Origin of the sequence: Caldisericum sp., from assembly GCF_049967455.1 — a bacterium.
Taxonomy (GTDB): domain Bacteria; phylum Caldisericota; class Caldisericia; order Caldisericales; family Caldisericaceae; genus Caldisericum; species Caldisericum exile_A.
On record NZ_JBMFSR010000003.1, the window covers coordinates 57,672 to 115,342 of the forward strand.

Sequence of the window (57,671 nt, forward strand, 5' to 3'; positions counted from 1 at the left end):
AGAGATTACGATGCAATAATTCATCTCTTATATCTGTATGTTCCAAGTGTAAATAAGTTTTTTGATAAAGTCCTCGTTATGGAAAAAGATGAGAGAATAAGAAATAACAGGCTTGCACAACTTATGAAAGTTTTGAAACTTTTCGAAAGTTTTGCTATGTTTTCTGAAGTTGTAATTGAAAAATAGTAATTTTACTTAATTTGTGGTAAAATATATAACTGTGAAATTAAATTTTAAGACGGAGGTAATTATGGCAAAATGGGTTTATGATTTCGAAGAAGGCAGTGAACAAATGAGAAATCTACTTGGTGGCAAAGGCGCTGGACTTGCTGAAATGACGCGAATTGGTTTACCGGTGCCACCAGGATTTACAATTACCACAGAGGCATGTAAAGACTATCAAAAACGGGGCTACATAAGCGAAGAAATTAAACAGGAAACCTTAGAGCACTTAAAAAGATTAGAACAAAAAACTGGTAAAAAATTTGGTGACCCAGAGAATCCTCTTCTTGTTTCTGTTAGATCAGGCGCTCCTGTTTCCATGCCAGGAATGATGGATACAATTCTTAACCTTGGCTTAAATGACGAAGCAGTTGAAGGCTTAAAAAAATTGACACAAAATGGAAGATTTGCTTATGATAGTTATCGTAGATTTATCCAGATGTTTGGTGATGTAGTAATGGGTGTCCCTCATGAAGAATTCGAGAAAATACTTACCTATCACAAAGATAAAAATGGTTTTAACAGCGACGTAGAACTTACTGAAGAAGTCTTAAAAGAAGTCATTGCAGACTACAAAAAACTCTACAAAGAACATACAGGTAAGGATTTTCCTCAAGATCCAATGGAACAACTCTTTCTTGCAATTGAAGCAGTGTTTAAATCTTGGAATAACCCACGCGCAATAACTTACAGAATGCTCAATAAAATTTCTGATGATTTAGGAACTGCAGTAAACATAGTTATGATGGTCTTTGGAAACATGGGAAATGACTCAGCAACTGGTGTTGCTTTTACAAGAAATCCTTCCACTGGCGAGAAAAAATTGTATGGCGAGTATCTTGTAAATGCTCAAGGTGAGGACGTTGTTGCTGGAATAAGGACTCCAAAGCAGATTGATGAACTTGCAAATGAAATGCCTGAAGCCTACAAAGAACTCTTGAGAGTTGCAGATATTCTTGAACATCATTATCGAGATATGCAGGATATGGAATTTACAATTGAACGAGGAAAACTATATATGCTTCAAACACGTTCTGGTAAGAGAACTGCTCGTGCAGCTGTAAAGATTGCAGTTGATATGGTAAAAGAAAGCCTTATTACAAAAGAAGAGGCAGTTTTAAGAGTATCAACTGATCAAATTGACCAGCTTTTACACAAGATGATAGATCCAAAAGCTGAAGTTAGAGTTATTGCAAAAGGCTTGCCAGCATCTCCTGGTGCAGCATCTGGGAAAGTTGTTTTTGATGTAAAGGAAGCGGCGTCAAGAGGAAAGGCAGGAGAACCTGTAATCCTTGTAAGACCAGAAACTACCCCAGAAGATCTTGAAGGAATGGCTCATTCTCAAGGTATTTTAACGACTCGTGGTGGAATGACTGCGCATGCTGCAGTAGTTGCTAGAGGAATGGGAATTCCGTGCATAGTAGGAGCTGAATCAATAAAACTTGATTTAGAAAATAAAACTTTTACTGTAAATGGTGTTACAGTAAAAGAGAATGATGTCATTACTATCGATGGAACTACAGGAAATGTAATTTTAGGCGAGGTTCCAATGGTTGAACCTGAACTTTCCGGTGAATTTGAAGAATTTTTAAAAATTGCCGACGAATTAAGGAAACTTGGAGTAAAAGCCAATGCTAATACACCCGATGAAGCAAGGAGAGCAAGAAGTTATGGAGCAGAAGGTATTGGGCTTTGTAGAACCGAAAGAATGTTCTTACAACCAGATAGACTTCCAATAATGCAAGATATGATAATTGCAGAGACCGCAGAAGAAAGAAGAGAACATCTAAGTAAACTTGAACCTCTTCAGAAGAAAGACTTTTACGAAATACTCAAAGAGATGGATGGTTTTCCAGTAATAATAAGATTACTCGACCCACCTCTTCATGAGTTCTTACCGCAAAAAGAAAGACTTGAAAAGGAAATCGAAGAATTGAGAAGTACAAATAGTAATCCGGAGCTCCTTCAAAAGAAAGAGCGTCAATTAAAGAGGTCAAAGGAACTTGCTGAGTTTAACCCTATGATTGGATTCAGAGGCTGTCGTGTGGGAATAATATATCCTGAAATTTATGAAATGCAAACACAAGCGATTGTAGATGCTTGCGTGCAGTTGAAAAAAGAAGGCTTTAATCCGAAACCAAAGATAATGTTACCCCTGATTGGACATGTCAACGAAATGAAAATTTTGCGTGAGAAAGTTGAAAAAATTGTAAAAGATAAGCTTGCTGAAGCTGGAATGGATGTCAAAATTGAAATTGGTACTATGGTAGAAGTTCCAAGAGCAGCACTTACTGCTGATCAGATAGCGCAATATGCAGATTTCTTCTCCTATGGAACAAACGATTTGACACAAACTACCTTTGCATATAGTAGAGATGATGCAGAAGGAACATTCTTGCCATATTATCTTGATCATAAGATTTTAGAGAAAGATCCCTTCATGACTATCGATAGAGATGGTGTCGGTAAACTTGTAAGAATTGGTGTTGTCTTAGGGCGACATACAAACCCCTCGCTTGAAATTGGAGTTTGTGGAGAACATGGTGGAGATCCGGAATCAATAGAGTTTTTCCACTATGCAGGACTTGATTATGTAAGTTGCTCGCCGTTTAGAGTTCCTATTGCAAGACTCGCAGCAGCTCAGGTCGCAGTTAAAGAAAAAGGAAAATCAGTTTTTATAGATAAGTGATAAGAGAAGAATACGAAGAATTAGAAGAAAAACTGCTCTCTCCAGTTGCTTGCCTTAGTAAAAACTCACTGGGGAGAGCAGTCCCTGAAGAGAAAGATCCATATAGAACTGATTTTCAAAGAGATGTAGACAGAATAATTTATTCAAAGGCCTTTCGCCGTCTTCAATATAAAACACAAGTCTTCATTGCCCCCAAAGGAGATCATTATAGAAATAGATTAACTCATACTCTTGAAGTAATGGCTATCGCAAGATCAATATCAAGAGCACTTCGTTTGAATCCTGATTTAACAGAAGCAATTGCAGTTGGTCATGATCTAGGGCATGCTCCTTTTGGACATGCAGGCGAAGAAGTCCTGAACGAAAAAGTTAAAGAATATTTTCCTGATATGCAGTTTGTTCATACTGAGCAGAGCTTACGAGTAGTAGATTTACTTGAGAAACGTTTAAAATCTGATGGCACTGAAGTATTTGGCTTAAACTTGACCTATGAAGTTCGTGAAGGGATTGCAAAACATAGCAAAGGATTGAAAGATCTGAAAGATTTTTCTGAAGATCTTCTCCCTTCAACGCTTGAAGGGCAAGTTGTAAGACTTTCTGACAGAATTGCTTATCTTCATCATGATCTTGATGATGCAATACGAGCAAAAATTATAAAAGAAAGCGATGTTCCAAAATTAGTCAAAAAAATTTTGGGAGATAACAATAGCAAAAGACTTTCAACTATAATTTTAAATGTCATAGAAGAAAGCCGCGGTAAAGAGAAGATCGTGATTTCAAATGATGTTGAAGCTGCTATGGATGAGTGGAAAAATTTTCTTTCAGAAAAAGTGTATGTTGGATCTGAACCAAAGAAGGAGGAAGAAAAAGTAAAGATTATATTGAATTTTCTTTTTGATTATTACATGAAAAATATTGAAAAATTAAAGAATTATCTAACCTCACATCCTGTTATTCTTAAGCACAAAGATCCTGTAAGTTATCTACAACAGGATGAGCGAGAGAGGATTAGGATAATTGCGGATTATATTTCTTCAATGACTGACAGATTTGCAATAGAATTGGTCCAAAATATAATGTTTCCTAATCCAATTTCATAACTTATCTCTCTAATTACATAAAAATTTTATATCATAAGAGGAAATTGATATCAAATTTTCGTATTTATAGTTGATGAAAGACTTAAGAGAAATTATCGAAGAAATACATTCGAAAGTCGATATAGTTGATTTTATTGGTAAGTATGTAAAACTCAAAAAACAAGGCTCAAATTATGTGGGTTTATGCCCATTCCATCAGGAGAAGACCCCCTCTTTCGTAGTAAGTCCGACAAAGCAACTTTATCATTGTTTTGGATGTGGAGCAAGTGGCGATGTAGTTACATTTCTTATGAAAATTGAAAATATGTCTTTTAAAGACGCACTCAAACAACTTGCTGATATCGCACAAATTGATATCCCAACATATTTTCCAAAAGAAAATCTTGACAGAGAAATCCTTTATTCTATTAATGAAGAGACTAAAAATTATTTTGTTGAAAAATTAAAAGGAAAACCATATGAGTATCTTCTAAAACGTGGTCTAGATGATAAAAGTATAAGGTTTTATCAATTAGGATTTATAGATGATGACAATAAGGAAATATATGATTATCTTATTTCAAAAGGCTTCAAAAGAGAAGATATTTTAAAAACGGGAAATTTCAGGGTCGATAATTCTGGAAATATAGTTTCTTACTTTTATAACAGAATCATGATTCCGATCTTTGATTTAAGTGGTAAAATCATAGGTTTTAGTGGACGAAGTTTTGCCAATCAAGAACCTAAATACTTAAATTCTGTTGATTCACCATTATTCAAAAAAGGCGAGACTCTTTATCTAATGAATTTTTCAAAAGATTACATAAGAGAAAAAAATGAAGCAATTATTGTTGAAGGATATTTTGATGCGATTATTCTTTTTGAAAACGGAATAAAAAATGTAGTTTCAACGATGGGAACTGCATTCACTGAGCAACATGCAAAAGTCATAAAAAGATTTGCATCGACAATTTATTTCTTTTTTGATAGTGATCTTGGTGGCAGAAATGGAGCTGAAAGAGCGATCGATGTTTGCTATAAGTTTGATTTGAAACCCTTGATTGTTACAAGTAATAATAGTCTTGACCCTGACGAAATTATTTTAAAAGATGGAACTGACACTGTTTTAAGTATGCTTAAAGATGCAAAAGATCCTGTGTTCTTTATTCTAGACTTTGAATTATCAAAAACTGATGGAAGTATTCAATCTAAAAACATAGCAATTCAAAAGACAATTGAGACAATTTCTAAAATTGAAAGTAAAACACTTGTTTTTGAATATATTAAAGAAATATCTATTAAAAGTAAAATAGATGAAAGGTTCCTAATAGATGCTTATAATAAAATTATTGGGAAAAGTAGAAATATTATAAGTAAAGATTTAATTAGTCTTGCTCCAAAATTGCAGGATAGAATTTACCGGATTCAAGAGATATTCACTCAAGCAATTTTACAGAATTCACCACTAATAAATGAAATTTTGAATGTTTGTCCCTTAACTGAATTTCGAGACCCTTTTCGAAAGATTGTAGGCAAAGCACTCGAAGATATAGAAAATAAAAATCTTCCAGACCCCTCAAGCTGGCTTGAGCTTGATCAGGAAACGTACAATAAAGCCGTTGAACTTTACATGAGAGACGAATTTCTTGTAAGGGAAGAATCAATAAGGGAACATATTGAGTCTTATAAAGACATAAAAATCTATGAATCAAAACTAAACGAGTTGTATAATGAAATCCAAAACATCGAAGGCGAAGAAAAACTACAAAAAATAAGAGAATTTAATGCTCTTATTAAACAATATAAAGGAAGGTGACATTATGCAAGAAAAAGACACTTCACTACAGCTAATTAAAAACTATTTAAAGAAACTAAAAGAGTTAAGTAAAGATGAAAAAGAAGTAGTAAGAAAACTAATTGAAAGAGGCAGAGTAACTGGATTTCTCTCTTATGAGGAGATTGCAGATGCGCTTGAGAGGATGCCACTAACAGCTGATGAAATTGATGAAATGTTTATACTTTTACAAAAACTTAAAGTTAAGTTCGGTGATAAAGAGAGACTCGAAAGAATAAAAGGAAAACTCACAAGAAAAGCAGTAGAAGAGGTTGAAATTACTGAACTTAAAAATCCAATACAGTCTTATCTTGCAACGATTGGTTCAGTAGATCTCCTCACTCCAGAAGAGGAAATGGAACTTGCCAAGAAAATTGCACATGGAACTGAAGAAGAAAAAAAGTGGGCAAAAGAAAAGCTGCTTAGGGCTAATCTAAGACTTGTTGTTAGTATTGCAAAAAGATACACAGGTCACGGACTTTCATTTCTCGACCTAATACAAGAAGGCAATCTTGGACTTATAAGAGCTGCAGAGAAATTTGACTATAGAAAAGGCTTTAGATTTTCAACTTATGCGACTTGGTGGATTAGACAGGCAATTACGAGAGCACTTGCAGATCAATCAAGACTTATAAGAGTCCCTGTGCATATGGTTGATAGTATTAATAAAATAGAGAAGGCATCCAAGGAACTGATGCAAGAGTTGGGTAGAGAACCAACTTATAAAGAGCTTGCCGAAAGAACAGGTATCTCAGAAAAAAAGATTAGCAAATATTTAAGACTTGCTCAACAACCTCTTTCACTTGAAATGCCTGTAGGAGATGAAGAGGAAAGTAGGCTTGAAAATTTCATTGAGGATAACAGACATCTTACACCAGAAGGTGAAAGTCTCAATCAGTATTACAAAGAACAAATAGAAAAAGTATTGAACAAACTAACACCCCGCGAAAGGGAAATTCTAAAATACCGAATGGGACTTGATGGAGAATATCCTCATACTCTCGAAGAAGTAGGGACAATTTTTGGTGTAACAAGAGAAAGGATTCGACAGGTTGAAGCAAAAGCAAAGCGTAAATTAGCACAATATTTGAAACAATTAGAAAAAGAGGAAGGCACTTTAGAGGAAGAAAGTGGATATGAAGATAACGAGGAATTTCAGGATTAAACTAAAAAGCCTTAGCTATTAGAGTAATAATGTTTTTAACAACTTCTTTTGCTTTTTCCATGGCTTGAATTGAAGCAAACTCATATATGCTGTGGTAGTTATGTCCGCCTGAAAAAATGTTTGGTGTGGGTATACCCATATACGTTAGTCTTGCTCCGTCTGTTCCACCTCTTATTGGCTTAGTTTTGAATTCAAGACCCGCTTTTTCAAAGGCCTTTTTAGCTATATCTAGTATTTCTGGATGCTGTTCAATAATTTCCTTCATGTTGTAGTATTGATCTTTTATTTCGATTGAAACAGTCCCTTCACCATATTTGTCGTTAAGAAAATTAGCAATATTTTCTGCAAAATATTTTCTAAATTGGAATTTTGTCTTATTGTGATCTCTTATAATCGCTTTTAAATTTAATTCCTCTACTCCACCATTGATCTCATAGAAATGATAAAAACCTTCATAGCCTTCGGTTGCTTCTGGCGTTTCAAGTGATGGAAATAGAAACATTAACTCTTGAGAAATCCTGATTGCATTCTTCATTGCTCCTTTTGCGGTTCCAGGATGCGTGTTTATTCCATGAATCTTGTATTTTAGTAAGGCCGCATTAAAGTTTTCGTATTCAAAAACTCCGTATCCTTCTCCATCTACGGTATAAGCAAAGTCAGGTTTAAAAAAAGATAGATCAATTTTATCTACACCGCGGCCTACTTCTTCATCCGGAGTAAATACAACATAAATATCTCCATGGGGGAGATTTTGTTCTTTTATTTCTTTGATTGCCTGTATTATTTCAACAATTCCTGCTTTATCATCTGCACCAAGGAGAGTTGTTCCATCTGTTACTATAAGATCATGTCCAATAAACTCTTCTAATATAGGAAATTTTTCTTTTGAAAGAATAATACCTTTCTCATGATTAAGTATAATATCTGTTCCATTATATTTTTCAATTATCTTTGGGTTAACATTTTGTCCAGATACCTCGGGTGAAGTATCAAGGTGTGCAAGAAATCCTACTTTTGGAACATCAGTTTCAATGTTCTTTGGAATTAATGTATAAACATATCCAAATTCACTAACATTTGCATCAAATCCAAGTTTATTTAGGTCTTCTTTAATGATATTTGCAAGTTCAAGTTGCTGAGAGGTACTTGGGAATGTTTCTGAATCTTCTTTTGACTGCGTATTTACTTTTACGTACCTAATAAATCTTTCTATTAATTCATTCATATTTCACCTCTTAGAAATTATACCAAAATATATATAATATAGAAAATAAAAATGCTTATTGGAGGTTAATTATGGCACAATTTCATATTAGGTGCGAAAGTGAAGACATTTCACCCTATGTAATCCTTGTAGGAAATCCACAAAGAGCTGAAAAAATGTCAAAGCTTTTAGAAGGTGCAAAGCTTGTAAATGAATACAGGCTACTTTACGTCTATACTGGTTTTTACAAAGGAGAAAGAATTACTATAGCAACAACGGGAATGGGGGCACCATCGACTGCAATAGTACTAGAGGAGCTTATTAATCTAGGTGGTAAGGTTTTTATTCGTGTTGGATCTGCAGGAGGAATTGATCCTAAATTGGATGTTGGAGATATTGTTATTGCAACTGGAAGTGTTAGAGATGATGGAACAACACAAAATTATTTAAGACAAACCTTTCCAGCTGTAGCTAACTTCGATATAACAAAAACACTTATCGAGGTAGGCAAAGAAATAAAACCAAATATAGCGTATGGGGTTGTAATTTCACAAGATGCCTTTTACGTGCCATATTCTGACGAAGAGATGGAAAAATTTGTAAAAGCACAAGTAAAAGCAGTAGAAATGGAAAGTGGATGTGTATTTATAGTTAGTCAGTTTAGAGGTGTTAAAGCAGGAGCACTTTTCGCTCTCGATGGAAATGTATATCTTAAAAAGATGAAACCATTTGATGCAGAAGAATTATTCAAGCGTGCTGAAGACGATGCAATAAAAATTGGACTCGAAGCAATTTATAGACTATCTAAGGAAGGACTAAAATGAGAATTTCAAATAAAGTTTTAAATGCGCTTAAAAATGGAGATCCAATTGTAGCTCTTGAAACAACGATTATTACTCATGGAATGCCTTATCCACAAAATATTGAAACAGCATTTGAGGTTGAAAACGTAGTAATAAAAAATGGTGCAGTACCTGCTACAATAGGGATACTCGACGGCGTTGTGATTGTCGGTTTGAGTCAAGATGAAATAGAGGCATTGGCAAAAAAGAAAGATGTTATTAAAGTATCAACAAGAGAAATACCACTTGCAGTTGCAAAAGGATTATCTGGGGGGACAACTGTTTCTGCAACATCATTTCTTGCAGAAAAAACAAACATTAAAGTCTTTGCAACTGGTGGTATTGGTGGCGTTCACAGAGAAGTAAATGAAACTTTTGATATTTCGAGAGATCTTGAAGAACTTGCTGAGCGAGATATTATTGTTGTATCAAGCGGAGTAAAATCAATTCTTGACGTAGAAAAGACAATTGAGTATTTGGAGACAAAAGGCGTCCTCGTTTTGGGCTATAAAACTGATGAATTTCCAACATTTTATTCAAGAAAGAGCGGGATAAAGATTGATCCTACAGATGAGTTTGAAGTTTCAAAAATCTTAAGAGCAAAAAAACTATTCAATATTAAAGGAGCAATTCTAGTTGCAAATCCGATACCAGAAGAATTTGAAATCGACTATAATACAATGGAAATATGGATTAATGAAGCTTTAGACGAAATGAAGAAGATGGGTCTTAAAGGAAAAAGCGTAACTCCCTTTATATTGTCAAAGATTGTTGAACTAAGCAAAGGAAAGTCTCTTCAGGCTAATATCGCACTTATCAAGGATAATGCAAGAGTTGCCTCCTTAATATCGAAAGAAATTGCTTCAAATGGACTGGACTAAAGATTATTTCGATGATATATATTTAAAATATTTTCTTCTTGCACAAAAAGAAGAAAGAACAAAAGAACAAGTAGACTTTATTGAAAAGTTTTTAGAAAAAGATTCATACATCCTTGATGCTGGATGTGGTATTGGAAGACATTCTATAGAGCTTGCTAAAAGAGGCTATAAAGTTTTAGGAATTGATACAAGCCCAATTTATATAAAGGTAGCAAATGAAACAAAAAGCCAGCTCAAACTTGAAAATGCATCATTTGATGTAATGGATATGAGAGAACTTTCTTTTGAAAATACCTTTGATGCAATAATAAATATGTGGTCTTCTTTTGGATATTTCGATGATGGCACAAATGAACATATCTTAAGGCTATTTTTTCAAGCTTTGAAAAAGAATGGTTTTCTAATTATTGACATTGAAAATAGAGATTACATACTAAAATATTTTATCCGCGAAACATTCAAAGAAAGAGAAGATGGCATTTTCATTCTTGAAAGACGAAAATTTAATCCTGTAACCTCTGTTGTTTCGACTCATCGTTACATTGTGGGACCAAATATAAGGAAAGACTATTTGAGACATATAAGGATATATTCTCTAACAGAAATGATAAATATCTTCAAACAAGTTGGTTTTAGCAAGTTAGAGTATTATGGGAATTACAACTTCGAAAAATTCCATGTAGACTCCGAAAGGATTTTAATAATTGGTTTTAAATAAATTGCCTTGTTTTTTTTGGAAATTGTAATATAATATTACTGTATTGGTAATAATTGAAAAGAGGTTAAAATGATTCTTACGACTCTTGAAGGATATGCAATAAAATCACTCATTTACATTGCAAGCAAGAAAGATAGACGTGCAACAGTTAGTGAGATTGCACAAAATAATAATGTCTCTTTCCCCTATATTTTAAGAATTTGCTCCATGTTAAGAGAACACCACATCCTTGAAAGCGAGAAGGGTAGAAGTGGTGGCTATATAATGGTCCGTGATCCAAAGGATATTAGTGTTCTTGAAATAATTCAAGCTGTAAAAAGAAATAGCATTGAGGTTAAATGTGAATTTGGTTTGAAGACTTCTAAATGCAAGCCAGCGGAGTGCATATCAATGCAATCTCTTGAATACCTCAAAAGCAGATTGGATGACTTTTTAAGTAAAATAACACTACAGGATTTGTTAGAAAGGAGTTTAAATTATGGCAATTTTACAAACACAGGTAATTGATGTACTTAAAACAACTTATGTTCCCAAACTCAAAAAATTGCTTCTGAACATTGGTAGTATTGATGGAGTTGAAGTTGTTGGGAAGAAAGTCAATATTGCACTTAGACTGAATCCACTTGATGAAGAGACACTTCAACAGCTTAAAGACATTATTTCAAAAAGACTTACACAACTCGGAGCAGAGGTTGTTGAATTTGAAATTACTTTTAAGGAGCAACCCAAGATAAAGTACATTATTGCAATTGGTTCAGGAAAGGGTGGAGTTGGAAAATCAACCGTTACCACAAATCTTGCAGTTGCACTTGCAAATCTTGGATACAAAGTTGGTATAATGGATGCAGATATTTACGGTCCAAATATACCTAAAATGTTTGGAGTAGAGCAAGAACTTCCAAAAGTAACCCAAGACAGAAAAATGATCCCAGTTGAAAAGTTTGGTGTTAAGCTCATTTCGATTGGTTTTTTGCTTGAAGATCCATCAACTCCAGTCATATGGAGGGGACCATTAGCAACTAAGGCTCTGGAACAGCTTTATGAAGATGTAGAATGGGGAGAACTGGATTTTCTTTTGATTGACTTGCCACCTGGAACAGGCGATGTAGCTTTAACAATTGCACAGACTATTCCAACTCACTATGGGATAATAGTAACAACACCCCAAAGCGTTTCTGTTTTAGATGCTTCAAAAGCACTGGTTATGTTTAAGCAAATGAACATGGAAGTTTTGGGAGTAATTGAGAATATGTCATATTTTAGATGTCCTCATTGTGGTACTAAGACCGAAATTTTTGGAGCAGGTGGTGGAAAGAAGCTCGCTGAATCTCAAGGCGTTCCATTCCTTGGAAGTGTCCCTCTTGAAGTTCAAGTACGTGAGGGTGGAGACGACGGAATACCTTCGTTTTTTGTTGAGGGTAATAGTGAAGTAAGAGAAGCTTTTACCAAAATTTCTAACGAAATTCTAAATATCCTAAAATAATGTTTTGAGATTGATCGTATTTCTGCTATTCTATAATTAGATAATGGGAGAAGATACCGAGGTAATACGACTTAAAAATTCTAAAAACATACTAAAAATAACAGGTGTGTTAGATGAAAACTTTAGGGTATTAGAAGAAAACTTAAATGTTAAAATCACACTAAGGGAAGAAAAAATATACATAAGTGGAAAAAATGAAAACGTTCAGTTAGCTAAAAAAATACTGAAAGAAATAGAGCGACTTGCTGATAAAAGTTATCCTTTTTCTATAGAGGAGTTAATTTACTCAACAAAAATTAAAGATAGTGATTTTCTAAAAGAGCTACCCGCAAGTATCATTATTGAGGACGTTAAAGGCAGAGGTATTGTTCCAAAAACCCTAGGTCAGAAAAAGTTTATAGAAGCTGTTAATAAAAACGATATAACGTTTGTTATTGGTCCAGCTGGTACTGGAAAGACCTTCTTGTCTGTAGCTATGGCAGTGAAATATTTTTTATCAAACAAAATTTCGCGTATAATATTAACTCGACCTGTTGTTGAGGTAGGAGAAAAAATAGGTTATCTTCCAGGTGATATACAACAAAAAGTTGACCCATATTTTAGACCTATATACGATGCACTGTTTGAGTTCCTTGGTCAAGAAAAGACTCAAAGACTTATCAGTAATAAAACAATAGAAATAGCTCCCCTTGCATTCATGCGGGGAAGAACTTTAAATGACGCCTTTATCATAATGGACGAGGCTCAGAACACAACATTCTCCCAAATGAAAATGTTTCTTACAAGACTTGGTATGGGTTCAAAAATGGTTGTCACTGGTGATCTAACTCAGAGTGATTTACTGGCAAGCCAAGGAAAAAATGGATTAGAACTAGCTGTCGAGATTTTGAAGAATGTAGATGGAATTGAATTTGTTTATCTTGATGTAACCGATATTGTGAGACATAACCTTGTTCAAAAGATAATAAATGCATATGAAAAATTTGAGAATAAATCGAAAAATAAATCCTAGATTAATAGTAAATTTTTTTGCACAAGAGTTAAAACTTTTAGCTTTTATATTTGTTTTATTTCTTACCTTAAACTACATTCTTTTATTTCTGTCTTTAAAAGGTCAAATAAATATTTCTGTTAACAAACCTGCTCCTCAAGATATAATCGTACCAGCGACAATTTCGTATATAGATGAAACAAAAACTGCACAGGCTATTGAAAATGCAAAGAAATCCGTAAAACCTCTATATAAATACGATGCAAATGTTGAAATTGAAGTTCAGAACAATATAGTAAACTTTATTAATGAAATAAATTCTGTGAAAGAGGACTCAACAATAACGGACAGCGAAAAACTTAGTTCAATAAAAGAGATATGTAATAATGATTCCAAAATTGCAAATCTTTTATTTGAAATTAAAACAGATAAGTTAAATTTCTTAAAGAATTTTATTGCAAACGAGTTAAACAATTTATATAAAAAAGGTTTAAGAGATACTGAACTCAGTGACGTAATTAAGTCAATTGAAAAAGATGCAGATTCCTTAGGTCTAAATAGTAACGATAAGCTTATTATCTCATGGCTTGTTCAAAAATTTGTAAAACCAAATTTCATATATGATGAAGATGCAACAGACAAAGCTATACAGGATGCTGTAAAAAATGTAAAACCAGTCGTAGTAGTATTGCAAGAAGGGACCAAAATTATTGAAAAAGGACAGAAAGTCACCGAAGAAGATATTAAATTACTTGAGAAAATTGGGCTATATAAGAGATTTAGTTTCTTCACTTTAAGTCTTCTGTTTTTTCTTTCTATAATTGAAGGAACTCTTGCATTTTATATAGTACATGATAAGAAAAAGAAACTTCAAAAGATTTCAGAATATTTTACTTTGCTTGCTTTAGTTTTGATTGCATCATATTCTCTTGGAAGCTTCTCTATTTATACAATCCCAGCATTGCTATTTTTAATAATGGTTAATGAATTTTTTTCATTTAGGGATGTTCTTATTTCTACGCTTATTTTTTTATTGAATTTGTTAACATTCATTAGCCAACCACTTTTTGTCTTACTAGTCTTTTTGTCTATTTCAATTCCAATTGTTTATTACATCAATAAAACAAAGAAAATCTCAAGTTATTTTGTTTCAAGCATTATTGGAGGAACATTTGTTTCTTTTGTGGTATTTATTCTTAATAAAAACTTTTCGTTGCCCAACCAACTTTCTTTTAGTAACGCGTTTTATTCATTTTTAAATTTTATGTTTTCACCAATTGTTGCTATCGCAATAGTATACATATTCGAGCATATCTTTAATGAGGCTACATTTCTTAGACTTCTTGAATTAAACGATTTAAACACCCCACTCCTCAAGGAAATGTCTGTTAAAGCACCAGGTACATTTGCCCATAGTCTTTTTGTTGCAAATATTTCATCGCAAGCAGCTGATGCTATTAACGCAAATTCGCTTTTGGCAAGAGTCGGTGCATTATATCATGACATAGGGAAATTACTTTATCCTTTTTACTTCACAGAGAATCAGACAGACATAGCAAATATTCATAACACTATTTCGCCCAGCTTAAGTAAAGTAATTATTATTAATCATGTGAAGGACGGAATAGAACTTGCAAAAAGGTATAGACTCCCTGATGATATAATTCACTTCATTGAGACACATCATGGAAAAAGTGTAATTATGTATTTTTATCTTAAAGCAAAAGAAGTTGATCCAAACGTTTCTATGGACGATTTTAGATACCCAGGACCTCTCCCAGATACTAAGGAAACTGTTATAGTTTCTCTTGCAGATGCAGTTGAAGCAGCTTCAAAGAGTCTTGGCAACGAAGAAATAGATTACAGAAAAATTGAAGAACTTGTTAATAGATTGGTTGAGGACAGAATAAAACAGGGAGAATTAGCAAATGCAGAAATTACTTTTTCTGAACTTGAAAAGGTAAAAGTTTCATTTGTAAAAAGTCTCCTTTCAATATATCATAAAAGAGAGAGGTATCCTGATGGAAAGTAAGGTTAGAGTGGAAATCTTAAATAAGGTTAGAAAATTTAAGGTAAATAAAACTGGTATAAAGAATGTTGTAGATTCTATTTTTAATGAATTAAATGTTAAAGAAAAGGGACAAATTAGTATTGTGCTTCTGTCTAAAAATGCCATAAGAGAAATAAATAAAAGATATAGGAAAAAAGATAAACCTACAAATGTCCTTTCATTCCAGATTGATTATGAAAAAGGAAAAAATATCTACGGAGAAATTTTAATTTCTCCTGAAGTAGCTCAAAATGAGGCAAAAAAACTCGGTAACAATTTTAATGACTATTTTATATTTTTAATTATTCATGGGGTACTTCATCTTCTTGGATATGATCATGAAAAAGATGATGAGAGGATTGTTATGGAACAGTTAGAGGAAAAACTTCTCAAGGAAATTTTAGTTAAAATTAAAAGGCAGGTGGTTAAACTTTGTCTTCGTTAGGTTTAAGTATCATATTAATTATTGTATTACTGTTTTTCTCTGCTATATTCACTATGCTTGAATCTGCAATGTTTAATTCATCGCTATTAAGAATTCAAACAGCAGCGAAAAGGAACTTTATTTACAAACTTATATTGGAGCACAAAAAGAGGCCAGAAAATTTCATAAGTGCAGTTGTAATAGGGAATAATTTTGTAAATTTTCTAATTTCAGCGTTAATTACAAATATTGCAGTTATTTATTCAAATAAGTTCGGGTTTTCAAATGAAATTGTTATTCTGCTTGCAACTATAACTACTACTCTTATTGTGGTTATTTTTGGCGAAACTGTGCCAAAAACAATAGGAAGCACAATTCCAGAGAAGAGTTTAGGAGCAACATTTACAATTTTTCTTCCATTCTACTACATTTTAAAGCCATTCGCTTTTATTCTTTCAAAGATTTCAGAATTTATACTCTTTATTTTTGGTATAAAAGCTGGCGAAAAGCGATTTTTTGAATCTGAAGATGAAGTTATTTCAATGATTGAACTTGGGAAAAGAGAAGGCTTAATAGAACATGAAGAAGAAAAAATGATATATTCAATCTTTGAATTCGGCGATACTATAGTCAAAGAAATTATGACCCCAAGGGTTGATATAGTTGCAATTGATATCGAAAGTGATCTTGATGAGATACTTGATATTATAACAAAAAGTGGTCACTCAAGATTGCCAGTTTATGAGGAAAAAATTGATAATGTAATAGGAATCTTGTATGTAAAGGATTTACTAAAAGTCATCGCCAAAAAGGAAAAGCCTGATATAAGGAAAATTTTACGTGCCCCATTTTTTGTACCAGAGACAAAAAGAGTTGATGAATTGTTCAAAGAGATGCAAAAGAATAAAATTCAAATTGCCCTTGTTTTCGATGAATATGGAGGCGTTTCGGGACTTGTTACCATAGAAGATATTCTTGAGGAAATCGTTGGAGAGATACAAGATGAGTTTGATATTGAAGAAAAGCCAGTTCAGAGGCTCGATGATAATGCATACCTTATTTCCGGAGCATTTAACATTGATGACTTTAACGAAATGTTTAACGTCCAGCTTTCAGGTGAAGAAGCATCTACAATAGGAGGATTACTTTTAGAACATTTTGGAAGATTGCCAAATCCAGGAGAAGAAATTATAATTGATAATGTAAAATTCATAGTAAGTAAAGTTAGAAATAGAAGAATAGTGCAAGTCAAAGTAATTTTTGTGGAAGAGAGGAAAGAAGGTGAAACAAATGAAAAAGAATGAGGTAATAGAAAAAGCAATAGAAGCAATGAACAAGGCTTATGCACCATATTCAAAGTTTAAAGTTGGTGCAGCACTTCTAACTAAAAGTGGAAAGATTTTTACAGGTTGTAATATTGAAAATTCAAGTTATGGTGCAAGTATTTGTGCAGAAAGAGTTGCGATTTTTAAGGCAGTAAGTGAGGGCGAATATGAGTTTGAATTGCTTGTTGTTGCAACAAAAACTGATGAACCATCACCACCGTGTGGAATTTGTAGACAGGTGATTTCAGAATTCTCAAATGATCTTCCTATTATACTTGTTAACGAAAAAGGTTCTATTATTGAGACAAATATAAAAGAATTATTACCATTTCCTTTTTTAAAAGAAAAACTTGATGGGAGGTAAAAATGAAAAAATACTTTCTTTTTGCGAACTGGAAAATGCATAAGACAATAAAGGAATCTTTAGAATATGCAGATTGTTTAAAAAATTTTAAGGATTATGCAGAAGAAGTTAAAATTGGAATATTTCCTCCATTTACAGCGTTAGAAAGTTTTGCTAAGTCTGTGAGATCTTTACCCGTAAGTGTAGGAGCGCAAAACATGTACCATGAAGAAAAAGGAGCATTTACTGGCGAGATTTCACCACTAATGCTTAATGAAATTGGAGTTAAGTATGTTCTTATTGGACACTCAGAGAGACGTCATATATTCAATGAAGATAACAGTCTAATAAACAAGAAAGTCTTGTCAGCGATGGGACATGGAATAATGCCTGTCCTTTGTGTTGGCGAAACATTAGATGAGAGAAACGAAAACAAAACAAAAGAAGTTATAAGAGAACAGATAGTTAAAGGTCTAAACGGTGTTAATACAACCAACTTTGTAATTGCATATGAGCCTGTGTGGGCAATAGGAACAGGGATAAATGCAACTCCTGAACAGGCAAAAGAAGTCCATCAATTTATAAAAGAATTACTTCACGAGAAATTCGGAGACAGTTCTTCCGAAATTTCTATTCTTTATGGTGGAAGCATAAAATCTGATAACTTCAACAGCCTTGCATCTGTTGAAGAAATTGACGGAGGACTCGTAGGTGGAGCAAGTCTTGATTGTAAAACATTTATTGAACTTTATAAAATATTGATGAATAAAAAGTTAAAATAAAAAGTGCTTGAGCATTTGATAAGAGAAATAAGGTCGTCTGAAACTTACAAAGGACAAATTGTTAAGCTATTTGAAATTGAAGGTCAAAATTATGAAGTTTTTGACTTCCCAGATGAGTTGCATAAAGACCTAAAAGAAAAATTAAAGAATAAGGGCATTTTTGGTTTATACAAGCATCAACTTGAAACATTTGATCTGCTGAACAAGGGTTTGAATGTAATTATTACTTCTTCAACTGCGTCAGGAAAAACCCTAGCTTTTAATATTCCAATAATAAATAAATTGAGCAAAGACAGAAATGCCTCTGCCTTATATCTATATCCCACTAAAGCTTTAGCACAAGACCAGTTAGAAAAACTCGTAGAATTCACACAAATTACTGCTTATACATATGATGGGGATACACCAGCCGAAGAAAGACACTATCTTAGAAAATTCGGAAGAATTATTATTGCAAATCCAGATATACTTCATGTAGGAATGCTTCCCAACCATATCTTGTGGAGTCGTTTTTTAAGTAATCTAAAGTTTGTAGTAATTGATGAAGCTCATTATTATTCAGGAGTTCTTGGCTCACATATTTCAATGGTTCTACGAAGGCTTAGAAGAATTTTATCGTACTACGGAAGCTACCCACAATTCATCTTATCTTCCGCAACTCTTGAGAACCCCCTTGAGTTCGCATATAAATTAGTAGGAGAAAGATTTGAATTGGTTAAAGGTCCTATCACTTCACCATTCAAAAAACTATTCATAATTTACAATCCACCTATTGTAAATGAAGCTATGAATTTGAGAAAAAATATTATACAAGAGGCAACAAATCTGATTGAAATATTATTAAAAACTAACCAGACAGTAATTGTTTTCGTAAAATCCCGTCAAGGTGTTGAAATATTAACTAAACTTCTCCAGGAAAGGCTGGGTGAGTCTTTCCTAATTTCTTCTTACAGAGCAGGTTATTCTAAAGAACTTAGAAGATCGATTGAAAAAAAAATAAAAAGTGGAGAAATTAAATGTATTGTTGCAACAAACGCACTCGAGCTTGGAATTGATATTGGGGAGCTAGATTCAACTGTAATTGTTGGATATCCTGGCACAATTGCAAGCCTATTCCAGCAATCAGGAAGATCGGGGAGAACTCATGAGTCAACTACTTTCTTCTTGACAAGTAGTAATCCCTTAGACCAATACTTTACAAAAGATCCGGATTATCTTTTTCGTGGAAAATTTGAGAGTTTAAATATTGATTTAAATAATCCTTATATCCTAAAACCACATATCTTGTGTGCAGCTTATGAACTTCCCATCCAAATTGATGTAGACAGCGAATATTTTGGAAATACATTAAAAGAAACTATAAGCGATTTACAGAAAGAAAATTTAATTTTAAAAAAAGGTGATAAGCACTTCTTCAATGGTAGAAAATCGCCTGCACCTCAGGTGAATTTAAGAAGTTCTGGAGAAGAAAACATAAAGTTGATTGATTTAGAAAAGAACACTATCCTTGAAAGAATATCAAAAAATCGAGCACTTGAAGAAGCATTTTTGGGTGCAGTTTATCTTCACTTAGGTGAAACTTACTTGGTAAAGAAGATGGATCTTGAAAATAAAGAAATTTATCTCAAAAAAGAAATGACTGATTATTATACTGATTCTCTTGCAATAGAAACTATCTTGATAGACAATATATTAAAAGAAAAAAATGTGTTCAAGGTTAAAGCATACTTTGGTGAAGTTACAGTAGAAGAAGTTATAAGAGGATTTGTAAAAAAACAATTTTTCACAGACAGAAAAATAGAAACCCTACCCTTAGAATTACCGAAAATCGATTTCAAAACAAAAGCACTTTGGATAACGATTGACAACAATATTACAGAGAAAATAAAGAAGATTGACGATTTTTTAGGTGCAATTCATGCAGCAGAACATGCAATGGTTGGTATATTACCTCTTATTGTACAATGTGATAGAAACGATATAGGCGGTGTTTCCCACCCAATGCATCCTGATACAAATCAAACTACGATTTTCTTATACGACGGAATTGAGGGAGGAGTTGGCATAACAGAAAAGGCATTTGAAAGACTTGATGAACTTATTGAAACTGCTTTGAAAAGCATTACTTCTTGTCCCTGCAAAGATGGTTGTCCTTCTTGTATTTATTCGCCAAAGTGTGGCAATGAAAATAATCCTCTAAGTAAAAGTGGAGCCGTAATGCTATTAAGAGAGATAATATCATGATTAAAAAAATTCTTATAATTCTTATAGTTTTTATATTAATACTTCTACCTTTATTTACAATACTTCTTCTAAATCATTTAATTTTTTCCTATCTTTACGATAAATTAGATTTAAAAGACTACAACAATATCGAGAAAAAAGATTACTTAAATAAAGTTTCGCAAATTGTGTGGTACTTTTTCAATAACAAACCATTTTTAGAAATGCAGGAATTGTCCTACATAGAAAAAATTCATATGAAGGATGTTAAAACTCTGATATGTTTTGCACTTTTTGTTTTTATACTATCAATTATGGGCATTTTGATATTTAAGAAACAAGTAGATAAATTAATCATGAAGCAAGCATCTTTTATCGCTTTAGCGATTGTTGCTTTAATTCTTACTTTCAGTTTAACTAATTTTGACTCAGCGTTTATAATTTTTCATAAAATACTTTTCAGGAACAGTTTTTGGCTTTTAGATCCCTCTACTCTCCTTATAAGACTCTTTCCCGAGAGTGTTTTTATGAATCTTGCTTATGTTTGGTTTGTAAGCATAACAATCCTATCAATCCTTATAATTTTTCTTGTCTCTATGTAGATATGCATAAGCATTGTGATTGTGTATACTTTCATAGCTTATAGCTTCAACTTCATAATAAGTAATTCTATCATCTTGATTTAATAAAATTGAGACTTCTCTTACAATGTCTTCTACAAACATTGGATTCATATATGCTTTCTCAGTTATGTATTTTTCATCTGGACGTTTAAGTAAAGCATAAAGTGGTGCGCTTGCAGAATTTTCAACCATCTCGACAATTTCTTCAATCCATACAAGTCTATCCATTTTTGTTCTAACTTTTATATTTGCACGCTGATTGTGTGCTCCAAAATCCGCTATTTCCTTAGAACAAGGACACAAAAGATGAACTGGAACATTTACTTCGAGAATAAAATCGAATTTTTCGTCTTTAGAGGCTATAAATGCACATTCATAATCCATATAACTTTCTTCTTTAGTTATTGGCGCTTTTTTAAGAACGAAGTAAGGAAATTTTAAAATAATATGTGCAACTTTTGCTTTCAATTCTTGTTTAATATCATCAAGTATTCTTTCTAAATTTGAAAGCGACATATTGTTTCTATGGCGGTTAAGGACTTCTACAAATCGACTCATATGTGTACCTCTATACTCCGAAGGAAGATCTACGTAAATATCAATTAATGCAACTGTATTTTGAAAACCGTTTTGCTTATCCATAATACGTATTGGGTATCTTATTGAAGAAACACCTACTTTTTCAATAAATATATTTCTTTCATCTCTCTCGCTTTGCACATCTTTCATCTTACAACCACCCTGTTATTATCTCCTTCGTAAAGTATAATCTCAAATACAGAGCAACCGAATTCCCTAAAAGCATTATCTAAGGTATTAAAAATCCATTGTGCGACTAGCTCTGTTGTTGGATTTTCAAACATTTCGTTTAAATATTTGTGATCAAGGATAGAAATAACCTTGTCTTGGACAATTTGTTTTAAAATAGAAAAGTCCAGAACCATCCCATCATCTTTAAGATCACCAGTGATAGTGACAACAAGGTGATAAGTGTGACCGTGCATATTTTCGCACTTACCATGATAATCAATAACTCTATGTGCTGCATCAAAAGAGAATTCCCTTGATAGAAGAAACATTTTACCTCCAAAATGGCGGAGAGGGTGGGATTTGAACCCACGGCAGGCTTTTGACCCGCACACGCTCTCCAGGCGTGCACCTTAAGCCACTCGGTCACCTCTCCAAATGCATATAAATGATATCAAATTTTGCTAAAAAAATCAAGGTTTAAATTTTAGGAATAACGCCCAAGAGAGCGTTATAGTGAGTAAAAATAGAAATGGTTTTAACATCAACCTATAAACTCTTTTAAATTCAGTTTTGAAATAATCGACACTAAGTGAAAGACAAAGATGCATTGGAGTAAATAATAGGGCAGTCCAGACACCAAAATATGCAATAAGTATGTTTGATGGAATAAGAGAATTACCAACCTTCAAAAGTGGCATAAGAAGCGGATATGCAATACCAATGGAAGCAGAAGAAATTCCCGCAAGAAAGCCGATTGAGAATGGAAGAATAAACAGAATCAAATATGTAGGAGTTTTAAGTGATTGAAGTTCAATAAATATACTTTGAGCAAAATTTGTTGATGTTACAATCTCTCTGAGAAAGAAAATCGCATATATAAGGAACGTGTACTCTAAAATTTTCTTATACTTGAAAGACAGCTTTAGTGTTTTGAATGGCACTTTTCTCAAAATTATTAGATATACTAAACCAAATAACATTGAAACAAAACTAGGATATTTTTTAAAAATCATGAGAAATGCAAAAATCAAAATAATGGGAGATAAATTTTTCAGAATGTCAAACGCAGTATATAAATCTGTCCGATTTTTTTGTTTTTTCCCATTTTTAATAAAAGGAACTATGAAGATAATTCCCGAAAAAAACATTCCTACGGAAATAGGCCACTGAATAGAAATAATTTTGAAAATTGTTGTTCCAAGAATAGAAACACCTAATAGAAACTCTGGATAAAGAGGTGAAATAGGTTCCCAAACATGTCTAAACCAAAAGTTTAATAACGCTTTCTCATCTGAATTAATTTCTACATCCATTGCCCCTTCATCAACCATTGGAGCAGAGACGAGTGCACCTCCTGGCATTGGTAGTAACCCAACCACAAGAGAAAAGATAGGAAGGAAGGCTTTAGGTGAAAGTATTTTTTTGAAGTCTTCTGTGATATCTGAAAGCAGTCCTGAAGTTTTCAAAAGCTCACCAAGATAAGTCACTATAATTATTACAAGTATCATATTGATAGTATCTAAGTGAGATAATGTTTGTAGCATCAACTGAAAGATTCTAATTATATTCAAATCTTTGAAAAAAGATGTTATGATTGCAATAAGAAAAATTGAAACAGCAATGCTGAATCTCAATTGAACAAAAATTCCTACCAAGGCTAGGGCAATTATAAGAAAAAGCAAATCTTTCATACTTAACGATTATATCAATTTTTGACTCTTTTTGAAATAAATGTATAATTTATTTATGAATTTTGATAAAAACTTTTTTGAACAGATTAAAAAAATCGAAGACTATTTCGTCAAAAAAGATATTGAAAAAAGCCAAATAATGAATACCTTATGTAAAGAAGTATTTAATATTGACCCTTCTTTTTTCGATACAATTTCGTCTCCTCCCGAACATAATTACGCAAAATTTGAAGAAAAATTTTCAGTAAGTAACTTTGTCGAGAACTTTGTTAAGGATTATTCAATACTTGCTTCCGATGGATCAAGAATTACAATAGAAGAAAGACTGCCCTTCCCGTTTTATGTAATAAACGTTGCTTCAGTTTTTGAAAAAATTGGCAAATCTCCAGTGCATGAAGTAAAAAATAAAGCAGAAATTTTTTTCAATGAAAATGATATATACGATCTAAATGGTGAATTATTGTCGGAACAAGATATAAATCTTAAAATGCTTTTGAAAGAAGCCGAATTTCTCTCTGAAAACATAAGCAAATATAATCCTGACATTACTCTTTTTGATGGCTCACTAATTCTCTGGGGATTAAAAAGAACTCAAAAAATCAATGCACAAGCTGCAATAAAAATTTTTGAAAGCCCAATTACTACCTCAGTCAACCTAAAAAAGCCAATAGCAGGCTATATAAGTGGAACAAGGTCCAAAGAAGTTATTAAGTCATTAATACTATATCTTAAAGGAAAGGGTATAAGTCTTGACTATCGATTGTTACTAAATTTGAATGATTCTGATCTAATTAACTATATCTTGAAAAAAAACCAAAGAACATCTGTGTTTTCATCAACAGAAAAACTACTCTCTTATTACATGAATAAAATCTATTTTTACTTCATAAAAACTGAGTACGAAGTAATAAGAGTTGAAATTCCGGACTTTGTTTATGAGAATAAAAATCTTTTTGATAAACTAAATAAGATTCTTTTTACTGAAATTAATAGAGGAAAAGGTTATCCTCTTATTCTTAAACTAGCGCACTTTGAGGCAGTTATAGGTGACCAAGAAAAGCAATTTATTGAAAATTCAATAAGATCAAAACTTGGAGAATTTACAAATTATTCAGAGAAATTTTTTTCAAAGATTTCAAGAAAGATTTAGTTATTATTTATAACTGATTCAATCTCTTTTTTAAGCACATCATATATTTCATTTCCATCTAATATCCTAACTATTTTTCCTTTTTTAAATAAAACACCCGAATTTTTTCCGCAGGCAACTCCAACATCTGCATCTTTTGCCTCCCCGGGTCCATTAACAACGCACCCCATAACTGCAACTTTAATACTTTTATTAACTTTTGCAAAATCAACATTTAATTTATTCACTATTTTTTCAATATCAACTTCGGCCCTGCCACATGTAGGACAAGAAATTATTTCAAGTCCATGTTTTCTTAGACCGAGAGCCTTCAAAATATTGTATCCTGCAATAACTTCTTCAACAGGATCGCCAGTAATTGAAACTCTTAAAGTATCTCCGATACCCTCATTTAAGAGTATTCCTAGCCCTATACCACTTTTTATAAGCGAATCTCTTAAAGGTCCCGCTTCTGTTATTCCTATATGAATCGGATACTCAAAGATTTCACTTAGCATTTTGTTTACTTTAATAGTAAGAAGTACATCTGAGGTCTTTGCAGAAATAACTATATTTTCAAAACCTACCGAATTGAGTATTTGTACTTCTTTTTTTACGCTTTCAACCAAAGCTTCTTCTAAATTTTTTGGTTTTTCTTTAAACGAGCCGAGATTAGCTCCTACTCTTATCGGAATTCCTCTTTCTTTGCAGAGTAATGCTATTTTTTTGATCCATTCTTTATCGTTAATGTTTGAAGGGTTCAATCTTATTTTATCTGCACCATTCAATATTGCTTCGATTGCAATTCGGGGATCAAAATGTACATCAGCGACAAGAGGGATATGAATTGACTTTTTTATATCTTTAATTTTAGAGGCTGCCTCAAGATCTCTAACAGCAACACGTATAATTTCGCAGCCATAATCCTCAAGCATTAGAATTTGATTAACAGTCGACTCAACATCTCTTGTGTCAGTTTTTGTCATTGACTGAACACGTATTGGATTATTGCCTCCAATTACAAAATCGCCAATGCGAATTTCTTTTTTTATCTTTCTCATTTGCTAATTAACTTCATTATATCATTTATACTTACAATAAACATCAAAAACAGCATGAATATCAGTGCAATACTTTGTATCTTTGCTGTAAGTTCTTTTGAAACTTTTCTACGAGTAATGCCTTCAACTAGGATTATTACAAGCCAACTTCCATCAAGTGGAGGTATTGGTAGCAAATTGGTGAATGCAAGAGCAATACTTATATAGGCAACAAAGAAAAGAAGATTTAAAAACCCGGCGCTTGCCGCTTCTCCTGTCATTGCAATAATTCCAATAGGTCCAGTTACAGATGAAACACCTGCTCTTGTAAAGAGTTTCGGAAGAAAAGTAAACATTTGAAATAGGGTTGAAAAAGTCCATTTTACAGCTTCAATGAGTGATTGACCTAACGGATATATTTCTCCCTTGGGAGAAATTCCTATCATCCATTTACCACGTACAGAATCATACTGTGGCACTACTTTAACATGAACTATTTCGGTTCCTCTTTCAACTTCAATCATAGCTGGATTTCCTTTATTGCTTTGTATAGCACTAACTAATTCATTCCATGTTTTTATGTCTATATTATTTACTCTAAGTATAGTATCGCCACTTTTCAACCCTGCAATTTCAGCAGGACTACCAGTAACTACTGTTGAAATTGTAGTGGTAGGTGACAATGGATTACCAAACACACTAAATACAATACCAAAAATAAGAATTGCGACAACTAAATTCATAAGAGGTCCAGCAAGAATTGTAAAGAACTTTGCAATGAATCCCTTATTATAAAAGCCTTCAGGGTCATCATAATTATCTTCCATCCCTTTTATTTTTACATAACCTAAAATAGGAAAAAGACCAATTTTAAAATTCATGCCATTTGGGCCTTTAGACTTTCGCTCATAAATTGAAGGACCAAAACCTATTGCAAATTCTTCCACAGGAATTTTTGAAATTCTCGCCACTATAAAATGCCCAAATTCATGTGCAAGCGCAAGAAAACTTATTACTAAAACTCCATAGATTGCATAGATAATTCCGCTCATATTTTTCTCCTCACAAATTCAATTACTTTGTTTTTTATCTCATTATAAACAAACTTGGCTTCCTCCAATGAGCCAATCTTTTGGTATTCAACTTTGCTAAGAAATTCTATAAACAGTCTCTCAATATCAAGGAATTTAATTTCGCCATTTATGAATTTCTCAACCAAAACTTCGTCAATTGCAACAATAGAAGGTAAATATGTTCCGCCAAGCATTGCATAGTTTAATATCACGTCAAAAAGTGGAAAAGTTTCTCTATCGATTTCATAGAATGTAAGTTTTCCCAATGATGCTAAATCAAGCCTTTGCAAGTTAAATTCCACTCTTTGAGGATATGTTAATGCATACTGAATAGGCAATAACATATCTGGCTTACTTAAAAGCGCTTTAATTTCACCATCAACAAATTCTACCATTGCGTGGATCACGCTTTCTCGCTGGACTAGGGCCTCGATTATTGAATACGGAACATTAAATAAAAAATGAGTCTCAATTATTTCAAACGCTTTATTTACAAGGTTTGCTGAATCTACTGTAATTTTTTTTCCCATTTGCCAATTTGGATGCTTAAGAACATCATCCAAATTAACTCTTTGAAGAGTTTCTCTTTTATAGCCAAAAAAAGGACCTCCTGATGCAGTAATAATAATTTTTTCTATTGATTCCTTCTCTTCACCTTTTAGAATTTGGAAAACTGCTGAAGCTTCTGAGTCAATCGGAATTACATTGTCACCATATTCTCTGTTCTCAAAAAGTATTTCACCAAATGAAATTATACTCTCTTTATTTGCTATCCCTATTCTGATTCCATTATCAATGCAAACCTTAATAGACTGTGCAGAAGAAATGCCAGAGGCAAGAAAAAGCACAAGATCAGGTTTTACTTCTAGTAGACATTCATGAACATTCTCAAGAGCGCAAACTTTAGTATTAGCGGATTCAAAATTATGGATGAACTGTCCATCTAATGCGATGAAGGATGGCTTTGCAATTTCTACTTGCTTATTTATTCCCTCCAAATTCTTAAAAGCAGTAAGACCGACAATTTTAAATCCAAGTTTTAAAGCTAAATCAAAAGACTTTCTACCTAAGGTACCAGTAGAACCGAATATAACAATTCTTTTAGACACCACCAAACCTTCTCTCTCTTTTACTAAAGTCTTCAAGTATTTTAAAAAATTCTTCTTTTGTAAAATCAGGCCAAAGTGTTTTTGTGAAGTATAGTTCAGTATATGCTATTTGGAAAAGAAGAAAATTACTTATTCTCATTTCACCACTCGTTCTTATTAATAAATCAGGATCAGGTAGATTAAAAGTGTAAAGGTATTTCAAAAAATTTGTCTCATTAATATCTTCTCCACTTTTACAAATTTTCTTACATGCTTCAACTATCTCATGTCTTCCGCCGTAGTTAATTGCTATTGTCAAGACCAATTTCGAACCTGATTCAGTTTCTTTAATTGCATATTCCATTGTTTTCCTTAATGGCATAGGAAGTGGAGAAAAATCGCCAATGAAATTTAGTTTTATAGAGTTTTCTTTTAATTCAGGTATATAGTTCTGAATTGCATCAACAAATAGATTAAGCAAAAAAGAAACCTCTTCAGTACTCCTTTTCCAATTTTCGGTAGAAAAAGCATATAAAGTTAAATACTTAACACCTACTTCTACTGATGCCTCTACTATTTTTTTTACTACCTTTACGCCTGCTCTGTGTCCTTCTATTCTTTTTAAACCTTTTTCAACAGCCCACCTTCCGTTCCCATCCATGATTATTGCAACATGTTTGGGAACGGAAGAGATTTTATCCATTAAACCTCCAATATTTCTTTTTCTTTCTTTTCGAGTCTTTCATCAATTATATCAATATATTTTTCGGTAAGTTGTTGTATCTTTTCTTGGAGTCTAAATTTATCATCCTCTGAAATTTCTTTATTCTTTTCCATAGTTTTTACTTTTTCAATTTCATCACGTCTAATTGCTCTTATTTCCTCACGAAATTCTTCTGCAAGTTTTTTGACTTGCACTACAAATTTCTGCCTTTCTTCTTCTGTAAGCTTAGGAAAAGGAAGGGTAATTGTTGTCCCGTCACTCTGAGGAGTTACTCCCAAATTTGCCTTAAGTATAGCTCGTTCAATTTCCTTTAAAAGTGATTTATCCCATGGTTCAATAACCAAGAGTCTTGGTTTAGGTGCAACAACTGTTGCAACCTGTTTTAACGGCATCAAAGTCCCATAAGCCTCAACTTTTACAGGATCAAGAATTTCTGGAGTAACACGTGTTGCCATAATTTTTGCAAACTCGCGTTCCATTACTTCTATTGCCTTTTTCATTTTTTCTTCTGCTTCGCTCAAGATTTTCTTCTCTAATTCTGCATTCATTCTCTATCCCTCCTTTATTACAGTTCCTACTTTTCCTTCAATTACCGCTTTAATCAGTGTATCTTTACCTTTTATACTAAAAATAACTATCGGCAGTTTAAAATCCCTGCACAGAGATACAGCAGTTGCGTCCATTACTTTTAGATTCTTTAAAAGAAATTCGGTGTAAGTTATTGTTTCGTATTTTACAGCGTTCATATTTTTTATTGGATCATCTGAGTAAACCGCATCTACTTTAGTTGCTTTGAAAATTGCATCTGCTTTTAATTCAAGAGCTCGAAGTGCTGCAGTGGTATCCGTGCTAAAAAAGGGGAGTCCTGTACCTCCCCCAAAAATAATTACTCTTCTTTTGGAAAAGTGAGAAAGCGCTTTTGCAAGAATATAAGGTTCTGCAACTTCTGGTATAGTAAAGCTCGACATCACCCTTGCATCAAGTTCTCTTTGCAATAATGCATTTTGAAGAGCAAGTGCATTAATAATTGTTGCAAGCATTCCCATATAATCGCCAGTTGCTCGGTCTATTCCTAATTTTTCAGCCTCAGTACCCCTTAGAATATTTCCGCCACCAATTACAATACCTATTTCTATTCCTTGATTATGTAAGTACGCAACTTGTTCGGCAAGTTCTTCCAATGTGTTTTTACTAATACCTACGCCATCTACATCTGCCAAAGCCTCGCCACTCAATTTTAGAATAATTCTTCTATACTGTGGCAAATTTATTCACCTACCTTGAAACGAGCAAACCTTCTTACAGTTATATTTTCACCAAACTTTGAAATATGTTCTTTAATTAATTGTTCAATTGTTAGATTTTCGTCTCTTAGATATGGCTGCTCAAGCAGGCAACGTTCCTTATAAAAAGTCTCAATTTTTCCCTCTATGATTCTTTCTATAACATTTGCAGGTTTTCCTTCTTCCTCTAGCTGCTTTCTATAAATTTCCTTTTCCTTTTCAATTACTTCGGCAGGTACGTCTTCACGAGAAATATAATCAGGTGAAGAGGCTGCAATTTGAAGAGCTATTTCATCTGCTAATTTTTTAAATTCGTCAGTTCTTGCAACAAAGTCCGTTTCACAATTTACTTCAACTAATACTCCAAGCTGACTTCCAGGGTGTATATATGCAGCAACGACGCCTTCGTTTGTTACACGGCCGGCTTTCTTAACTGCTTTTGCAATTCCCTTTTCTCTTAAAATATCTATTGCCTTCTCAATATCGCCATTTGCTTCTTCTAAAGCTTTTTTACAGTCTGAAATACCTGCGCCTGTTCTTGCACGTAATTCTTTAATTAAATCTAAACCCATATAAAATCACCTCTTTTCTATTATTTTTTGTAATCTTCATACTCTTCAAAATCAAACTCCTTAGTAAGGAGTTCTTCTTCAGTAACTTCCTCTTGTGTTTCTTCTCTTTCAATTTTTCCTTCTCTTCCCTCAATAACTGCATTTGCAATTATCGAAGTGATAAGCCTAAGAGAGCGAATAGCATCGTCATTTCCAGGAATAGGATAATCTATTTCCTCAGGATTAGAGTTTGTATCACATATACCGATAATTGGAATTTTGATTTTTCTTGCTTCTAATATTGCACTTCTCTCTTTATGAGTATCGGTTACAAAAATAGCCCATGGCAATGTAACCATGTCCTTTAAACCGGCGTAAAGCTTTCTCAGTTTCGCTAGCTCTCTTTCAAGTTTTACTCTTTCCTTCACAGAAATGGTGTCAAAATAGCCCTCTGTCTCGAGTTTTTCAAGTTCTTTTAATCTATTAATACTTTTTCTTACAGTTTGAAAATTGGTTAAAAGTCCTCCTACCCAACGTTCATTGACATAAGGCATTCCACACCTTTCTGCTTCTTCTTTAACAATGTCCTGAGCGGCCTTTTTTGTTCCAACAAAAATGATTTTTCCACCCTGTCTTGTAATGTCTACTACAAATTTATAGGCTTCTTCGATTTTTTTTACGGTAAGCCTAAGGTCAAAAATATGGATCCCATTTCTTTCTGTAAAAATATATTCTTTCATTCTGGGATCCCATCTCTTAGTTTGATGTCCAAAATGGACACCTGCTTCCAGTAGTTCCTTCATTGATACTACACTCATAATTTAACCTCCTAATATAGTTTTTCCTCCCATCCTTCATCTTCTCGGAGGCAGAAGAATTGCTGCACTTTCCGAAAATCCGGATGGTGTGTAATTGTATCATTATATTTTAAGGATTTAATGAAAAAAATCAAGTTTTATTTAAGCTGAAATCATTATAATCAGTTATATTTACTATAGTAAATCGACTTATAATCCCAAAATAAAATCATAAAATTGCTACAAACGAATAAATAACCTTCATTAAATGAGAATTGAATGATGTTTTTTACATTTAAGCAATATTGCACTATTGCTTAAATGCACTCTAATGGATTGCAAAAAATTTTTAAGTTTTAAGAAAAATATCTTTTGTAAAAATCAAATAAGGATTAAAATTTATTAGGAGGCAAAAATGGAAGAGAAGGATCTTTATAATGAAGAAGAAAAAGGGACTCAGCCGAAAGTTGATTTTAAAAACATATACACAGGTAGCCAAGCACTTGAGAAGGCCCCAAAAATTTATGGAATTCAGAGTGGAATAGAAGGACTCGACGAACTTTTCTACATTGTACGAGAAGAGAAAGGTAAACTTGTAAAAAAGTCTCTTGGTGGAATCCCTGCATATTCAGTTATGAATATTACTGGTGTAAGTGATACTGGAAAATCACTTATGGTTGAGCAGTTTGCAATTGAACAGGCAAATAAAGGATCCAAGGTAGTTTTTATTACTGTGGAGTCTCCCGCAAATTTTGTTGCAGCATCACTTCAAATTAGAGCTACTGCAATGGGATATAATTTCAAGGATTTTGAAGACAATATTATCTTAATTGATGCTGCTTCTTCATACAACCTCAGAGAAAACATTCCTGATCTTTTAGCAACTCTTGCTTATGTTATTCAAAATTTTAAAGCAAGGTTCACAATAATCGATTCTGTTACAGGGCTTTTTGAAAGCAAAGAGATGTTCGCAAGGGCTATTGTAAGAAGGTTGTTCAACTTTATGAAATCTTGGTATCAAACCGCACTTTTTGTGTCGCAAAAAAGGAGCGGGCATGAAGAACTAACAGCAGAAGCGGCAGGAGGTTATGCCGTTGGCCATATAGTTGACGGAACGATTGTACTTGCAAAGGATCTTATTGATTCGCAATATAAAGCAAAAATCTACAAAAAACCTTTAGGTGATATTGTAAGACTTTTTAGGATAGATGGGTGTAGACTCTCTGGTCATGATACCAAAACACGCTTTTTAGAAATAACAGAAACAGGCCTTGTTAAAATTAAAGAACCAATTTCAGGAGGAGGTGAAGAATTATGATTATAGTGCAAGGAAAAGAAATACCTCAATCAGAATTTGAAGACCTTGTCGCTCGAGTGTTTTCAAAGGCTATTGACCTATTAGGTGGCATTGTAAAACTTGCTGAATACAGAACTTTAACTTGGCTTCCCTCTCTTGCAAGAGCAACTCTTACAGTTGTTTTGAAGGAAGAGTATTTACGTTCTGAAGAAGAGATTGCACAAAAGGTGGGAATAACAAAAAACACTGTACGAAGCATAATAAGGGCAGATCCAGGACTGGCACTTGAGAAAATTCAAAAAATTGAAGAGCTAACAAAAGAAGAAACAAAAGATCTCAAAACTCACACGGCAGGAGGAATCGCAAAGTTAGCCTATAAACTTGTAAAAGGTGGGGAGGATGCAAAAGTCATTGTTAACTTCAGTTCAATTGTACTTGAAGACATGATGAAGGCTTTAGAAATTCCCTGGGCATATATGGTTTTAAAGAGAATAAAAGGATTGAATTTCCCAATTAATACTTACGAAATATTACAGGAAAAATTGAAAGATATAACATTTAAGGAGGTAAAATTGATTGAAATATTGCCACATTTACAGTATCCTATAAACACACCGGCCCAACTGATAAAAGAGATTAAAGAACATTTGAAAATGAAAGAATAAAAATCCCTACCAAAGAAAAAACTCCACGAGTTCGTTTGCTAACAGTCCTTCTTTTTCCTGTGGCACCTTGAAATATCCGTGTGAATCACTTAGAATGAAAGTAAAAGAGGAATCAGATAGCAATGGATCTATTATATTATCACTATTTTCTATTCTTAATCTTCCCAGAACAAATTCGGTTCTTCCTTTTCTTGAACTTATTTGAGTTGAAAGCTTACCAATAACTTTCTTCAGAGGCAATCTGATACCAAGTTTTTCAAAAATCATTTTTCTTATAACAGTTGAGTATATCATAAAGGATGCTAGAGGATTTCCAGAAAGACCAACTATCAATTTACCATTAACTACACCAAATATTGTAGGCTTTCCCGGAGATACATTTAATCCATGAACAATAACTCCTGGTTTTCCAAGCGAATTAATGGTATCAACAGTTAAGTCAAAATTACCCTTACTTGTTCCTCCTGTCATTATTACAAGATCATTTTCTTGTAATGCAATACTTAAAGCATACTTAATATTTATAGCATTATCCTTAATCACACCATAAAATGAAGGAGAAAAGCCATCTTTCAAGATTAAATATTTTAATGTTATCCCGTTATAGTCGAATATTTTTCCGAAAGGTAGTGGATATTCATCGCTTATTTCATCTCCTGTTGAAATTATGCCTATTTTTATGGGTGAAAGAACATCAACAAATCGAACACCTACAAAATTTAAAAGCCCAATAATCCTTTCATCAACTCTTTCTCCTTTTCTTAAAATGACTGAGCCTTTTTTAAGTTCGCTTCCTTCCTCAAACATATTTTGTGTTGACTGAATATCTTTAAAAATAAAAACTGTATCACCCTTAACTTCACTATCTTCAACCATTACAACTGCATCAGCTCCCTCAGGTACTACCCCTCCTGTCGGCACATAACACGTAGTTCCATTGGAAATTAATATCTCAGGTTTAGTACCAATTTTTATTTCCCCTAAATTTTTCAAAAAAACAGGGTTTTCAAAACTTGCACCCTTGACATCTTTAGAGTTTACTGCAAAACCATCAACAAGAGATTTTCTAAAAGGTGGTAAGTCAATTTGAGAATAAACATCGTTTGCAGCATAATATCCATAAGAATTCTCAACAGGAATAGAAAGATTTTTCTTATTAATAATAAAAAGATTCAAAATTTTTTCAATTACTTCATCGGGAGAATAAACAGTTAGAAACTTTTCGCCCATTGGAATAATCCCTCAATAACTCTTTCTACGCTATCATTTATTTTAATTTGTGCCTTTGCAAATATAGGAGCATTTGGATCTGAATTCACAGCAATGATCGTTTTTGCTTGGACTCCGCTTAAATGTTGAATCGATCCTGAAATACCTAAAGCAATATAAAAATCAGTTTCGATCTCCTTTCCTGTATCTCCAATAACTTTTTCATAAGGAAGATAGCCCATGTCTGAAACAGGACGAGTGCAAACTATTTCAGCACCAAGTTTTTCTGCGATGAAGAATATTTTTTCAAATAAGTCTTTTGATACCCCAAGACCAATACCAATAGCAATTTTAGTTTTTATTTTGTCATCAATGTTTTGATAACGTGTTTCAATTAAATTCAACGACTCATCATTTGAAACCTCAATTAAATCTATTGTTAAAGGATTATATTTGTCTTTAGAAGTACTGCTATGTAAGATACAAACTGTTGGTTTTGTTTTAGACATTATTTCAACTGCAAGATTTCCCCATCCATAAACTATAAAAGATAGGGAATTGTCTTTGTGAACCTTGATTTCACTTACATGTGATATAACACCAAGCCCATTTTTTCCTGCATACAGCGATGCAACTTCTTTGGACAAAACTTCGTTAGAAAAAAATATTACATCGTAATCTTTTATATCTTTGATCTTAGAAATAAAATCAAAACCTTCATGGCTAAACTTAATGGGATTAGAAGGTAGATAATCTGCGGCGTTATCTTTTTTAAAGCTCGCAACTTTTATACTATCAAAGTTACAAGCTAACAATTTTATATTAGGTAAATTGTTTTCATAAATCACCAATGCTTTCATTTAACACCTCTTTCAAAAGGATCTCAGTAATAACCTTACTGCCGTTCTCTTTTATCAGATCATTTTGAATATCTAATTTTATTTCAAATATATCTTTTATGCTTGTTTTTGATCCTTCAGTACCTACATCGAGCGTAGAAAGTTTTAAAGTATCGTTTGATAATATTTCAATTGTTTTTTCTTTTGACTCAAATGCATAATACAAGTTTGGTAGTGCTTTAAACATACCCTTATCAGAGAAACTCAACAAAGCCTTTTTTTCAATCCTAAATCGAATTATTTGATTAATGTTTGCTTTTTCAATTATTAGATGATTTTCTTGGTAATCTACTGCTACTACATTTGAAAAATAGAAAATTGAAAGCTTAGAAGCAATTTCTCCAGGAAGAACTCCTGTGAGACCATCGGAAGAAAAATTTCCAGCAAATATGTAGTCATAATTACTATCAAATTTATTAATAAAATTTGTTAATACGTTTGAAGTTGCAAATACATCAGAATTTGCAAACAAACTATCAGATAGTAAAAATATTTGGTCTACTCCGTAATCGTAGAGTTTAACCAATAAATCTTTTGAGTTTGGTGGAGCCATACTAACCGCGTGAACGTTAAACCCAAACTTATTTTTTAGCTCTATTGCAGCTCCTAAAGCAAAATAATCACTCGGATTTATCATACTTTCTTGAGATCTTTTCAATCTCTTTTTATCCTTATCAAATTCTACTTTTTTCGGAACAACTTTTACGAGAACAATGATTTTCATAATAGCACCTCTGAAACTTTTGGTTTGTATCCATTTATAAAATCTTTTGAATCCATTATTTTTTTTCCTTCTGGCTGAACTGAGATAATCTTAAGACAACCCTTTCCACTTGAAACAAGAAAGTAGTCATTTTTAACGTCAACTATTGTACCAGGTAAGAAGCTAGTATAAAAATCAATTATAAAGTCTGTTTTGAAAATTTTCAATTTTTTCCCTCTAAAAATTGTATAAGCACCAATCCTTGTGAGTGCCCTAACTTTATTGTGTATACTGAATGCATCATTACTCCAATCTATTTTTTCTTCTTCTTTGCGTATCTTTTTTGCATAACTCCCTTCTCCTTCCTGAGGAATTTTGACACACGTTGAACTAAGACAACACACAAGAGCTTCTTTCACAAGAGGGATGCCAATATCATAAACTTTTTTTAGAAAAGAATAATAATCATCATATACTGAAACATCAAAGTGTTTTTTGAGAATTATTTCTCCTTTATCGATCTCCTCATTCATTCTTATTATAGTAACTGCAGATCGACTAACTCCATCCATAAGTTGTCTTTCGATAGGACTTGCACCTCTATATTGTGGAAGATCCGAAGGATGAATATTTAGGGGACATTTTGTCAAATCGAGGATCGACTTTGGTAAAATTTTTCCGAAAGAAAAAACTAAAAGTGCATCAGGATTATAAGATGCTATTTTATTTACAGTTCCATCTGAAAAATTATCTAATTCTACTGTAGCCTTTCCATGCTCTTCTGCAAATACTTTTATAGGATTCGGAGATATTTTATTTCCTCTTCCTCTTATTTTTGGTGGAAGCGTAACAAATAAAACAATGTCCTCAATTAAAGCTCTAGCAAAAGGAATAGAAATCTCAGATCCACTAAAAAAAACAATTCTCATTTCTCCATGTATCTTTTGATAAGTTCTTTTGGTATTTCGTACCCTTCATCAACTTCCAACTTATCAATACTATCGATATAATCTGTAAAAATTATTCCATTGAGATGATCTATCTCGTGCTGAAAAACTCTTCCCTTTAAGCCACTTAATATCTCTTCATGGACTTTCCCGTCAAGATCTAAATACCTAACAACGATTTCCTTGGGTCGCTCCACAATTCCATATATACCTGGAACTGAGAGACAACCTTCTTCTTCATTTTCTGTTTCTTTCCTTTTTTCTAGAATTTCTGGGTTTATAACAACCCCTCTATCGTCTTCTAATTCATATACAAAAAAGGAGTAAGTAACCCCAACTTGAGTTGCTGCAAGTCCAATACCTTTGGGTGTATTAAGTTGCATAGTCTTAAACATATCATTAATAATCTTCTCAATTTCTCTATCTACTTTTGTTAATTTTTTTGCCTTCTTTCTTAAAATCGGGTGTCCATATGTATATATCCTCATATTTCAACTGCTCCTTTTCTTATTATAGTAGGTTTTCCAGAAGTTAGGTCAACAACGGTAGAAGGCAATTCGAGCATCTCTATATCATGTTCAAATTCAATATACAGTACTTTGTCATCAAATGTTTGAATAACACTCTCTTTCGTAAGTAAAGGTGGCGAATTTGAAATGTTAGCGCTAGTATTCAAAATTGGAAGTTTAATAAATGCTAAAAAATCCAATAAGTCAGGATAATTAGGGATTCTTACACCCAAAGTTTCCCCCTTTTCATTGGGCTTTGTGTAGAGTTTCTTTTGGGATCTCAGAATAATTGCAAGCGCCCCAGGAAAGTGTTTTTCCATTAAGCTGAGTGCTTCTTCAGTCACACCATATACATAATCATATATTTGCTCAATGGAATAAGCAAGAAGATATAAGGGCTTATCATAAGATCTACCTTTAATATCAAACAAATTCTTCACTGCAATATTATCGAGTCCATTAACACCAAGCCCCATAACTGTGTCAGTTTTAAATGCTATAACTCCATGATTATTGAGATGTTTGAGAGCTTCTTCATATTGTCTTTTCATTGTCAAAACCTCCCGATAACAAATCTATCGAACTGTGCCAAATCTTTGATTATGGTAACTTTTTTGAAATATTTTCTCATTTCAATTAGAACCTTATCCCTTATAGATGGATCAATCTCAAAGATTACAAAACCATCATTCTTAAGTAAACGTACTGATTTTTTAATCAAATCAGGGTAAATCTCAAAACCATCATCGCCACCGTCAAGGGCAATCAACGGCTCATAGAAAAGATTTTTTAGATTGCTTTTTCTGACGTAAGGAGGATTGGATACTATAAAGTCAAATTTAATATCTAAATTAAAATCTCTAAAATCACCCAAGGTTAATTCAAGTCTGTCAGATACCTTTAGACGTCCGGCATTTAATTTTGTTATCTTTATCGCATCACTTGAGATATCAATCGCATGTCCCTTAAGACTCTTACAGTAGTACAAAATAGAAAGAACAATTACGCCAGAACCACAACCAATGTCTAAAAAATTTTCCATTTTACATCCATACTCGATTGCAAGTTCTACAAGAGTTTCTGTTTCAGGTCGAGGAATTAATACGCCTTCATCAACATAGAAATCAAGACCCATAAACTCCTTACGTTTTATTAGATATGGCAGAGGGTATTTATTCTTTAATTTTTCAAGGGAAGTTTTAAACAGCTCAATCTGACTTTCATTTAAACTTTCGCTTTCTTTAAGATAAACCTTTTCTTTACTTGTATTCAATATATAAGATAACAAAATTAAGCTCTCAAGGTAATATTCATCACTTATACCTTTTAGAGCCCGTATTGACTCCAAAAAAGCCTCTTTTACTGTCATGACTTTCCAAAGTATTCTTCAAGAAGTTGTGCTCTTTCATTCTCCATAAGAGCGTTAATAAGTTCGTCTAAATTTCCTTCCATAATCTCGGGAAGATTATAAAGAGAAAGATTTATTCTATGATCAGTTACTCTCCCCTGGGGAAAATTATATGTTCTAATTCTTTCGTTTCTATTGCCCCTACCTATCTGAGCACGTCTTGCACTTATTATTTCTTGTTCCTTTTGCTGTTCATAAAGATCAAGGAGTCTTGCCCTTAAAATTCTCATTGCCTTGATTTTATTTTGAAGTTGAGAGCGTTCATCTTGGCATGTAACCATTATACCAGTAGGTTTATGAATGATTCTAATAGCTGTTGCAACTTTTTGAACATTCTGTCCACCATGTCCACTCGCGTGGAATACATCAATTCTCAAATCATCAGGGTTGATTTGAACATCAACTTCCTCTGCTTCAGGTAAAACCGCAACTGTTGCAGTAGAAGTATGAATTCTTCCTGAAGCTTCTGTTTCTGGCACACGCTGTACCCTATGTACTCCGCTTTCATACTTTAGATGTTTATACACATCTTTTCCCGAAATAGAAAAAATAATTTCCTTAAATCCTCCAAGGTCAGTTTCATGGGAGTCCAGAACTTCGACTTTAAAACCCATTTTATCCGCATATCCAAGATACATTTTATAAAGATCTTTTGCAAAGAGTGCTGCTTCTTCTCCGCCAACTCCAGCACGTATTTCCATAATTATATTTTTACCCTCGTATGGATCCTTTGGAATCAAAAGAATTTTAAGTTCTTTTAAAATTCTCTCTTTTTCCTGTTCCAAATGTTCCAGTTCGGCTTCTGACAATTCTTGAAGTTCAGGATCCCCAGTATTAAGAAGATCCAAAACATCTTTTATTTCAGACTCAACTCTTTTATAATTCAAATATAGATTTACTATTGGCTCGAGTTCCTTGTATTCTATTGAATATCTTTTAAATAAATCAGGATTTGAAATTACAGATGAATCGGAGAGCAATCTTGAAAGTTCATTATATCTTTCGACAGTTTTTTCAAGTCGATCAATCATTCTTACCACCCTTTACATAATGATGCAATTTACACCGTGCTTCATATGATTCACTTGCTCCAATCATTATTACTGGATCATTATAGTTTGCAGGCTCTCCATTTATAAGTCTTTGAGTCATAGTTGCATCCTCGCCACATACGGTACAAATTGCATGAAGCTTCAACACTTCATCTGCAATTGCCATTATAAAAGGCATTGGTCCAAAAGGTTCTCCCCTAAAATCCATATCAAGACCTGCAACAATTATTCTTTTGCCAAGCCTTGAAAGCTTTCTTAAGGCATCTACAATTTCGTTATCAAAAAATTGAGCTTCGTCTATTCCGATAACCGCTGTATCTTCATCGACTTTTTCTAAAAGTTCTTTTGTTGATGAAACTGGGATTGCTTCAACTTTCTCGCCTGCATGAGAAACGACTTCAACAACCGAATATCTTGTATCTATGGCTGGCTTAAAAACCTGAACTTTCTGTTTTGCAATCTTTGCTCTTTTTACTCTTCTTATCAATTCTTCACTTTTTCCAGAAAACATACAACCAGTTACTACTTCAATTTTTCCAATTTTACCTTTCATCTGGCACTATACTCCTTAAAAGTTCTTCGTTTGTTCTTGTCTGCTTTAACATTTCTATAAGTCTTTCAAGAGCTTCTCCAGGCTCAAGGGAACTTATAAACTTTCTTAAAGTCAAAATTCTTTTGTATTCATCCTCGCTATACAAAAGTTCTTCTCTTCTTGTGCCAGACTTCTTAATATCAATCGCCGGAAATATTCTTTCTTCTGCAAGCTCTCTATCAAGGACAATTTCCATATTTCCAGTCCCTTTGAATTCCTCGTAAATAACTTGGTCTAATTTTGAGCCTGTATCAATTAATGCAGTTGCAAGTATTGTAAGACTACCACCGTTTAAAATACTTCTTGCTGCACCTAAGAACTTTTTAGGTCCTCTAATTGCAGCAGGATCAAGACCACCAGAAAGGGTTTTTCCACTTGTTGAACTGAGAAGGTTATAAGCACGTGTAAGTCTTGTAATACCATCAAGTAGAATCATTACATCTTTTCCAATTTCAACAAGTCGTTTTGCCTTTTCGAGTGCTAACTCAACAACTCTAATATGATTTTCGGGTGGCTGATCAAACGTAGAACTAACAACTTCTGCTGCAACAGAATTCTTCATATCGGTAACCTCTTCAGGACGTTCATCGATGAGAAGAATCATAAGATAAATTTCTGGATGATTTTTCACAACACTTTTAGCTATTTCTTTCATAAGAGTTGTTTTACCAGCTTTTGGAGCAGAAACAATCAATCCTCTTTGTCCCTTTCCAAGAGGTGCGATAAGATCAATAACTCTTAATGCAATATTACAACCAGGAGTTTCAAGAACGACCCTCTCTGTAGGATAATACGGGGTTAAGTTCTCAAATATAGGGCGTTTTAAATATCCTGAAACTTTAATTCCATTTATAGTATCAACATTAACAAGAGCAGGATATCTTTCACCTTCTTTTTGTGGTCTTTGGACAGGACCAGATACAACATCACCCGTTCTTAATCCAAACTTACGGATCAATGGAGGAGAAACATAAATGTCAGTGAATGATGGAAAATAATTTGCTCTTAAGAATCCATATCCGTCGGGGTGTGCCTCAAAAAGTCCTTTAAAATAAAGTTGAGGTTCATTTTCAACCTTTACATAAGCCGTCTCAGCTGTCCCTTTGGAGGTATCAAGTAAATCTTGAAGACTTTCTTTTTGTTCGACTTTTTCTTCTTTTGTTCTTTGCTCGTGAGACTCATTTGGTGTATTTTTAGTTTTCACAGAAGATTCTTTTGCTGGTTCTCTTAAAGTTTCTTTTTTGTTATTAGAAGACTGCTTTAAAGACTGAATTAGCCTATACAATTCTTTAACAAGTTCATCTTTTCTATAATGAGAATAATTCTTTAATTTTACAATTTGAGAAATTTTGTAAAGCTCCCTTGCAGTCATTGCATTTAAATCGCTTTCAGATAAATTTAATATTTCATCCATTTAGATTATGCCTCCTTAATCTTTAAAGTGCTATAAATTTCATCCTTCAATGTATAGAAGCGACTTTTAAGCTCACTCTCTATAACCGAAAGTTTAGAATTAATATCTAAGACAAATTTCTCATCCTTTACAGATTGTAAATTTATTAATACATTCGATTTTGCACCTTCAAATGAAGCCTCAAAAAAACCTATTGCTGTATATAAGTCAGAAATCGCAGATTTTGGACATAATTCCTTTACTTTATTTAACATTTTACTTCCTTCATATAGGACATTGATAACTTCAAACGGCACAATTGTTGACTCTTTAAGTGCTTCCTGGATTTTCCTTTTTCTTATTTCCTTTTGTTCCTCTGATTCTTTTGGAAGTTCCAAAGCTTCCATAAAATGATCAAAAGCGTTTGCATCTTTTGAAGAAAGCTCAATAAGAAGATTTAATTTTTCTTTTGCATCTTTGATGAGTAATTCTGTTTCAGCATCTGGATTTTTCTTTTGTCGAATTGATAATACCATACTTACAAGTGCAAATCCAAACGCTCCTACAATAGCAGATGCAGCCCCACCACCAGGAGTAGGGTTAGAAGATGATAACTCTTCAATAAATTCTTTTAAGGGTAAATCAGAAAACATAAACCACCTCGCTTGAGTGTAAAAGAAAAATAAATTTAGCTCACCTAAGTACCAATATATAATATTACAATTTTGATTTTAGTCAAGAACTAAAACAAGATTTAAAAATATTAGAGATTTTAATAAAATATTGTGATGGAAGAAATTTTAGAGAAGGTATTAAACACTATAAAAAAGTATGAATTAATTAGAAGAAGAGAGAAAATTCTACTTGCGGTTTCTGGTGGAATTGACTCAATGACTATGCTTTATATTCTTCATAAACTACGAAACATCCTTGAAATTGAAATAGGCGTTGCTACATTTGATCATGGAATAAGAAGAGAAAGTGCGGAAGAAATAAAAATAGTTGAAGAATTTTCCAAAAAATTGAATGTCCCATTCTTCTACGGAAAGGGTAATGCTCTTGAATTGCATTTGGAAACAAAACAAAACCTTGAGGATGTTGCAAGAAGTCAAAGGTTTAATTTTTTAAGAGAAGTAAAAGACAAAAATGGCTTTAGTAAAATTGCACTTGCACACAATAAAAACGACTTTGTAGAGACATTTCTTATGCATCTATTTAAAGGATCTGGGCTAAGCGGGTTAACGAGTATGTTAAATAAAGATGGGGATTTGATAAGACCGTTAATTGAAGTAAAGCGTGAAGAAATCGAAACTTATGCAAGAAATGAAAATATACCATACGTTGTAGATCTAACAAACTATAACCTTAGCTATGAAAGGAACAGATTAAGATATCAGATTATTCCTTTAATAATGTCTTCATACAAAAATTTTGTAGATCACATCTTTAATGTTTCAGATATTATGTTTTACGATAATAATATTCTTGAAAAAATAAATAAAATAGAACTGAAAGGCATTAAAAAGAGTGAGAATGAGTATTCAATTGCACTTTTCAAGGCTCTTCATTTGTCAATAAAGAGAAGAATATTAAAAAAGCTTTTAGAAGAAAATGCTAACTTTGAACGCATCAATATGGTAATAGAATTTCTTAATAGTAATAAAAAAAGGATGAATATCGGAAAGGACCTCTACATTTCAAAAACAAAAGATTCATTTTATTTTGAACGTGCTTTTCCATTTACAATTGACAAATCTTACATTTTGGAAGTACCTGGAGAAACTTTAATACCTGAAGCCGGGCTTAAAGTAATTACAGAAATTGTAGATATTGACAAAGGATTAGATGGATTTAATCTAAATGATAAAAACATTGCTATTTTCGATTTTAGCGCACTAAAATTCCCGATTTTTGTTAGATTTAGAAAAGAGGGAGATACTATAGAAATTGAAAATGGAAAAAAGAAATTGCAAGATCTATTCGTTGACTTAAAGATAAGACGAGACATTAGATACAAAATACCAATTGTAGTTGATAATGATGATAAAATTCTATGGGTTTGTGGCTTAAGAAGAAGCACAAGAGCTCGTATTGAGAAAGATACAAAAAAAGCACTTTGTCTTAGAGCGGTTTTAATTAAGGAAAATTTATGATATAATTGCAGTATGCATGAAGATATTGAAAAAATCTTAGTATCTCAAGAAGAGATAAAAAACAGAGTAAAAGAGTTAGGAAAGGAAATTTCTAAAGATTATAAGGACAAATTTCCTCTTTTTGTTTGTATTTTAAGAGGAGCATTTGTGTTTCTTGCAGACCTGGTAAGAGAAGTTGATATCCCCATATCAGTTGATTTCATGGCAATTTCAAGTTATAGCGGGAAAACTGAATCAAGTGGACAAGTTAAAATACTTAAAGATTTAGATACTCCAATCGAAGATAGACATGTTTTGATTATTGAGGATATAGTTGACACTGGCTTAACTATGGATGCTGTGACAAGATTACTTAAAACAAGAAAACCTAAAAGCATCAAAATTTGCACCCTGTTGGATAAAGTTGAAAGAAGGATTATAAATGTCAAAGTTGATTACTATGGTTTTAGAATTCCAAATAGTTTTGTGGTGGGATATGGTCTTGATTATGAAGAAAAATATAGGAATTTACCTTACATAGGCATTTTAAAAGAAAGAGTTTATAAGGGAGGTTAATGAATTAATGGCACCAAAAAATGATAATTTAAAAAAAACAATGATAAGAGAAGCAATTGGATGGATACTTCTAATTATTGTTTTATTCTTTGCTTCTAAATTTTTATTTAGTGGTAATAATACTACAGTTGAAACTATTCCATTTTCGCAATTTTTAAACTATGTTGAGCAAAAAGAATTTACTAATGTTGTAATAAAAACACAGGATAATGTAATGACAATGGTTGTTGGCACCTTAAAAGATGGAAGGCAAGTACAAGCAAAAACATTACCATATTCAACTGTTCTTGAAGATGAGCTAAAAAAGTCCGGGACAACATACGACGTTCAACAGACAAGTTCCACATTTGTTAATATCCTCTGGAATATTGTGCCATGGGTCATTATGATAGCTCTTTGGTGGTTTTTAATGCAAAGAATGCTTGGTGGTGCTTCATCCTCTTCAAATCAAGCATTTAGTTTTGGAAAGAGTAAGGCAAAACTCTTTTTAGAAAACAAGCCACAAATAACATTTAAAGATGTTGCAGGAGCAGATGAAGTAAAAGAAGAAGTTAAAGAGATTATTGAGTTTCTTAAAAATCCTCGTAAATTCACCAAATACGGAGCCAAAATACCTAAAGGAGTTTTGTTAGTTGGTCCTCCCGGTTGTGGAAAAACATTAATAGCCAAAGCAATCGCAGGAGAAGCAGATGTTCCCTTTTTCTCTGTATCTGGTTCAGAATTTGTAGAGATGTTTGTTGGAGTTGGAGCCTCACGTGTAAGAGATCTGTTTGATCAAGCAAGAAAATATGCACCATGCATTGTTTTCATAGATGAAATTGATGCAGTTGGAAGATACAGGGGCGCAGGAATTGGTGGTGGACATGATGAAAGAGAACAAACATTAAACCAACTTCTTGTAGAAATGGATGGTTTCGATCCGCATACTGGAATTATTGTTATTGCTGCAACAAATAGACCCGATATACTTGATCCAGCATTACTAAGACCAGGACGATTTGACAGAAGAATTGTTGTTGGTCTCCCAGATACTAAAGAAAGAGAAGAAATATTAAAGCTTCATGCAAGAGGAAAACCTTTAGCAGAGGATGTAAACCTTACCGCAATTGCACAGCAGACTGCAGGCTTTACTGGAGCAGATCTTGAGAATCTATTAAATGAAGCAGCATTAATTGCTGTTAGAAAGGGGCAAGAAAAAATAACCCAAAAAGAGATTGAAGAAGCAATAGACAAAATTATTGCAGGTCCAGAGAAAAAGTCACTTGTCCTTTCTGAAGAAGAGAAAAAAATTGTATGCTTCCATGAAACAGGTCATGCAGTTGTCACTACCGCTCTCCCTTCTGGTGATGTAGTTCATAGAATCTCCATCGTTTCAAGAGGCTTAGCTCTTGGTTATAATGTTCAGTTACCTGAAAAAGATAAATATCTTCAGAAAAAGAGCGAACTTATTAATAAAATTGCTGCACTTCTTGGCGGACGAGCTGCGGAAGAAATATTTATAGGTGAAGTTTCAACGGGGGCTGCAAATGATCTTGAGCGAGCTACGGATATTGCAAGAAAAATGGTTAGAGCTTATGGCATGTCAGAAAAGCTTGGTCCAATTACTTTTGGTAAGCAAGAGGAGCTCATTTTCCTTGGAAAAGAATTGGGAGAGCAAAGAAATTACAGTGAAAAAACTGCTGATCTCATTGATGCAGAGGTAAAAAGATTTGTAGAATTAGCTTATAATAAGGCAAAGAAAGTGATTGAAATAAATAAAGAACTTATCTTTGAAATAGTTGATGTTCTTAAGCAAAAAGAGACACTCCAGGGTGATGAGCTTAGAAGTTACCTCTCAAGGGTTAAAAAAGAGACAGAAGTTAATTTCGAAAACATTTAACTTACTCGTTGAATATTTTGGAAGACAAAATTGGTGGCCTGCAGAAACGCCATTCGAAGTGATTGTTGGATCCATTTTAACACACCAAACTTCTTGGAAAAATGTTGAAAAGGCAATTACAAGATTAAAAAAGAATGGCCTTTTAGACCCTAAAGCACTTTTTAGCCTTCCGATAGAAAAGCTTGCAGAACTGATAAGAGAAACTGGTTTTTACAGATTAAAGGCACAAAGACTGAAAAATTTTTTGGAGTTCTTCAAGAATTATAATTTTGACCTCGATAAATTGAAAGATAAGGATATTTTTTCTTTAAGAGAAGAATTATTGAGCGTAAAAGGCATTGGAAAAGAAACTGCAGATTCAATAATTCTTTATGCACTTAATAAGCCAATATTTGTAGTAGATAACTACACGAAGCGATTTGGTATGCGTTTTGGCATACTTGATGAAGATATTTCTTATGACAAGGTAAGAGATTTGTTTGAAAGCTCCCTAAAAAATAAGGATATTAACATTACCTTACAAACATTTAAAGAAATGCACGCTCTTATTGTTGAGTTAGGAAAGAATTTCTGCAAAAATAAGCCAAATTGTAACAATTGTCCTTTAAATAAAGATTGCCTTAAGAAAGGAGTTAAAAATGAGTATAGTTAGAATTGTAGATCAGGTCTCATACGACGAAGATTTATTAAAGGAAAAATTGACTGAGGTTTTAGATTGGGTAAATTTAAAAGAAGTCCAAGACAAAAAAATTTTGATATTTTTTGATTATTCAACGCCTAATTTGCTAATATTAAAAACATTGTTCAATCTCCTAAAATCTAACGGTGCAAAGTCTATTGAATTTGGAACTTCAGTAATGACGAAAATGCAAAAAAATTTGATATCTGAAATTGAAAAACAGGGTTTCATTTTGCATGATTTTAGAAATGAACCGTATGAAGAATTTGGAGTTGACTTAAAAAGTAAAAAGAGCCAACATTTTTTTGGATATCAAGTTCTCTCTCCATCACAATATCAAACAGAAAAAGCTTTTGAAAACTCAGACATTTTCAAGGTGAGAACTCTTAAAAAAATATTTATTCCAGAATCAATAGCATCAAGTGATTACATAATTCCAGTAATAAAACTAAAAGATTCCCCTATTAACAAAATCGGTGGATTTATAAACTCTTTGCTATATATGGTCCCAACAAACGTGAGATCTGAAATATTTCTAAAAGCACTCTCTTTGAAATTTACCGACGCATTGCTTGATGTTTATGGCGTAATAAAAAATTCAATTTTATTTGGTTTAGTTGATGGTATAGTTGGTGATCTAACTAAAACTGACGACGATAACTTTGGAGTACTCTTTTCATCTAATGATCTTCTCTCTTTGGATTCTGTCATTTCAGTTCTTATAGGTTTTCGTTCTTCCGACATTGAATCAAATAAGTTAGGTTCAATATATGACTTAGGGCATGGTCTTTTGAAAGAAGTAGTAATAGATGGAGAAGATTTTATAAAGCTTAGAAAAGAACTTACAAAAAAGTTGAAGTTTAAAAAATACTTTGATAAGAAAATACATCCTCAATTAATAAATCAGGATAAAGAGATTGAATCCATAAGTATTTTCTGTCCAACCGGAGCAATCGAAAATAAAAATTCTCAATACTCAATAAATAAATCAAAATGCATTAAATGTAACTTTTGCGTGGAACTTGCGCCAAGTGCTTTTGATGTCTAATGTTTTATCAATTAATAAAATCCTTCTTACTATTCTAATGGTAGAGTAGAATAAATACTAAGTCAGAAATTATTATTTCAAGCAATGTTATAGGAGCAACTCTCTTTATATATTCGCCCCAACTGACTTCAATTCCAGCGTTTTTGAGAATAGAAAGGCCAACTACATTAGGCGAAGCACCTATTGGAGTCATCGAGCCTCCTACATCAGTTCCAAAAGTAGTTATAAGACCCATACTTATTATAGTTACGGGCACTTTACCCGCAAGCGATCTTATCAAAGGAACCATAGAAGCAGCAAATGGAACATTGTCAATAAAAGCTGATAAAATACTTGAAGTCCAAAGTAGGATGTTCTTAGTGATAAATGAACTTCCCTTTGCAAAAATAATTATTAGGTTTGCAATTGACTGAATAACTCCCGTCACCTCAAGAGCCCCGATAATTATGAATAGTGTTGCGAAAAACACAATTACTTCCCAATCTATCTTTTCCCAAATATTTCCTAATTGGCGAGCATTTAGTATCAATCCAATAGTGGCGCCAATAATTCCCACATGTCCTACGCTTATCCCAATCTTATCATGGATAATGAGAAATAGAACTGTAAGCAAAAAACTAAAAATGCCAGAATAAAACATGTATGAGTCTTTTATATGCTCAAAAGGTTTTATTGACATTACATAACTTTCACTTAATTTTTTTGCTTTTGCAAATTCATTTTTATTTACAAAATAGAATAGATATGCGTTTAAGAAAAGAAGAATTATCACTAATGGTGCTAAGTAAATCACATACTGTTCAAGGGAAATACCTAAACCTGTTCCAAGAATAATATTTGGTGGGTTTCCCATAAGTGTTGCCGAACCGCCCAAATTTGATGCTGCTACTTGGGACAAAACAAAAGGAACAGGATTTGCATCAAGTTGTTTAGCAATTTGAATACTAAGTGAAGCCATAAAAAGCATCACGGTAATACTATCCATAAAAGCAGCAAGAACTCCAGTAACTACAGCCAATCCAATGAAAATTATTGAAGGTTTCCCTTTTGAAAATTTTACAACATATGAGCCCAAAAAATCAAAGAAGCCACTTTCAACAAGGATTCTAACGAGAATAAACATACCCAAGATAAGCCCCATGGCTTCCCAATTTATCAATGATACTACCTGCGTATCTTTTATGATACCTAAAATAAATAACAAAACAGCTCCACTCAATGTTGTTATCGACCTTGGCAATAAGTCTGCGATTATTAAAGCATAAACTAAAATAAAAATTAATGAAGAAGTTAGAGCTTGTGGATTCATGTTTACCTCCAGTTTAATCGCAAATTAAAAGCAATGGTTTTGGAAGAAAGGCAACAACCAATTTAAGAGTTGCATCTAATGAAAATGGCTTAAAAATGTTATGAAGAGTATAAGACGGTCTTGGAGAACCTCTCGAACCAACTATTAAGTCGGAAAATTCTGCTCTTTTTAGAATTGAGTTAATTTCGCTTTCTTCTGCATAAGTGATAGTGTAATTTACATGATAATTATTAAGTAGTTCTTTGACCCTTTCTGCAATTTTCTCTTTAGGCTCTCTTAAAATTAATGCTTCAACTTCAGAATTCCAAAAAGAAGCTAACTTTCCAACCTCTACTGTTGCAATCTCTGAATATTTACTGCCAGATGTAGGATGTAGAATTTTTGGTGATTTCTTTATCTCCAGATTTTCGCCCAAAAGAAGCACCGGTATATTAGAGTTAATTAAAAGATTATAAGTAGTTGTTCCTATCTTTATCTTATTTGCCCCTAATCCTGCATGAGTTTCTATAACTATTAGATCAATATTTTTTCTCCTTGCATAATTAAGAAGTACATGCACAGGATTTCCTTCTATTACCTCTGTTTGAAACTTTGCACCCTTTTCTTCCAATAACAACTCTAATTTGTTAAGAGTTTCCTCTGCAAGTGACTTCATTTCTCTAAAAACTGTCTTTGTATAGTAACCAGCAAAGGGACCAAGATTTATAACACTTAGAAGAAATAGAGTTGAATCAGGAAAAAGATTATAGGTATATTGAACAACTTCTTCAATAATTGAGGAATTATCAATAAGAATTAAAACCTTTTTATACATTTTTTTATTTACCTCCTTGCTAAGTATTATTCTAATAATTTTGCTATTTTTTGCAAGTTTGAGAAAAGATTGTATAATTTAAAAACAAAAAATAAACTGAGGTGCAAAGTGAAAAGTGGAATTGTAACAATTTTAGGGAGACCCAATGTTGGTAAATCAACTCTTCTTAACTATATTGTACAGAGAAAAATATCAATTGTTACTCCAAAACCACAGACAACAAGATTTCGAATTTTAGGAGTAAAAAACCTAAAAGATGCTCAAATCGTGTTTGCAGATACTCCTGGTTTTCATTTGGCAAAAAGTGCCTTAAACAAGTATATGGTTAATGTTGCAATAAAAAGTCTTGAAGGGGCTGATCTTGTGTACCTAATGGTTGAAGTTAAAGACTATATTGGAGAAGAATATCCTGAATTGCTCAAACATCTTAAAGGTTTAACAGTGCCCGTATTTTTAGTAATTAATAAAATTGATATGTATAAAGATGAAGATATAAGGAAAACTGAGGAAGTCTTTAGAGGTCTTTATGATTTTAAAGAGGTTTTTAAGATATCTGCACTAACTGGTAAGAATGTTGATGCTTTAATTGAAAAAACTGTCGAATATCTCCCTGAAGGACCTCGCTACTTTGGAGAAGGAGAAGTAACAGACCTTCCATTTCATCTTCAGGTTGCAGAGTTGATTAGGGAAAAGTTATATTTGTTACTTAAACAAGAACTTCCTTATGAAACCGCAGTGACAGTTGAGGAAGTAAAAGAAAGAGAAAATGGCGTCCTTTATATAAATGCAGTAATACATGTTGCAAAAGAGTCTCAAAAGGGTATAGTTATTGGGGCAAATGGCTCAATGATTAAAAAAATTGGAACTACAACAAGACTTGAACTTCAAGAAATCTTGAAAAAACCAATCTATCTTGAGTTACAAGTTAAAGTTGAGGAGGATTGGCCAAAACTCGAAGGAAAATTAAAGAAGTTAGGGTATATTATTGAATAAATAAAAGGAGGTAGTAAAATGGGCATTGAAGACAATTTAAAGTCATTAGGTTTAGAATTACCAAAACCATCAAAGACTCTTGGAAGTTATGTGCCAACTATTGTAATTGATTCTAAATTACTTTTCTTTTCTGGTGTTATTCCCGTTGAAAATGGGGAAGTAATAAAGGGTAAATTTGGTAAGAATCTAAGATTAGAGGAAGCCAAAAAACCTGCACAATTAATTGTGCTTTCAATTCTTGCCAATATAAGAGAAATAACTCAAGATTTTTCAAGAATCAAACAAATAGTAAAAATTGAAGGTTATGTAAATTGTACCGAAGATTTTGAGGATCAACCAAAAGTTATGAATGAAGTTTCTAACTTACTTGTGAGTATCTTCGGAGAAAGAGGAAAACATACCCGCATTGCAGTAGGTGTAAATTCGTTGCCAATGGGTGCATGTCTTGAAGTAGCAGGAATTATTGAATTAGACTGATGGAATAACTAAGACAGGAATTTTCGAAAGTCTAATTACATTTTGAACTGTACTTCCAATTAAAGTAGGGGTAAATCCTGCACCAGTAGAGGCTATTGTTATCAATTGTGCTTTTTCTTCCTCTGCTAAAGATGTAATAACCTTTGAAGGAATTCCGAATTCGACTCTCAAAGTTACATTGAAGCCTTTTTCTTCAAGCTCTTCTTTCACGTATTTCATCCTTTCAAAATTCCTTTTTCTATATTCTTCAATTTCGAGCTTAGAAGAGCTCCTCCATGTAAATTCCTCATATTCAAGAACATTTACAACTATTACTTCTTTAGCACCAAATTCTTTCAACTTTGCTATGTAAGGAATTACCTGCTCGCTAAACTTAGAAAAATCGAATGGAAATAAAATTTTTTGGATCATCTTTACCCTCCTATTTTATAAAAATTAATCCAAACAAACCAATAAAAATACAATACCCAGCAAAAACATAAAAATTTGTCTTTTTTATCAATGGGAAGAATATCCATAAAGAAATTAGTCCTACAATAAAAGAAACTAAGATGCCTATTAGAAGATCAAGTAGAGTAAATGTACCAAGAACATTTCCTCGTACTTCCAAAAGGGTTGCTCCTAATATAACTGGGATTGCAATAAGAAAAGAAAATCTTGAGGCACTATCTTTATCTAAACCTGAAATTATTCCACCTGTTATTGTAGATCCTGATCTAGAAATACCCGGAGGAAGTGCAAATATTTGAAAAATTCCCACAATAATTGCATCTATTTGATTAATATCTTTTAAGGTTCTCTTATTTTTATTAGATAAGATGCTTGCTAATACAAGAAAAGCCGCTGTGATGAAAAACAGGTAAGAAACTTTTTTGGGATCTTGAAACAGCAAATCAACTCTTTTGGAAAACAAAACACCAGCAATTCCTGCAGGAATTACAGCTATGATAATCATAAGAAGAAGCCTTTGGTAAAATTTTTCTTCCTCAGTTTTCTTTTGCTTAAAAATAGTAATGAAACCCTTTAAAAGACCGATTACTTCCCGATAAAAATACACTATAAGAGACAGCAAAGTTCCTGCATGAAGTCCCAATGTAAATGAAAGATTTGGAATTTTTAAGTTAAACAATGCAGACACCAGAACAAGATGACCAGAGGAGCTTATTGGCAAAAATTCAGTTGCTCCTTGAATGATACCTAAAATTACGGCTTCCTTTAATCCATTCATTTATAACCTCCACTTTTGTAATTCTATCACAAACTTGTATAAATAGAAAGCTTTATAGTATAATTAAGTGGAGGTGAACATTATGAAAAAAATAGCAGTTCTTATTGAAGACAATTTTAACGAATTTGAGCTAATTTATCCCTACTATAGATTAAAAGAAGAAGGTTTTGAATCAATTCTTGTAGGCCCCCAACTAAAAACCTATCATTCTAAAGTAGGATTAGAGATGAAGGCTGAGAAATCAATTGATGAAATAAACTTCGACGAATTTGATGGTGTTATAATACCTGGAGGATATGCACCAGACTTACTTAGAAGAAATGAAAAAGTCCTCACATTTGTTAGAAAAATGTTTGAGTCTAATAAGTTAGTTGGTGCAATCTGTCATGCAGGATGGGTACTTATTTCTGCAAAAATTGTAAATGGCGTAACGATGACTTGTTTCCATTCCATAAAAGATGATGTAAAAAATGCAGGTGCTAAATATGTTGATCAAAGCGTTGTTGTTGATAATAACCTAATAACATCGAGATTCCCAGGCGATCTTCCTGATTTCATGAGAGAAATAATAAAATTCCTTAAAAGATGAAAGAGATCTATAAAACAACATTTAAAGGGACCAAAATAAAAGTCCTACAGGGTGATATTACCGAGGAAAAAGTAGAAGCCATAGTTAATGCCGCCAACTCTTATCTAAGACATGGTGGAGGTGTCGCCCTTGCTATAGTTAGAAAAGGAGGGAGAGAAATACAAGATGAAAGCGATGAGCTTGTTAGAAAAAATGGACCAGTACAAGTAGGAAAGGCAGTCATTACAAAAGGTTACAGATTAAAGTCTAAATATGTAATTCATACCGTTGGACCACAGTGGGGAGAAGGTAATGAGAAAGAAAAGCTCAAAAGTGCAATTAGAAGTGTTCTTGAGATAGCAAAAAACAACAACATTAGATCAATCTCCATTCCTGCAGTTAGCTGTGGCATCTTTGGATTTCCAAAGGAAGAGGGGACCAAAATTATTGTAGATGAATTAATAAATTTCTTAAATGAAAATGCTAATATATTCGATGAAATCCATCTAATAGGAATAGATGAAGAGATTCCTAATCTATTCAAAGAGGCACTTATAAATGCTTGAAATTTATACGGACGGAGCAAGTAGAGGAAATCCAGGTGAAGCAGCAATTTCATTTATTTTTGTAAAAAATAATAAAATAATATATGTGTCAAGTGAATACATAGGGATTGCAACAAATAATTTTGCAGAATATTTAGCAATAATTAAAAGCTTAGAGGAGGCAAAGAAGAGAGAATCTAAGTCTGTTAAGTTGTATTCTGATTCTCTACTTGCAATATCACAAATAAATGGTAAATACAAAATAAAATCAAAAGATTTACTACCACTTTACGAAAAAATCAAAAATTTAATTAATGATTTTGAAAATTTGATCTTTGAACATATATCTAGAGAATCAAAATACACAAAAATAGCAGATTATATGTGCACATTGATTTTAGGGCCTAAATAAAACAATTTAAGGCATCAGATATTCAATTGTTATCTTTCTTTCTCTATCATTCCAAGTAATACTACATCCAATTTGTTCAGCAACAAACCTAACAGGAATCATTGTTCGATCATTTATAATTAAAGGTTTTATATATGGATTTGTAGGATCGATTGCAACTTCTTTTCCATTAACTTTAGCAATACTATTGCCAATTTGGAGCTCTATTGTTTTTTTATCTATTTGGATTGATACAACCCGATTCATGGCATCCCAGGTAACAAAGCCACCTAATTTCTCAACAATTGCTCTAATAGGAACAACAGTTCTATTCCAACCTTGAATTATAACGGGCGCTGTTCCTCTTCCAGGGTCGATTTCTTCTGGAAAACCGTTGACATACATAATGGGATTATTTATCTGTAAGATAATAGATATTATTAGTTTACCCTTAAACTGAATTGTTCTTGAAATAGTCGTCTCCTCGCCAGTTTTGGCTTTAGAAGTAATAAAAATTGAGCTCAAATAGCTCGAAAGGGTTAGTTTATATGAAAAATTTCCTGTAGTATCAACTGGTATTGTTAAGCCATTTATTTTGACTTCACATCCTGGTGTAGTTTTGCCAGAAATTGTTATAGTTTGAGAAGTAGTTATAAACCCATCCGGAATGTTAACTATTAAGTAAGGATTAATCGTTATACCTCCTGGATATACGTTATCAAACTCAACAATTTCATCTGTAACAGTTGCATATTTTGCATTTTGTATTTGTAAAATTGTACTCCCAATAGAGACACTCTTGAAGACCAATGAGCCTATTTTAGCAGTATTAAAAATATAGTTATCTTTTGGAAACTCAATAAGAAATGTTAATCCTGTATCCGTTGGATTTGTTAATACGACTGAGTTTAAAAATGAGGGTTCGAGGTTTAAACTTATGAATCCCGCCTTATTCTTGTCAAAAACAAGATCAAAAGATATTCCTCTAATGCCATGAGGATTTTTTACATAAATAGGAACTGAAACATTTTCGCCTAAACTACAGTTTCCCTCATCTAACAAAATACCTGGTGTCAAATTTGAAACAACTCTTACAATCGAATTAGAAGAAATTATAAGACCAGAATTTGTAGAATTTACCTTAATAATTACTTGAGTTGAGTCACCTATCTTTGCTATATCCTTGCTTTCAATTTTTAGCCGTATGCGTTTGGTATAATTCGGGGCAAGGGAAAAGGTATTGCTTTGCTCAAAAATTGAAAACCTAAAAGCATTTGAATTTGTTAAACTCACACTAAAAGAATAATTGTCAGATTTTAAACCTGTATTCGAAACAGTGAAATATATATTAACGAAATCATTTATGGAAATATTAGCAACATCAGGCGATACAGCCACTGAAAAAGAATAATCTAAATACTGTTTCTTAATCTCAAATACCCAAACTACATTATGAAATGCATCACTTGCAATTATATGCGAATTTTCTGTCTCAACCGAACTTATACCCAAATACTGAGAGTCGGTCTCAAATAAAGGTGCAAAAGTATTTGTAAATACAGTGATTCTGCCATTTTCTGTATTAGCTACATAAATATTTCCCTCATCATCAACTGCAACATCTTCAGGAATATATAACTTAAAATTAGATTTGCCAGGCCCTCCAAAAGAAGCAATTTCGCTAAACTTCAAATCATAGACGTGAACCATATTATCTTCTAAAGATGTAATAAATACTCTTCCTTTAGAATCGAAAGCTATTCCGGATGGATATTTACAAACTTTAAAACTTCCTATAATTTTAAAATTATCGTCGAATTTAAAAACTGTGTTTTTATCTTGAGAAGTAGCCCAGTAATATCCATTATAGAACGTTATTTTTTTGAGTAAACCAAAATTTGAGTTAATAATGTTTTGTTTAAATGCACCCTTTGAATCAAAAAGAAGAATTTGGTTGTTGCCTATAGCTATTGCATTTCCTCTTTTATCTGCATAGACTGATATTAAAGAAGGTAGACTCTGAGTTCCAATTTTATTTATTCGAAAAACAAGACTACCATCAGAGCCAAATTTTAATATTTCACTTTGATCAAGATTTCCTTTGTTTAAAATCCACGTATTTCCATTTTCATCAAGAGATGCACTTAATGGATTTAAAAGAATACCTTTCGCTGAGTCTCTAATAAAATCTTTTTTATTTATAAAATATCCAAGAGTATTAAAAACTGAAAGTCTTGTAACTGTCGGATATCCGAAAGGAGCGTTAGGGTTTGATTGGAGAAAAAAATAATAACCTGAGTCAAAAACATAAACACTATTTGTCAAACTCACAGCAATTCCAGAAGGAGTTAAAAATGAGCCATCAGGTATAGAAGTGGTGCTGTTAGAAAAATTCCCAAAAGTATTAACCAACTGATAATTAGAATTAAATATTGCAACCTTTGGAGTATTGGTTGAATTGTTATTTAGTCCCCTATCAACTACATAGATATTTCCTTTAGAGTCAACCGAAACATCTGATGGAAATACAAGGATCCCGTCACCAAAAGTTTTCAATAACCTTAACGTGGAATCAAAAGTATAAATTTTGCTTTCTTTACCAGAAACCGCATAGATATATCCTTTGGCATCCGAAGTTAAACCTAAAGGAGTTAATATATCTATAGAAGATATTATCTTCCCATTAAAATCAGTTTTATAAATTTTATTCGAAAAATAATCCGAAACAAAAATATTTGTTGTGGTAACCGCAATTCCTATTGGTGAAGTAAAATTTGAATTTGTCAAAGTTCTTATAAAAAGGCCATTTTTATCGTAAATTTTAACTTCTTTTCTAAAAGGATCTACAATGTAGAAATTACCATTAAAATATGCTATATCTGTAGGATAAGTAAAATTCCTTAATGAACCAAAAGAAAATTTTTCCTCCAATAATGGAGTTAAAACATGAACACGGCCATAGGAATTATCAATAACCGCTATATATCCGTCATCTGTCACAGTAATTCCTTGCATAGGAAAAATGTATCTTGTATCAAAATCATCTTCAAAAAAATTAACTTCCGCAAGCGCTGCACTACCTATAAAATCGTACTGCGGAACTCCAATATTCAAAATTGGATTAATTGAAGAAATTGTGGAGGCATTTATAAAGCTCGGTCTAATAAAAGGCGCTGTAATAAATAGAATCAAAAAGACGAGTAATACCTTTCTCATTATACCTCCTCAGGGATACAATTCTCCAAAATGCTTAGCAAATATGTAAAAATCTTTCTCATCAATTATTCCATCAAAATTTAAATCACACCGAGGATTAAATTTTGCGTTATCTTTAGTTAAACCAAAAGTAGACTT

Annotated in this window: 60 protein-coding genes and 1 tRNA gene (2 of these 61 cut by a window edge); 31 read left to right on the plus strand and 30 right to left on the minus strand. The window is 32.8% G+C overall.

From position 1 onward, the window contains the following. The 5 genes from glyS to ACP5SP_RS02025 all read left to right on the plus strand — a co-directional run. Positions 1-186, plus strand: partial view of a glycine--tRNA ligase subunit beta gene (glyS, locus tag ACP5SP_RS02005; RefSeq protein ID WP_428075949.1) — the end only. The gene continues 1,896 nt to the left of window position 1, outside the view; the window shows 186 of its 2,082 coding nt (coding positions 1,897-2,082); its start codon lies beyond the left edge, outside the window; the stop codon is at positions 184-186. A 64-nt stretch (positions 187-250) separates the two neighbouring features. Continuing rightward, entirely contained in the window at positions 251-2,911 is a 2,661-nt protein-coding gene (ppdK, locus tag ACP5SP_RS02010) for a pyruvate, phosphate dikinase (RefSeq protein ID WP_428075951.1), read from the plus strand. Continuing rightward, positions 2,908-4,011, plus strand: a complete 1,104-nt coding sequence (locus ACP5SP_RS02015; RefSeq protein ID WP_416084615.1) for a deoxyguanosinetriphosphate triphosphohydrolase — start codon at positions 2,908-2,910, stop codon at positions 4,009-4,011. The genes ppdK and ACP5SP_RS02015 overlap by 4 nt, the downstream gene beginning before the upstream one ends. A 73-nt stretch (positions 4,012-4,084) precedes the next feature. After that, positions 4,085-5,806, plus strand: coding sequence for a DNA primase (gene dnaG, locus ACP5SP_RS02020; protein ID WP_424586709.1), 1,722 nt, complete (start codon positions 4,085-4,087; stop codon positions 5,804-5,806). Between the two features lie 4 nt (positions 5,807-5,810). Then, entirely contained in the window at positions 5,811-6,989 is a 1,179-nt protein-coding gene (locus ACP5SP_RS02025) for a sigma-70 family RNA polymerase sigma factor (RefSeq protein ID WP_416084613.1), read from the plus strand. 1 nt (position 6,990) lies between these two features. Here ACP5SP_RS02025 and pepT read toward each other — a convergent pair whose 3' ends face one another. Next, complete coding sequence (pepT, locus tag ACP5SP_RS02030; RefSeq protein ID WP_416084612.1) at positions 6,991-8,214, minus strand: peptidase T; 1,224 nt, start codon at positions 8,212-8,214, stop codon at positions 6,991-6,993. Positions 8,215-8,285: 71 nt separating this feature from the next. On the opposite strand from pepT, the gene ACP5SP_RS02035 reads away from it, so the two are divergent. The 13 genes from ACP5SP_RS02035 (at position 8,286) to ACP5SP_RS02095 (ending at position 20,857) form a co-directional block, all read left to right on the plus strand. Next, positions 8,286-9,017: a nucleoside phosphorylase gene (locus tag ACP5SP_RS02035; protein ID WP_424586708.1), complete on the plus strand. Its 732-nt coding sequence runs from the start codon at positions 8,286-8,288 to the stop codon at positions 9,015-9,017. Continuing rightward, positions 9,014-9,916, plus strand: coding sequence for a pseudouridine-5'-phosphate glycosidase (locus ACP5SP_RS02040; RefSeq protein ID WP_428066327.1), 903 nt, complete (start codon positions 9,014-9,016; stop codon positions 9,914-9,916). The genes ACP5SP_RS02035 and ACP5SP_RS02040 overlap by 4 nt, the downstream gene beginning before the upstream one ends. Then, the gene (locus ACP5SP_RS02045; protein WP_416084609.1) at positions 9,903-10,634 is read left to right on the plus strand and encodes a class I SAM-dependent methyltransferase; all 732 of its coding nucleotides are present in this window, start codon (positions 9,903-9,905) and stop codon (positions 10,632-10,634) included. Before ACP5SP_RS02040 ends, ACP5SP_RS02045 begins: the two co-directional genes overlap by 14 nt. A gap of 69 nt (positions 10,635-10,703) precedes the next feature. Beyond that, positions 10,704-11,141 (plus strand): RrF2 family transcriptional regulator, encoded by a 438-nt coding sequence (locus ACP5SP_RS02050; protein WP_424586706.1) that lies wholly within the window; start codon positions 10,704-10,706, stop codon positions 11,139-11,141. Further along, positions 11,113-12,117, plus strand: coding sequence for an Mrp/NBP35 family ATP-binding protein (locus ACP5SP_RS02055; protein WP_424586705.1), 1,005 nt, complete (start codon positions 11,113-11,115; stop codon positions 12,115-12,117). Before ACP5SP_RS02050 ends, ACP5SP_RS02055 begins: the two co-directional genes overlap by 29 nt. Positions 12,118-12,160: 43 nt before the next feature. After that, positions 12,161-13,129 (plus strand): PhoH family protein, encoded by a 969-nt coding sequence (locus tag ACP5SP_RS02060; protein ID WP_416084606.1) that lies wholly within the window; start codon positions 12,161-12,163, stop codon positions 13,127-13,129. Then, the gene (locus tag ACP5SP_RS02065; RefSeq protein WP_424586704.1) at positions 13,092-15,140 is read left to right on the plus strand and encodes an HD family phosphohydrolase; all 2,049 of its coding nucleotides are present in this window, start codon (positions 13,092-13,094) and stop codon (positions 15,138-15,140) included. Before ACP5SP_RS02060 ends, ACP5SP_RS02065 begins: the two co-directional genes overlap by 38 nt. After that, the gene (gene ybeY, locus ACP5SP_RS02070; RefSeq protein WP_424586703.1) at positions 15,130-15,603 is read left to right on the plus strand and encodes an rRNA maturation RNase YbeY; all 474 of its coding nucleotides are present in this window, start codon (positions 15,130-15,132) and stop codon (positions 15,601-15,603) included. Before ACP5SP_RS02065 ends, ybeY begins: the two co-directional genes overlap by 11 nt. Continuing rightward, entirely contained in the window at positions 15,591-16,886 is a 1,296-nt protein-coding gene (locus ACP5SP_RS02075) for a hemolysin family protein (RefSeq protein WP_424606438.1), read from the plus strand. The genes ybeY and ACP5SP_RS02075 overlap by 13 nt, the downstream gene beginning before the upstream one ends. Then, a complete protein-coding gene (cdd, locus tag ACP5SP_RS02080) occupies positions 16,873-17,271 on the plus strand; it encodes a cytidine deaminase (protein ID WP_424586701.1) in 399 nt (132 codons plus the stop codon). The genes ACP5SP_RS02075 and cdd overlap by 14 nt, the downstream gene beginning before the upstream one ends. Before the next feature lie 2 nt (positions 17,272-17,273). Next, positions 17,274-18,032 (plus strand): triose-phosphate isomerase, encoded by a 759-nt coding sequence (gene tpiA / locus ACP5SP_RS02085; protein ID WP_416084601.1) that lies wholly within the window; start codon positions 17,274-17,276, stop codon positions 18,030-18,032. A 3-nt stretch (positions 18,033-18,035) separates the two neighbouring features. After that, positions 18,036-20,276, plus strand: coding sequence for a DEAD/DEAH box helicase (locus tag ACP5SP_RS02090; protein WP_428075954.1), 2,241 nt, complete (start codon positions 18,036-18,038; stop codon positions 20,274-20,276). Next, positions 20,273-20,857: a DUF1461 domain-containing protein gene (locus ACP5SP_RS02095; protein WP_416084599.1), complete on the plus strand. Its 585-nt coding sequence runs from the start codon at positions 20,273-20,275 to the stop codon at positions 20,855-20,857. Before ACP5SP_RS02090 ends, ACP5SP_RS02095 begins: the two co-directional genes overlap by 4 nt. Here ACP5SP_RS02095 and folE2 read toward each other — a convergent pair. From folE2 to ACP5SP_RS02115, 4 genes are all read right to left on the minus strand, one after another. Further along, entirely contained in the window at positions 20,825-21,607 is a 783-nt protein-coding gene (folE2, locus tag ACP5SP_RS02100; protein ID WP_424596501.1) for a GTP cyclohydrolase FolE2, read from the minus strand. The genes ACP5SP_RS02095 and folE2 overlap by 33 nt on opposite strands. Beyond that, a complete protein-coding gene (queD, locus tag ACP5SP_RS02105; RefSeq protein WP_424586698.1) occupies positions 21,604-21,957 on the minus strand; it encodes a 6-carboxytetrahydropterin synthase QueD in 354 nt (117 codons plus the stop codon). Before queD ends, folE2 begins: the two co-directional genes overlap by 4 nt. Before the next feature lie 13 nt (positions 21,958-21,970). Continuing rightward, positions 21,971-22,061, minus strand: a tRNA-Ser gene (locus ACP5SP_RS02110). A 37-nt stretch (positions 22,062-22,098) separates the two neighbouring features. Beyond that, complete coding sequence (locus ACP5SP_RS02115) at positions 22,099-23,319, minus strand: DUF401 family protein (protein WP_416084596.1); 1,221 nt, start codon at positions 23,317-23,319, stop codon at positions 22,099-22,101. A 55-nt stretch (positions 23,320-23,374) separates the two neighbouring features. Between ACP5SP_RS02115 and ACP5SP_RS02120 the strand changes: the two genes are divergently transcribed. Beyond that, positions 23,375-24,469, plus strand: coding sequence for a DNA double-strand break repair nuclease NurA (locus tag ACP5SP_RS02120; protein WP_428066317.1), 1,095 nt, complete (start codon positions 23,375-23,377; stop codon positions 24,467-24,469). Here the strand turns inward: ACP5SP_RS02120 and ispG are convergent. The 8 genes from ispG to rpsB are packed head-to-tail and all read right to left on the minus strand — an operon-like array spanning position 24,466 to position 31,025. Continuing rightward, on the minus strand, positions 24,466-25,509 hold the full coding sequence (gene ispG / locus ACP5SP_RS02125; RefSeq protein WP_416084594.1) for a flavodoxin-dependent (E)-4-hydroxy-3-methylbut-2-enyl-diphosphate synthase: 1,044 nt from the start codon (positions 25,507-25,509) through the stop codon (positions 24,466-24,468). The genes ACP5SP_RS02120 and ispG overlap by 4 nt on opposite strands. Continuing rightward, entirely contained in the window at positions 25,506-26,540 is a 1,035-nt protein-coding gene (gene rseP, locus ACP5SP_RS02130) for an RIP metalloprotease RseP (protein ID WP_428075956.1), read from the minus strand. Before rseP ends, ispG begins: the two co-directional genes overlap by 4 nt. Continuing rightward, the gene (locus ACP5SP_RS02135) at positions 26,537-27,670 is read right to left on the minus strand and encodes a 1-deoxy-D-xylulose-5-phosphate reductoisomerase (RefSeq protein WP_424586695.1); all 1,134 of its coding nucleotides are present in this window, start codon (positions 27,668-27,670) and stop codon (positions 26,537-26,539) included. The genes rseP and ACP5SP_RS02135 overlap by 4 nt, the downstream gene beginning before the upstream one ends. Further along, on the minus strand, positions 27,663-28,352 hold the full coding sequence (locus tag ACP5SP_RS02140) for an isoprenyl transferase (protein WP_424586694.1): 690 nt from the start codon (positions 28,350-28,352) through the stop codon (positions 27,663-27,665). The genes ACP5SP_RS02135 and ACP5SP_RS02140 overlap by 8 nt, the downstream gene beginning before the upstream one ends. Continuing rightward, positions 28,352-28,921 carry a ribosome recycling factor gene (gene frr, locus ACP5SP_RS02145; RefSeq protein WP_424586693.1) on the minus strand — a complete coding sequence of 190 codons (570 nt, stop codon included), beginning with the start codon at positions 28,919-28,921 and terminating at the stop codon, positions 28,352-28,354. The genes ACP5SP_RS02140 and frr overlap by 1 nt, the downstream gene beginning before the upstream one ends. A 3-nt stretch (positions 28,922-28,924) precedes the next feature. Then, positions 28,925-29,638, minus strand: a complete 714-nt coding sequence (pyrH, locus tag ACP5SP_RS02150; RefSeq protein ID WP_424596508.1) for a UMP kinase — start codon at positions 29,636-29,638, stop codon at positions 28,925-28,927. A 2-nt stretch (positions 29,639-29,640) separates the two neighbouring features. Further along, entirely contained in the window at positions 29,641-30,228 is a 588-nt protein-coding gene (gene tsf, locus ACP5SP_RS02155) for a translation elongation factor Ts (protein ID WP_416084588.1), read from the minus strand. Positions 30,229-30,248: 20 nt separating this feature from the next. After that, on the minus strand, positions 30,249-31,025 hold the full coding sequence (gene rpsB / locus ACP5SP_RS02160) for a 30S ribosomal protein S2 (RefSeq protein ID WP_416084587.1): 777 nt from the start codon (positions 31,023-31,025) through the stop codon (positions 30,249-30,251). A 394-nt stretch (positions 31,026-31,419) separates the two neighbouring features. On the opposite strand from rpsB, the gene ACP5SP_RS02165 reads away from it, so the two are divergent. Together ACP5SP_RS02165 and ACP5SP_RS02170 are read left to right on the plus strand one after the other, a co-directional pair. Beyond that, the gene (locus ACP5SP_RS02165) at positions 31,420-32,322 is read left to right on the plus strand and encodes a KaiC domain-containing protein (protein WP_416084631.1); all 903 of its coding nucleotides are present in this window, start codon (positions 31,420-31,422) and stop codon (positions 32,320-32,322) included. Beyond that, entirely contained in the window at positions 32,319-32,966 is a 648-nt protein-coding gene (locus tag ACP5SP_RS02170; RefSeq protein WP_424586721.1) for a bacterio-opsin activator, read from the plus strand. Before ACP5SP_RS02165 ends, ACP5SP_RS02170 begins: the two co-directional genes overlap by 4 nt. 6 nt (positions 32,967-32,972) lie before the next feature. On the opposite strand, the gene ACP5SP_RS02175 is transcribed toward ACP5SP_RS02170, so the two are convergent. From ACP5SP_RS02175 to ACP5SP_RS02225, 11 genes are read right to left on the minus strand one after another with little or no spacing between them, the layout of a single operon-like run. Then, on the minus strand, positions 32,973-34,196 hold the full coding sequence (locus tag ACP5SP_RS02175; RefSeq protein WP_424586722.1) for a molybdopterin molybdotransferase MoeA: 1,224 nt from the start codon (positions 34,194-34,196) through the stop codon (positions 32,973-32,975). After that, positions 34,178-35,035, minus strand: a complete 858-nt coding sequence (locus tag ACP5SP_RS02180) for an electron transfer flavoprotein subunit alpha/FixB family protein (protein WP_424586723.1) — start codon at positions 35,033-35,035, stop codon at positions 34,178-34,180. Before ACP5SP_RS02180 ends, ACP5SP_RS02175 begins: the two co-directional genes overlap by 19 nt. Beyond that, complete coding sequence (locus ACP5SP_RS02185) at positions 35,013-35,798, minus strand: electron transfer flavoprotein subunit beta/FixA family protein (protein WP_424586724.1); 786 nt, start codon at positions 35,796-35,798, stop codon at positions 35,013-35,015. The genes ACP5SP_RS02180 and ACP5SP_RS02185 overlap by 23 nt, the downstream gene beginning before the upstream one ends. Beyond that, positions 35,795-36,706 (minus strand): methionyl-tRNA formyltransferase, encoded by a 912-nt coding sequence (gene fmt, locus ACP5SP_RS02190; RefSeq protein ID WP_428066340.1) that lies wholly within the window; start codon positions 36,704-36,706, stop codon positions 35,795-35,797. Before fmt ends, ACP5SP_RS02185 begins: the two co-directional genes overlap by 4 nt. Beyond that, on the minus strand, positions 36,703-37,212 hold the full coding sequence (def, locus tag ACP5SP_RS02195) for a peptide deformylase (protein WP_416084637.1): 510 nt from the start codon (positions 37,210-37,212) through the stop codon (positions 36,703-36,705). The genes fmt and def overlap by 4 nt, the downstream gene beginning before the upstream one ends. After that, the gene (locus ACP5SP_RS02200; RefSeq protein WP_416084638.1) at positions 37,209-37,784 is read right to left on the minus strand and encodes an L-threonylcarbamoyladenylate synthase; all 576 of its coding nucleotides are present in this window, start codon (positions 37,782-37,784) and stop codon (positions 37,209-37,211) included. Before ACP5SP_RS02200 ends, def begins: the two co-directional genes overlap by 4 nt. Positions 37,785-37,786: 2 nt before the next feature. After that, positions 37,787-38,581 (minus strand): peptide chain release factor N(5)-glutamine methyltransferase, encoded by a 795-nt coding sequence (prmC, locus tag ACP5SP_RS02205; RefSeq protein ID WP_416084639.1) that lies wholly within the window; start codon positions 38,579-38,581, stop codon positions 37,787-37,789. 17 nt (positions 38,582-38,598) lie between these two features. Beyond that, positions 38,599-39,672, minus strand: a complete 1,074-nt coding sequence (gene prfA / locus ACP5SP_RS02210; protein ID WP_428066343.1) for a peptide chain release factor 1 — start codon at positions 39,670-39,672, stop codon at positions 38,599-38,601. Beyond that, positions 39,665-40,246 (minus strand): thymidine kinase, encoded by a 582-nt coding sequence (locus ACP5SP_RS02215; RefSeq protein ID WP_416084641.1) that lies wholly within the window; start codon positions 40,244-40,246, stop codon positions 39,665-39,667. Before ACP5SP_RS02215 ends, prfA begins: the two co-directional genes overlap by 8 nt. Beyond that, positions 40,236-41,699 carry a transcription termination factor Rho gene (rho, locus tag ACP5SP_RS02220; RefSeq protein WP_416084642.1) on the minus strand — a complete coding sequence of 488 codons (1,464 nt, stop codon included), beginning with the start codon at positions 41,697-41,699 and terminating at the stop codon, positions 40,236-40,238. Before rho ends, ACP5SP_RS02215 begins: the two co-directional genes overlap by 11 nt. Before the next feature lie 5 nt (positions 41,700-41,704). Further along, complete coding sequence (locus ACP5SP_RS02225; protein ID WP_428066346.1) at positions 41,705-42,331, minus strand: cyclodeaminase/cyclohydrolase family protein; 627 nt, start codon at positions 42,329-42,331, stop codon at positions 41,705-41,707. Positions 42,332-42,466: 135 nt separating this feature from the next. On the opposite strand from ACP5SP_RS02225, the gene tilS reads away from it, so the two are divergent. The 5 genes from tilS to ACP5SP_RS02250 are packed head-to-tail and all read left to right on the plus strand — an operon-like array spanning position 42,467 to position 47,992. Then, the gene (tilS, locus tag ACP5SP_RS02230; RefSeq protein ID WP_416084644.1) at positions 42,467-43,831 is read left to right on the plus strand and encodes a tRNA lysidine(34) synthetase TilS; all 1,365 of its coding nucleotides are present in this window, start codon (positions 42,467-42,469) and stop codon (positions 43,829-43,831) included. A 12-nt stretch (positions 43,832-43,843) separates the two neighbouring features. Further along, a complete protein-coding gene (gene hpt, locus ACP5SP_RS02235; protein ID WP_416084645.1) occupies positions 43,844-44,386 on the plus strand; it encodes a hypoxanthine phosphoribosyltransferase in 543 nt (180 codons plus the stop codon). Positions 44,387-44,393: 7 nt separating this feature from the next. After that, a complete protein-coding gene (gene ftsH, locus ACP5SP_RS02240) occupies positions 44,394-46,265 on the plus strand; it encodes an ATP-dependent zinc metalloprotease FtsH (RefSeq protein WP_428075960.1) in 1,872 nt (623 codons plus the stop codon). Further along, positions 46,201-46,917 (plus strand): endonuclease III domain-containing protein, encoded by a 717-nt coding sequence (locus tag ACP5SP_RS02245; protein ID WP_416084647.1) that lies wholly within the window; start codon positions 46,201-46,203, stop codon positions 46,915-46,917. Before ftsH ends, ACP5SP_RS02245 begins: the two co-directional genes overlap by 65 nt. Beyond that, positions 46,904-47,992 carry a DUF362 domain-containing protein gene (locus ACP5SP_RS02250; protein WP_424586728.1) on the plus strand — a complete coding sequence of 363 codons (1,089 nt, stop codon included), beginning with the start codon at positions 46,904-46,906 and terminating at the stop codon, positions 47,990-47,992. The genes ACP5SP_RS02245 and ACP5SP_RS02250 overlap by 14 nt, the downstream gene beginning before the upstream one ends. Before the next feature lie 34 nt (positions 47,993-48,026). Here the strand turns inward: ACP5SP_RS02250 and ACP5SP_RS02255 are convergent, their stop codons facing one another. After that, positions 48,027-49,301, minus strand: coding sequence for an SLC13 family permease (locus ACP5SP_RS02255; protein ID WP_424586729.1), 1,275 nt, complete (start codon positions 49,299-49,301; stop codon positions 48,027-48,029). A gap of 13 nt (positions 49,302-49,314) precedes the next feature. Further along, entirely contained in the window at positions 49,315-50,115 is an 801-nt protein-coding gene (locus ACP5SP_RS02260) for a universal stress protein (protein WP_424596522.1), read from the minus strand. Between the two features lie 108 nt (positions 50,116-50,223). Here ACP5SP_RS02260 and era point away from each other — a divergent pair, with 108 nt between their 5' ends. Both era and ACP5SP_RS02270 read left to right on the plus strand, forming a co-directional pair. Beyond that, on the plus strand, positions 50,224-51,108 hold the full coding sequence (gene era / locus ACP5SP_RS02265) for a GTPase Era (protein WP_416084651.1): 885 nt from the start codon (positions 50,224-50,226) through the stop codon (positions 51,106-51,108). A gap of 18 nt (positions 51,109-51,126) precedes the next feature. After that, complete coding sequence (locus tag ACP5SP_RS02270) at positions 51,127-51,585, plus strand: RidA family protein (protein ID WP_416084652.1); 459 nt, start codon at positions 51,127-51,129, stop codon at positions 51,583-51,585. Here ACP5SP_RS02270 and ACP5SP_RS02275 read toward each other — a convergent pair. Beyond that, entirely contained in the window at positions 51,577-51,996 is a 420-nt protein-coding gene (locus tag ACP5SP_RS02275; protein ID WP_416084653.1) for a universal stress protein, read from the minus strand. The two genes, ACP5SP_RS02270 and ACP5SP_RS02275, sit on opposite strands and share 9 nt — an antisense overlap. Before the next feature lie 10 nt (positions 51,997-52,006). Beyond that, complete coding sequence (gene uppP / locus ACP5SP_RS02280) at positions 52,007-52,813, minus strand: undecaprenyl-diphosphatase UppP (protein WP_424586731.1); 807 nt, start codon at positions 52,811-52,813, stop codon at positions 52,007-52,009. A gap of 82 nt (positions 52,814-52,895) precedes the next feature. On the opposite strand from uppP, the gene ACP5SP_RS02285 reads away from it, so the two are divergent. From ACP5SP_RS02285 to ACP5SP_RS02295, 3 genes are read left to right on the plus strand one after another with little or no spacing between them, the layout of a single operon-like run. Beyond that, the gene (locus ACP5SP_RS02285; protein ID WP_424586732.1) at positions 52,896-53,402 is read left to right on the plus strand and encodes a type 1 glutamine amidotransferase domain-containing protein; all 507 of its coding nucleotides are present in this window, start codon (positions 52,896-52,898) and stop codon (positions 53,400-53,402) included. Continuing rightward, positions 53,399-53,947: a macro domain-containing protein gene (locus tag ACP5SP_RS02290; RefSeq protein WP_424586733.1), complete on the plus strand. Its 549-nt coding sequence runs from the start codon at positions 53,399-53,401 to the stop codon at positions 53,945-53,947. Before ACP5SP_RS02285 ends, ACP5SP_RS02290 begins: the two co-directional genes overlap by 4 nt. Beyond that, a complete protein-coding gene (locus tag ACP5SP_RS02295; RefSeq protein ID WP_416084657.1) occupies positions 53,940-54,338 on the plus strand; it encodes a ribonuclease HI family protein in 399 nt (132 codons plus the stop codon). Before ACP5SP_RS02290 ends, ACP5SP_RS02295 begins: the two co-directional genes overlap by 8 nt. A gap of 6 nt (positions 54,339-54,344) precedes the next feature. On the opposite strand, the gene ACP5SP_RS02300 is transcribed toward ACP5SP_RS02295, so the two are convergent. Both ACP5SP_RS02300 and ACP5SP_RS02305 read right to left on the minus strand, forming a co-directional pair. Beyond that, complete coding sequence (locus tag ACP5SP_RS02300) at positions 54,345-57,533, minus strand: stalk domain-containing protein (RefSeq protein WP_428075963.1); 3,189 nt, start codon at positions 57,531-57,533, stop codon at positions 54,345-54,347. Positions 57,534-57,542: 9 nt separating this feature from the next. Continuing rightward, positions 57,543-57,671 carry the end of a S8 family serine peptidase gene (locus ACP5SP_RS02305; RefSeq protein ID WP_424586735.1) on the minus strand. The gene runs 2,862 nt beyond the window's last position, so 129 of the gene's 2,991 nt are visible here — the last part of the coding sequence; the start codon falls outside the window, past its right edge; it ends in the stop codon at positions 57,543-57,545.

Bases quoted from the DNA above. Each gene is read 5' to 3' on its own strand.
- ppdK (WP_428075951.1), top strand. From the start codon at position 251: ATGGCAAAATGGGTTTATGATTTCGAAGAAGGCAGTGAACAAATGAGA.
- dnaG (WP_424586709.1), top strand. From the start codon at position 4,085: ATGAAAGACTTAAGAGAAATTATCGAAGAAATACATTCGAAAGTCGAT.
- ACP5SP_RS02025 (WP_416084613.1), top strand. From the start codon at position 5,811: ATGCAAGAAAAAGACACTTCACTACAGCTAATTAAAAACTATTTAAAG.
- pepT (WP_416084612.1), bottom strand. From the start codon at position 8,214: ATGAATGAATTAATAGAAAGATTTATTAGGTACGTAAAAGTAAATACG.
- ACP5SP_RS02035 (WP_424586708.1), top strand. From the start codon at position 8,286: ATGGCACAATTTCATATTAGGTGCGAAAGTGAAGACATTTCACCCTAT.
- ACP5SP_RS02040 (WP_428066327.1), top strand. From the start codon at position 9,014: ATGAGAATTTCAAATAAAGTTTTAAATGCGCTTAAAAATGGAGATCCA.
- ACP5SP_RS02045 (WP_416084609.1), top strand. From the start codon at position 9,903: ATGGACTGGACTAAAGATTATTTCGATGATATATATTTAAAATATTTT.
- ACP5SP_RS02050 (WP_424586706.1), top strand. From the start codon at position 10,704: ATGATTCTTACGACTCTTGAAGGATATGCAATAAAATCACTCATTTAC.
- ACP5SP_RS02055 (WP_424586705.1), top strand. From the start codon at position 11,113: ATGGCAATTTTACAAACACAGGTAATTGATGTACTTAAAACAACTTAT.
- ACP5SP_RS02060 (WP_416084606.1), top strand. From the start codon at position 12,161: ATGGGAGAAGATACCGAGGTAATACGACTTAAAAATTCTAAAAACATA.
- ACP5SP_RS02065 (WP_424586704.1), top strand. From the start codon at position 13,092: ATGAAAAATTTGAGAATAAATCGAAAAATAAATCCTAGATTAATAGTA.
- ybeY (WP_424586703.1), top strand. From the start codon at position 15,130: ATGGAAAGTAAGGTTAGAGTGGAAATCTTAAATAAGGTTAGAAAATTT.
- cdd (WP_424586701.1), top strand. From the start codon at position 16,873: ATGAAAAAGAATGAGGTAATAGAAAAAGCAATAGAAGCAATGAACAAG.
- tpiA (WP_416084601.1), top strand. From the start codon at position 17,274: ATGAAAAAATACTTTCTTTTTGCGAACTGGAAAATGCATAAGACAATA.
- ACP5SP_RS02095 (WP_416084599.1), top strand. From the start codon at position 20,273: ATGATTAAAAAAATTCTTATAATTCTTATAGTTTTTATATTAATACTT.
- folE2 (WP_424596501.1), bottom strand. From the start codon at position 21,607: ATGAAAGATGTGCAAAGCGAGAGAGATGAAAGAAATATATTTATTGAA.
- queD (WP_424586698.1), bottom strand. From the start codon at position 21,957: ATGTTTCTTCTATCAAGGGAATTCTCTTTTGATGCAGCACATAGAGTT.
- ACP5SP_RS02115 (WP_416084596.1), bottom strand. From the start codon at position 23,319: ATGAAAGATTTGCTTTTTCTTATAATTGCCCTAGCCTTGGTAGGAATT.
- ACP5SP_RS02120 (WP_428066317.1), top strand. From the start codon at position 23,375: ATGAATTTTGATAAAAACTTTTTTGAACAGATTAAAAAAATCGAAGAC.
- ispG (WP_416084594.1), bottom strand. From the start codon at position 25,509: ATGAGAAAGATAAAAAAAGAAATTCGCATTGGCGATTTTGTAATTGGA.
- rseP (WP_428075956.1), bottom strand. From the start codon at position 26,540: ATGAGCGGAATTATCTATGCAATCTATGGAGTTTTAGTAATAAGTTTT.
- ACP5SP_RS02140 (WP_424586694.1), bottom strand. From the start codon at position 28,352: ATGGATAAAATCTCTTCCGTTCCCAAACATGTTGCAATAATCATGGAT.
- frr (WP_424586693.1), bottom strand. From the start codon at position 28,921: ATGAATGCAGAATTAGAGAAGAAAATCTTGAGCGAAGCAGAAGAAAAA.
- tsf (WP_416084588.1), bottom strand. From the start codon at position 30,228: ATGGGTTTAGATTTAATTAAAGAATTACGTGCAAGAACAGGCGCAGGT.
- rpsB (WP_416084587.1), bottom strand. From the start codon at position 31,025: ATGAGTGTAGTATCAATGAAGGAACTACTGGAAGCAGGTGTCCATTTT.
- ACP5SP_RS02165 (WP_416084631.1), top strand. From the start codon at position 31,420: ATGGAAGAGAAGGATCTTTATAATGAAGAAGAAAAAGGGACTCAGCCG.
- ACP5SP_RS02170 (WP_424586721.1), top strand. From the start codon at position 32,319: ATGATTATAGTGCAAGGAAAAGAAATACCTCAATCAGAATTTGAAGAC.
- ACP5SP_RS02175 (WP_424586722.1), bottom strand. From the start codon at position 34,196: ATGGGCGAAAAGTTTCTAACTGTTTATTCTCCCGATGAAGTAATTGAA.
- ACP5SP_RS02180 (WP_424586723.1), bottom strand. From the start codon at position 35,035: ATGAAAGCATTGGTGATTTATGAAAACAATTTACCTAATATAAAATTG.
- ACP5SP_RS02185 (WP_424586724.1), bottom strand. From the start codon at position 35,798: ATGAAAATCATTGTTCTCGTAAAAGTTGTTCCGAAAAAAGTAGAATTT.
- fmt (WP_428066340.1), bottom strand. From the start codon at position 36,706: ATGAGAATTGTTTTTTTTAGTGGATCTGAGATTTCTATTCCTTTTGCT.
- def (WP_416084637.1), bottom strand. From the start codon at position 37,212: ATGAGGATATATACATATGGACACCCGATTTTAAGAAAGAAGGCAAAA.
- ACP5SP_RS02200 (WP_416084638.1), bottom strand. From the start codon at position 37,784: ATGAAAAGACAATATGAAGAAGCTCTCAAACATCTCAATAATCATGGA.
- prfA (WP_428066343.1), bottom strand. From the start codon at position 39,672: ATGATTGATCGACTTGAAAAAACTGTCGAAAGATATAATGAACTTTCA.
- ACP5SP_RS02215 (WP_416084641.1), bottom strand. From the start codon at position 40,246: ATGAAAGGTAAAATTGGAAAAATTGAAGTAGTAACTGGTTGTATGTTT.
- rho (WP_416084642.1), bottom strand. From the start codon at position 41,699: ATGGATGAAATATTAAATTTATCTGAAAGCGATTTAAATGCAATGACT.
- ACP5SP_RS02225 (WP_428066346.1), bottom strand. From the start codon at position 42,331: ATGTTTTCTGATTTACCCTTAAAAGAATTTATTGAAGAGTTATCATCT.
- tilS (WP_416084644.1), top strand. From the start codon at position 42,467: ATGGAAGAAATTTTAGAGAAGGTATTAAACACTATAAAAAAGTATGAA.
- hpt (WP_416084645.1), top strand. From the start codon at position 43,844: ATGCATGAAGATATTGAAAAAATCTTAGTATCTCAAGAAGAGATAAAA.
- ftsH (WP_428075960.1), top strand. From the start codon at position 44,394: ATGGCACCAAAAAATGATAATTTAAAAAAAACAATGATAAGAGAAGCA.
- ACP5SP_RS02245 (WP_416084647.1), top strand. From the start codon at position 46,201: ATGAGCTTAGAAGTTACCTCTCAAGGGTTAAAAAAGAGACAGAAGTTA.
- ACP5SP_RS02250 (WP_424586728.1), top strand. From the start codon at position 46,904: ATGAGTATAGTTAGAATTGTAGATCAGGTCTCATACGACGAAGATTTA.
- ACP5SP_RS02255 (WP_424586729.1), bottom strand. From the start codon at position 49,301: ATGAATCCACAAGCTCTAACTTCTTCATTAATTTTTATTTTAGTTTAT.
- ACP5SP_RS02260 (WP_424596522.1), bottom strand. From the start codon at position 50,115: ATGTATAAAAAGGTTTTAATTCTTATTGATAATTCCTCAATTATTGAA.
- ACP5SP_RS02270 (WP_416084652.1), top strand. From the start codon at position 51,127: ATGGGCATTGAAGACAATTTAAAGTCATTAGGTTTAGAATTACCAAAA.
- ACP5SP_RS02275 (WP_416084653.1), bottom strand. From the start codon at position 51,996: ATGATCCAAAAAATTTTATTTCCATTCGATTTTTCTAAGTTTAGCGAG.
- uppP (WP_424586731.1), bottom strand. From the start codon at position 52,813: ATGAATGGATTAAAGGAAGCCGTAATTTTAGGTATCATTCAAGGAGCA.
- ACP5SP_RS02285 (WP_424586732.1), top strand. From the start codon at position 52,896: ATGAAAAAAATAGCAGTTCTTATTGAAGACAATTTTAACGAATTTGAG.
- ACP5SP_RS02290 (WP_424586733.1), top strand. From the start codon at position 53,399: ATGAAAGAGATCTATAAAACAACATTTAAAGGGACCAAAATAAAAGTC.
- ACP5SP_RS02295 (WP_416084657.1), top strand. From the start codon at position 53,940: ATGCTTGAAATTTATACGGACGGAGCAAGTAGAGGAAATCCAGGTGAA.
- ACP5SP_RS02300 (WP_428075963.1), bottom strand. From the start codon at position 57,533: ATGAGAAAGGTATTACTCGTCTTTTTGATTCTATTTATTACAGCGCCT.